This window comes from Methylobacterium sp. GXF4 (assembly GCF_000272495.1).
GTDB lineage: Bacteria > Pseudomonadota > Alphaproteobacteria > Rhizobiales > Beijerinckiaceae > Methylobacterium > Methylobacterium brachiatum.
On record NZ_AKFK01000077.1, the window covers coordinates 1 to 56,624 of the forward strand.

A 56,624-nucleotide genomic window follows, 5' to 3' on the forward strand; every position below is an offset into this window, starting at 1 on the left:
GTGCTCTCGGCCATCGAGGGGCTGAAGGTCGATGCGCCGGTGCTGACCCCGTTCGTGGTGCCGATCACGCTGGTGATCCTGGTCGCCCTGTTCGCCGTCCAGCACAAGGGTGTCGCGGTGATCGGCCGGGTGTTCGGCCCGGTGATGCTGCTCTGGTTCGTGGTCCTGGTCCTGCTGGCAATCCCGAGCATCCTGCGCGCCCCGGAGATCCTGGGGGCGGCCAATCCCTGGCGGGCCGTGGACTTCCTCGCCCATGCGGGCTGGCATGTGAGCTTTATGATGCTCGGCGCGGCCTTCCTGGCGGTGACCGGCGGCGAGGCGATGTATGCCGATCTCGGCCATTTCGGCGCCCCGGCGATCCGCGCGGCCTGGTTCGGGCTCGTCCTGCCGGCGCTGCTGATCCATTATTGCGGGCAGGGCGCCCTGCTGATGGCCGATCCGAGCGCCATCGAGAACCCGTTCTACCTGCTGGCCCCCGAATGGGCGCATTATCCGCTAGTCGCCCTGGCGACGATGGCCACGGTGATCGCCTCGCAGGCGGTGATCTCGGGCGTGTATTCGCTCACCCAGCAATCGATCCAGCTCGGCTTCATGCCGACGATGCGGGTGGTCCACACCGATCAGGACGAGCGCGGCCAGATCTACGTGCCGGCGGTGAATTGGCTGCTCGCTGCGGGGACGCTGACCGCCGTCGTGGTGTTCGAATCCTCCGACGCGCTCGCCGGGGCCTACGGGATCGCGGTCTCGGCGCTGATGGGCATCACCACCCTGCTTGCCGCGCTGATCGCCCTGCGCTGGGGCTACAACCCGATCCTGGTCTTCGCGGTCAACGGCTTCTTCCTCGCCATCGACGCCCTGTTCTTCGCCGCCAACAGCGTGAAGCTATTCGAGGGCGGCTGGTTTCCGCTGGTGCTCGCCGCCGCGGTCGCCTTCCTGATGCTGACCTGGATGAAGGGCAACCACGTCCTGGAGGCGGTGCGCGAGACCATGCGCCAGCCGGAGGCGACGTTCCTGGCCCGCCTCGCGTCTCACCCGCCCGTCACCTTGCCGGGCACCGCGGCCTTCCTCACCGCCGCCACCGAAGGCATCCCGATGGCCCTGGGCCGGCTGGTCGAGCGCAGCCGCTGCCTGCACGAGCGCATCCTGCTGATCACCGTGATCTACGAGGAGGCCCCGGTGATCCCCGCCGAGGAGCGGGCGCAGGTGACCCTGGTCGCCCAGGGCATCCGCAAGGCGATCTCGAAATACACCCCCGGCATGGAGCGCGTCGTCCTGCGCTACGGCTTCATGCAGACGGCCTCGATCCCCGAGGGGCTGCAATGCGCGGTGAAGAGCGGCCTGCTGCCGCCGGAATACCTGGAGGATCTGACCTACTTCGTCGGCCACGAGGTGGTCATCCCGTCTGCCAGACCCGGCATGGCCCTGTGGCGCCAGGGCCTGTTCGCCTTCATGAAGCGGAATGCCGAGCGCACCGGCGCCCATTTCTGCCTGCCGACCCGGCAGATCGTCGAGGTCGGGACCGAGATCGAGATCTGATTTCTTCACACCCTGCCGATCCCCCGGACGCCTCATTGAAAACGGCTGGTCGCGCGGGCATATCCGCCCCGCATTTTCCCCTACGCGGAGGCATCACCCGTGAGCGAGACGATTGAGCGGCACGAGTTCGGGGCGGAGGTGGGTCGGCTCCTCGACCTCGTCGTGCACGCGCTCTATTCCGACCGCGAGATCTTCCTGCGCGAACTCGTCGCCAACGCCGCCGACGCCATGGATCGGCGCCGGTTCGAGGCCCTGACCTCGGCGGCGAGCGCCCTGCCGCCGGACGCCAAGGTCCGGATCGTGCCCGACAAGGAGGCGCGCACCCTGACCATCTCGGATGCCGGCATCGGCATGACCAAGGAGGATCTGGCGGCCAATCTCGGCACCATCGCCCGTTCCGGCACCCGGGCCTTCTCCCAGACCCTGGACGCGGCCAAGGCCGAGGACCGCCCGAGCCTGATCGGCCAGTTCGGCGTCGGCTTCTACTCGGCCTTCATGGTCGCCGACCGGGTCACGGTCACGTCGCGCCGGGCCGGCAGCGACGAGGCCTGGACCTGGGCGTCCGAAGGCCAGGGCAGCTACACGCTGGAGCCCGCCACCCGGGCCGAGCCCGGCACCGACATCGTGCTCCACCTCAAGGAGGATGCGGACGAGTACCTCGAACCCTACCGCCTCGATCACCTCGTACGGAAATGGGCCGACTTCATCACCGTCCCGATCGCCATCGTCCGCGACGGCAAGGACGAATCGGCCAACCAGGGCACCGCCCTCTGGCGCAAGCCGAAATCCGAGGTGACCGAGGAGCAGTACGAGGCGTTCTACCACGCCATCGGCATGAACTTCGACAAGCCCTGGGCGACGCTGCACTGGCGCGCCGAAGGCCAGCTCGAATTCTCCGCTTTGCTGTTCGTGCCCGGCGCGAAGCCGTTCCAGGCGCTGGAGAACGACCGGCAGAGCAAGGTCCGCCTGCATGTCCGCCGGATGTTCATCACCGACGAGGCCGAGCTGCTGCCGCCGTGGCTGCGCTTCGTCCAGGGCGTCGTGGACACCGAGGACCTGCCGCTCAACGTCTCTCGCGAGATGCTGCAATCGACGCCGGCCCTCGCCCGGATCCGCCGCGCGGTGACCGGCCGCGTCGTCTCCGAGCTGACCACCCGCGCCAAGGATGCCGAGAGCTACCAGACCTTCTGGGAAAACTTCGGCGCGGTGCTCAAGGAGGGCATCTACGAGGATTTCGAGCGCCGCGGCGAGATCGCGCCCCTGCTGCGCTTCCGGTCCTCCGCCGTGGAGGGCTGGACCTCGCTGCCGGACTACGTGTCCCGCATGAAGGATGGCCAGGACGCGATCTACTACCTCGTCGCCGACGATGCCGAGGCGCTGAAATCGTCCCCTCAGCTCGAGGGCTTCAAGGCCAGGGGCCTCGAGGTGCTGCTGCTCTCCGACCATGTCGACGCCTTCTGGCCCGACCAGCTCGGCAGCTTCGAGGACAAGCCGCTCAAGTCGATCACCAAGGGCGGCCTCGACCTGTCGAAATTCGCGATCGCGGGCGAGCAGCCGGAGGCGCCGGAAGGCATCGACGCGTTCGTGGCCGCCGTGAAGACGGCTCTGGGCGCCGAGGTCTCGGACGTCCGGACCACCGACCGGCTGGTCGACTCGGCCGTGGTGCTCTCGGCCGGCAGCGCCGGCCCCGACCTGCAGATGCAGCGGCTGATGCGCCGCGCGGGCCGCGGCGCCGCCGCGCAGCCGGTGCTGGAGATCAACCCCCGCCACCCGTTGATCCGGGCGCTCGCCGCCGCGCCCGAATCGGACATCACCAAGGAGGCCGGCACGCTGCTCGACCTCGCCCGCATCCAGGACGGTGACAGCCCGCGCGATCCGGCGGGGTTCGCCCGCACGATCGCGGCGGCCCTGGCGGCGGCCCGCGGCGCCTGACGCTGAGCGATTCGCTCCGTGGGATCGCGGCCGGGCCCGATGCGCTCGGGCCCGGCTGCGCTCGCGAAAACGGGGAGGCGCTTCGCACAGCGGACCTCTTCGCAGCCACGTTGCTGCAACAGGCGGATGTGTGCTCACACACATCCGCGACGAAAGTTTCCGAGTTCGGTTGATCATTCCGAAACAGGCGAGCCATAACTTCGCCACCGGTCGGGGCCATCCCCCGATCGGAGGCGCGGGCGCGGTGGGGGCCGCAGGCGTCTGAGCCGATCCCTCTCGTGCGCGCGGCCTGCGCGCCTCACGGACGCTGCATGAACCCGGTCGAGGCTTCAGCCGGCAACGGACAGGCGGTCGCGGCGGCGCGCACGCGGGCTCATGCCCGGGCGTACCGCCACAGCGGTCGTGTGCGGACGATGCGCCGCCTCATCCCGGTCGCGGCCGGCGGCTCGGTCGCGCTGCTGCTCGCCTATCTGTTCAATCCCTTCGCGACGAACCTGCCGGGCGTCTCTCTTGGCCCGGTGACAGTGGCCGGCTCCAAGGTCCGCATGGAGAGCCCGCGGCTCGCGGGCTTCCGCCAGGGCAACCGCGGCTACGAGGTGACGGCCGATGCCGCCCTCCAAGACGTCCGCAAGCCGAGCCTGATCGAGCTGGAGCGGATGCGCGGGCATCTCGCCACCGACGACCAGGGCGGCATGGCCCGGCTCTCGGCCGCGTCCGGCCTGTTCGACACCGCCCGCGAGGCGCTCGACCTGAAGGACGACATCCGGATCTGGACCGACAGGGGCGAGGAGGCGCGCCTGCGCTCGGCCGCGGTGGCGTTCAAGACCGGATCGGTGAGTTCCCAGGAACCGGTCACCGTCTCGACCCCGCGCGCCACCGTGAATGCCAACGCCCTCGACGTGGTCGAGAACGGCAAGCGGATCTCCTTCGTCGGGAACGTGCATGTCGTGATCGTCAACGACGACCCGGCCGACAAGGCGCCCCCGCGCATCCTGACCTCGAACGCCGAGCCGGCGGAAGGCAGCCGATGAGCGCGCGCGCAACGCTCTGTGCGGCCCTGGCCGTGGGCCTGGCATTCGCTGGCCCGGCCCTCGCCGAGAAGCCGGCGAAGAAGGATTCGCCCTTCGGCAATATCGGCGGCGGCGGCAAGGACCCGATCAAGATCGATGCCGACCGGCTCGACGTGTTCGACCGGGAGAACCGGGCGGTGTTCGTCGGCAACGTCGTGGCCGTGCAGGGTGAGAGCACGATCCGCTGCTCGACCATGACCGTCTACTACAAGCGCGGCAAGGACAGCGCGGCCAAGGATGCCGCGAGCAAAAATGCGTCCGCGGATGCGGGTGCCGAGGCACCGGCGCCGAAGAACCCGGCCGAGAACGGGATCCAGAAGGTCGATTGCGCCGGCCCGGTCACGGTGGTCCAGAAGGACCAGGTCGCCACCGGCGATCACGCGGTGTTCGACCAGGATGCCAAGCGCATCGTGCTCACCGGCAACGTCGTGCTGAGCCAGTGCCAGAACGTCACCCGCGGCCAGCGTCTGGTCTACGATATGGGCACCGGGCGGGCGAACATGGACCCGGTGGCCGGCGGGCGCGTCTCCGCCCTGTTCGTGCCCGGCGAGAAGGCCGACGCCAAGGATGGCAAGCCGAAGGGCTGCGCGCAGCCGCCGGTCAAGCCGCGGGCCCAGGTCAATTGAGCGGCGCGGTCGCGTTCCGGGCGGAGCCGCAGGATTCGGCGGCCCGCCCGACATGGCTCGGCCGCCTGTTCGGCCGGCGCGCCGATCCGCCCGTCGCGGATGCCGACGAGATCGCTGCGGCGGAAGAGGGCGGGCCCGGCATCCTGAGCGTGCGCGGCCTGCGCAAGAGCTACGGCGCCCGCACCGTAGTGCACGAGGCGGGGCTCACGGTCCGCACCGGCGAGGCGGTGGGGCTGCTCGGCCCCAACGGTGCCGGCAAGACCACGATCTTCTACATGATCACCGGCCTGGTGGCGGCCGACCGCGGCCACATCACCCTGGACGGCCTGCCGATCACCCATCTGCCGATGTACCAGCGGGCACGGCTCGGGATCGGCTACCTGCCGCAGGAAGCCTCGATCTTCCGGGGGCTCACCGTCGAGGACAATATCCGCGCCGTACTCGAAGTGGTCGAGCCGGATCGCAAGGAGCGGGCGCGCAAGCTCGATGCGCTGCTCGAAGAGTTCGACATCGCGCGCCTGCGCAAGTCGCCCTCGATCGCGCTGTCGGGCGGTGAGCGGCGGCGCTGCGAGATCGCCCGGGCGCTCGCCTCCTCGCCGACCTTCATGCTGCTCGACGAGCCCTTCGCCGGCATCGACCCGATCGCGGTGGGCGACATCCAGGATCTGGTGAAGCACCTCAAGCAGCGCGGCATCGGCGTGCTGATCACCGATCACAACGTGCGCGAGACGCTGGGCCTGATCGACCGCGCCTACATCGCCCATTCCGGCCGCATCCTGACCGAGGGCACGCCGGAGGAGATCGTGGCGAACCCCGATGCCCGCCGCCTGTATCTCGGCGAGGATTTCAGGCTCTGATGGGTGTCGGCGCTGCGGGTCGGTGCCGTCTCAGGGATAGGAATATCCCGGTCGCCGTCAGCACGCATCCGCCCGTCAGCAGGAGGACGGCCTCCCAGCCGAAGCTCGTCAGGATCGTTGCCAGGATCGGCGGAGCAGCAGCCGTCACGAGGTTGAGCGGGAGCGCGATGCGCGAGGCGGCGCGCGCATAGGCGCCCCTGTCGTAGAACGCCAAAGGCAGGGTTGCGCGCACGACCGCGAGGACGCCGCTGCCGAGGCCGTAGAGCAGGATGAAGACCATAGCCGCGCCCGGTGTCCCGCCGCTCGCGGCCAGCAGGATCAGCGCCGTCACCACGAGGATCCCGGCGAACAGGCCGCTGGTCAGCCCGTCCCACCGGCCACCGCCCAGGAAGTCGATCCCGCGCGCGCCGACTTGAACGACGCCGAGCATCGCGCCGTAGCCGACCGCGTCCGGCCGGCTCACCCCCTCGGCGACCAGCAGCTCGATCAGTATGGCGCTGAGGCCGAACGTGACGAAGGCGTTGAGGGTGATCCCGCAGGCGATCAACCAGAACGTGCTTGACCGCGGCGGAGCAATCGCATCCGACCCTGGCTCGACCCCGGCGGCGGGTGGCGCGCGCGGCGACAGACCCCGCCCGTACAGAGGCAGGCAGAGGAACCACATCGCTCCGGCGTAGATGAGACAGGTGCCCCGCCAGCCGCCGAGACCCGTCAGGAAGGCCGTAGTCGGCCAGAACAGGCTGCTCGACAGGCCGGTGACCAGCATCAGAGCCGCGATGGCTCGCCGGGCGCCGGACCCGGCAATCTCGTTGAGCAGGATGCTGGCCGCGTTGGTCAGCGTCGCGCTGCCGGCCACGCCAAGGAGGATCCAGGCCGCGAAATACGAGATGGGGCCGCTTGCCAGGGCCAGTCCAACGAACCCCGGTCCTGCCAACGCGCTGCCGGCAATCATCACGCTCCGCGCGCCGTATCGGACGAAGGCGCGTTCGAGGATCGGCGCCAACAGGCCCATGGTCGCGTACAGGATCGAATTGCCGGCGAAAACGGCGGGCAGGTCCATCCCGAGATCGGCCGCGACCAGGGGAGCAACAACGGCTGTGAGGCCGACGCTGCCCCACCCGATGATCTGCGCAACCGCGAGGACGATCAGGACGCGGAGGCTCGGGCGGGCGGGACGCAGGGACGCTGGCGACATTTGGAGCGTGAATTTGCTGCCGTCAGGATACCGTCGATCCGGCTGGTGACAGACAGATGTCGGGCGACCATCGCACGGCACCGGGTCGCACCGTCGTATCCGTGAAGCTCAGCCGCGATCGCGAGCGGAGCGCGTCAAGGCAACGCGAGACGACAACGCGTGGCGCCGCTGGATTGCTTCGCCCGCAATGACGCGAACCCGAAAAGCCCGACGCCCGTGGCCTCACCCCTTCCAGTTCTTCAGCGCCGCGAACGGGCTGTCCGCCTCCGGCGGCTTGTCCGGGTTCAGCACCGGCTCGACCTGGGCGATCGCGTCCGTCATCGAGAAGGCCGAGCCGCTCTGGAGCCGGCCGCCGGCGGCATCGCGGTGGCCGCCGCCGCGGAACAGGCGGGCGCCGTCGAGCGCCGTGCCGTCGTTGGAGCGGAACGACAGCGTGCCCATCCGCTGCACGTTGACGACGCGCTTGGCCCGGCCCGCATCCATGATCAGGTCGGAGACCCGCTGGAACGTGCCCGAATCGAGGGCGAAGGAGAGGAGTGTGCCGTCCTTGAGGGGGCGGAACAGGGCGTCCGAGCGGGCGAGCGCCCGGGCGAGCCGCATGCGCGTGGTCAGCGCCCGGTCGTCGTCCGGCGCGTCGCGCAGGAGGGTCTCGACCACGTCGGACCGGATCGCGAGGGCGCGCCGCTCCAGATCGGCCGGGGTCGCACCCTCGCGCAACGACACGGCGGCCGCCCGCAGCAGGCCGGACATGAAGGTCTCGTGCCAGGGATGGCCGACGGGCACGAAGCTCGACACGCTCTCCCAGAACAGCTCGTCGAGCGCCAGGCCCCCCGGGAAGGCGGGGCTGTCCTTGCGCCAGAGGTCAACCGCGTCGATCGCCGCCAGCAGGGCGGTGAGGTCGGTGTCGGGCTCGTGGGTAGCGAACAGGGCCCGGTGATCGAAGGCCATCCGGGTGGCGCAGACATTCTCGTCGATCAGCAGGGTGCAATCCGGATCGCCGAGGTCGATTCGGCTCAGGCCCGGCCGCTCGGGATCGGCCACGGGCTCCAGGCCTTGGCGGCGCAGCTGGTCCAGCGAGGAGGCGTGGTGGTCGAGGACCACGAGCCGGTGCTTCCGGCCGTCCTCACGGCGGCGGTTCATGGCGGCGAACTTCTTCAGGCCCGCGATGGTCTGCTCCTCGAGGCCGAGATCGGTCATGAGCAGGATCTCGCTCTCGCCCGCCCGGGCCAGGCGCTTGGTCTCGTCCTCGAAGACGGGGCCGACATCGCTGTAGCGCGGCACGTGGACGACGCGCTCGACCGCCGCGCAGGCGGAGGCGACCGTGGCGGCGCCGTAGCCGTCGAGGTCGTGGTGGGTGATCTGGATCAGGCGCACGCGGGACGGTCTCGGTCGGTGACGGGTCCGGGCGGTCTACGACGCCCGGCGCCGCGACGCGAGGGGGCCACCTGTTAGCCGGCAGCTTCCCCTGGCCGGCATTCGGTGCAGAATATCGGCGGGACGCCGTGAGTCGCTGACGCGCGATCGGGCCCGAAGCACCGTGAAGAGTGCGCGTCAGCCCAGGGGGGAAACAGTGGCTCCAGTCGCAACGCCGCGCGTGAAGCGCATCCAGACGATCTCGCTCACCCTTCTGGTGACGGCCGGGGTGGTCAATTACGTCGATCGCGCCACCCTGGCGGTGGCCAATCCGCTGATCCGGCAGGATCTCGGCCTGTCGATTTCCGACATGGGCCTGCTGCTGTCGGCCTTCCTGTGGGCCTACGCCTTCGCGCAGCTGCCGGCCGGCGCCCTGTCCGACCGGCTGGGCCCGCGCCTGACCCTGACCCTCGGCTTGGGCTGCTGGTCGCTCGGCCAGATGCTCGGCGGTGTGGTGACCTCGTTCTGGCAGTTCGTGGGTGCGCGGATCGTGCTCGGCGTCGGCGAGGCCCCGCATTTTCCGACCTGCGCCCGGGTCTCGCGCGACTGGTTCAACATCCGTCAGCGCGGCACCGCCACCGGGATCTGGAACTGCGCGTCCTCGCTCGGCACCTTCCTGGCCCTGCCGCTGCTGACCTTCCTGATGGTGACGTTCGGCTGGCGGTCCATGTTCGTCATCATGGGCGCCGCCGGTCTGGTGCTGGCCGGCATCGTCTACCTGGTGTTCCGCAATCCCCCCGAGGTGGACCTGACCCCGGCCGAGCGCGCCTTCCTGGAGGAGGGCGACGCCCCCAACACCGACCGGCGCGTCACCTGGCACGCGTGGCAGCGGCTGTTCCACTACCGGACCAGCTGGGGGATGATCATGGGCTATTTCGGCTGCATCTACATGACCTGGCTCTACACGGCCTGGCTGCCGAGCTATCTCGAGATCGAGCGGCACTTCACCCTGCAGAAGACCGGCATCATCGGGGCGATCCCGTTCGCGTTCGGGGTGCTGGGCGGCATCCTCGGCGGGCGGATCGTCGACATCCTGGTCCGCCGCGGGGTCGACCCGATCCGGAGCCGCAAGATCCCGATGGTCGTGGGCCTGCTGGCGACGGCGGTCTGCACCGTGGTGGCCGCGCTGACGCCGAGCGACACGCTGGCGATCGCGTGCATCTCGGCCTCGCTGTTCCTGGTCTATGTGAGCTCGTCGGCGGCCTGGGCGATGGCCTCCGTGGCGGCCCCGGCCAACTGCACCGCCTCGCTCGGCTCCATGCAGAATTTCGGCGGCTATATCGGCGGTGCCCTGGCGCCGATGATCACCGGCTTCATCGTCGGCGGGACGGGCCAGTTCTCGCTCGCCTTCATCACCGGCGCGGCGATCGCCGTGGTGGCGGCGATCGGATACTGGGTGCTGATCCAGGACCCGATCGCCGCCGAGACCCCGGCCGAGGCCTTCGCCGCCGGCCTCACCCCCGCCGAATAGGCGGCGGTCAGCCGCGCATATGCGGCACCGGCGCGTGGAGATCACGCGCCGGGCTGCGGGCCTGGAAATGCCGGCGCATCAGGTCGACGAAAGTCGCGGCCGGGCCGTCCCAATCGTGGCGGGCGGCGTGCGCCCGGGCGGCGCCGGCGTCGAAGGGCAGGCGGCCGTCGATCGCGGCGCCCATCAAGTCGGCCAGCCGCTCGACCCGGTCGGGGGCGTCCGGGTTGAAGTAGCTCGCCGCGCTGCCCCCCGCCTCCGGGATCGCCGTCAGGCTCGACGCGATCACCGGCGTGCCCCGGGCGAGACTGTCGAGCACCGGGATGCCCCAGCCCTCGCCGCGGCTCGGGAAGACCAGGGCGGCGGCCCGGGTGTAGAGGTCCGACAGGCCGTTATCGTCGATGCCGGCGATGTGCACCGCGTCCGGGGTCCGGGTCAGCCGGTCGAGGGTCTCGGGCCGCTCGCCGTCGCCCTTGCCCACGACGATCAGCCGGGCCGCTCCCTCGGGCAGCCGCGCGAAGGCGTCGAGCACGAGGCCGAGATTCTTGCGCGGCTCCAGGCGGCCGACCATCAGCAGGTAGGGGCGCCCGTCCGCGAGCGGACTCCGCTCGGCGGAAGCCCGGGGCGGTGTCGAGCCGCAGCGCACCTCGGCGATCCGCTCGCGCTCGATGCCGTAGACCTTCGCGATGGAATCGCGGCTGTAGTCGGAGATGGTCAGGACCAGCTTGGCCCGCTTGGCCGAGAGCCGGGTCAGCACGCGGTTGCGCCAGCGCATCCGCCAGGAGAAGAATTCCGGGTGGGTCTCGAACAGGATGTCGTGGACCACCACCACCTGCCGGCTCCCCGGGACCAGCGGCGGGGCGATGTAGGTGGTCAGCAGGGTGTCGAGGCGGTCGCGGAACACCAGCCACGGCCAGATCGCGAGCAGGCGCAGGCTCGCCGGCACCCGCGGCAGCCGCTTGTGCTCGATATTGGCGCCCGAGACGATGCGGGCGCAGGCCTCCGGGTCGTGGGAATAGACCAGATAGGTCGCGTCCGGGTGGCGGGCGGCGGCCCGCCCGATGATGTTGACGAGCCAGGTGCGGCTGCCCTGGGGCTTGCCGGTGAGCACATGCGCGTCGATGCCGATGCGTAGCATGTTACGGGCTCCTGTAGGCGCCGAAGGTCGGGGCTTCGCCGGCCGCGTAGGCGCGTCCGGCGAGGTCGCGCGTCGCGCCGAGCGGGATGCCGGCGCGGGCGGGGGGCGTGGTCAGCGCGAGGCCGTCCGCGAGCGGCTTCGTCGGGTCGCGGAAGGCGGGGGTGCCGACGAGGTCGGGGGCCTGGCCGTTCAGCGGCAGGGTCGCGCCGTCGCTGGTGGTCGTGGCGGCCCAGCGATAGAGCGGGGCGCCGACGCCGCTGCCGATGAAGTTCGGCCCGATCGCGTTGTTGTTGTCGGCGGTGGTCGCCTCGACCGCGATGGCCGCGATGCCGGGCCGGGTCGCGAAGGCGATGTTGTTGAGCACCCGGTTGCCCGCGGTGCGGTCGACCTGCTTGGTATAGTCGGAGGCCAGCACGATCTCGCCGCGATAGACGTGCTTGCCGCCGGAATCGCGCATGTTGCCGGTGACGGTGTTGTTCACCACCAGGTTCGAGCCGGCATCGAACAGGTTGATGCCGGCGCCGTCATTGTCGGCCGCCACGTTGAACGCGACGGTGTTGCCGTCGCACCATTGGTCGATCTGGATGCCGTTGCCGTCCTGGCCGGTGGTTTCCTTCTGGCCGGTGACGATGTTGTACCGGATGGTGTTGCGGTCGCCCGCGTCCTGGGCGGCATCCTTGGCGTAGACGTGGATGCCCGAGGTGCCCGACATTCCGACCCCGTTGCCCGAGACCCGGTTGCCCTCGACCACGTAGCCGGAGCCGTTGATCTCCATCCCGTGGATGCCGTTGCCGGTCACGGTATTGGCCAGGATGAAGCTCGGATCCTCCGGCGGCACGTTGATCACGTCGACGGCGACGCCGTGGGTCTTGTTGTCGGCCAGCGTGTTGCCGGTGATGCGGTGACCCGCTCCCGCGCCGTCGCCGATCCAGATGCCGAGGCCGGATTTCGACACGGTCGAATCCGCAACCGTGACGTGGTGCGAGCCGCGGCGGATGATGAAGCCGGAATTGACCGCGCCTCGCACGGTCAGGCCGGTCACCGTGACGTAGGCGGCATTCTCGAACACCACCGAGTTCGACAGGACGGGCTTGGTCCCGGCCACCGCCGCCACCGTGACCGGCGCCTCGGCGCTGCCGCGGGCGCCGATCACCGCCACGTCGCCGTAGCTGCCGCCGCGGACCAGCACGCTGGAGCCGGGTGCGAGGCTCGCGAACGGGACATCGGCGAGCCGGGCCACCGTGCGGTAGCCGTCCATCGTGCCCCCCGCCGGGTCGACCAGGATGTTCTGCTGCGACTGGGCATCGGCCGCGCCGCAGGCGGCGAGCGCCGGCAGCAGCAGAGCCGCGAAGAGTCCTCGAATGTGCATCCGCGGCCGCCTCACGCCGCCAGCGCCCGGGCGATGGCGAGCCGTTTCTGGCGCTGGAACAGCCGGCGCCAGATCGTGCGGCCGGCCTCCGGGCTGATCCGGGTCAAAGCCCGCGCCGCCATCTGCCAGCCGGGCAGAAGGGCGGTCGGCATCGCCAGATCGGCGACCCGATGGCGCGGCGAGGCGGCGAGCGGCGGCGGGCCGACGAGGCCCAGCCGGGTGAGGTCGGCGACCAGGTCCGGACGCTTGCGGTACCACAGCACCAGGGCCGCGCCCTCGCGCTCGGCGATGCGCAGATAGGCCGCCTCGTCGAGGAGGTGATGGTGATAGGCCAAGGCTTCCGGGGCGTAGAACAGGTGCATGCCGCGCCGGGCGAGACGCTCGCCGAGCTCGATATCCTCGTGCCAGGTCAGCCGCGGGTCGAAGCCGCCGGCCTCGTCGAGCAGGCGCCGGTCGACGCTGACGTTGCAGGTCAGGAAGGCGTCCCAGCCGACCTCCACGCGCCCCGCGAGGGCGTCGTAGGACGCGTCGTGGTGCAGGGCCGAGAACGGCGAGAACGGCAGGGCCGGGTCGATGGTCATGCGCCCGAGGATCGCGGTCTCGCGCCCGCCCCGCTTGGCATGGGCGGCGCGATGCGCTGCCACGAGACCGGGGGACGGGATCGTGTCGTCGTTGACGATCAGCAGCCGCTCGCCCCTCGCGACCCCGATGGCATGGTTGCGGGCGGCGTTGGCCCCCTGGTTCTCCTGGCGCAGATGCACCACCGGAACGCGGCCCGCCGCCACCGCCCGGCTGATCACCGTGCCGGTCGCATCCGTGGAGCCGTCGTCGCAGACCACGATCTCGAACGGGACGTCGGTCGTCTGCCGATCGAAGGCCCGCAGGCACAGGCGCAGCGTATCGGCGCGGTTGTAGGTCGGGATGATGACCGAGAGCACAGGGACGTCGCTCATGACGAAGCTTCCGGGATCGACAGGGCAAGGGGATCGGTGGGCGGATCGGCGGGGGCGCGCCGGCGCAGGCACAGCCAGGCGGCCACCGCGGCGGAGAGGCCCGCGGCGGCCGGCACCGTGAGCGGCGCGAGCGCCGCCGGGCCGGCGGCCCAGACGAGGGCCGTGACGAGGCCGGGCCCCAGCACGGTCGGTACGTCTGCCAGGGCCAGGGGCGGCCCCGCCTCCCGCCAGAAGGCGTGCGCGACCACCGCCAGCATCGCGACCTCGGCGAGGAGTGCGGCCCAGGCCGCGCCGAGCAACGGATCGAGGGGGATCAGCACCGCGCAGGCCGCCAGGTTCGTGGCGCAGGCCGCCGCGCTGCCGCGGACCGCGAAGCCGGTCCGGCCGAGCGGCACGAGCCCGGCGAACAGCACCGTGGCGGCGATCAGCAGGGCGCTCATGGCGGCCGCGATGCGCAGGACCGGCGCGGCGGCGGCGAAATCCGGTCCGAAGACGAAGCGGACCAGGGGCTCGGCGACGGCGCAGGCCGCCACCGTCCCGGCGATCGCTGTTGCGAGGATCAGGGTCAGCGCCGGGCGCACGCTGGCGCGGAGGCGGTCGGTGCCGGATCGCGGCCGGCCTGCCTCAAGCGGCCCGACCGCGCGTCCGAAGACCGGCACGAGCGGGGCGCACAGGGTGATCGCCACCGCGGCGCCGAGCTCGAAGAACCGGAAGCCGGCGGTGAACTGGCCGAGCTCGGCGGCCCCGGCCAGGGCCGCCAGCATGATCAGGCTGATGCGGCCGTTGAGCGAGCCGAGCGCGTTCGAGATGCCGACGCCCGCCGCGGCCCGAATGGTCGCCCAGCCATGCGCCACGGAGGCGGGGCGCACGGGTACGAGCCGGGCCGCCAGGACGAGGCCGACCGCGCCGTAGACGATACCGGAGGTCACCGCGACGACGCTCAGCGCTGCCTCGGGCCATTGCAACCAAAGCGCGAGTGCCGTGCCGCCGACCAGGGTCGTGGCGTTGGCCAGGGACGGCCAGACCGACCAGCCGGGCCGGCCGCAGACCTGGAACAGAGAATCGAGAAAGCGCGCGGCCGCCAGCGGCATCAGCACGGCCGCGAGCGCCAGGGCCGGCCGGATCTCAGCGGGCAGGAGCGGCAGGGCGCAGAACAGCAGCGCCCCGGTGGTGACACCGAGGAGCAGGCGCGCCGAGATCATGCGGCCGAACTCGACCGCGCGCATCTCCGGCGCCCCGGCCCCGAGGCGCGCGCCGAAGGTCAGCGTCGTGCCGAAATCGGCGGCGATGAGCGCCACCGCCAGCACCGCCAGGGCGAGCCCGTAGCGGCCGAGCGCCTCCGGCCCGACAGCGTGGCCGACCATCACGAAGGCGGCGAAGCCCGCGGCCAGATAGACGCCGCGCCCGGCGGCCTGCCCGAGCAGATTGGCGCCGTAGCGCAGGCCGCCGGTGCGACCCCGTCCACGCAATCGATTCACCAACCGGTACATCTCTCGGTGAAGCCCTGCTGAAATCCGCGACCTACGATTGCATCGTGGCAGGCTGCGTATGGCTTGCAACCGCATCTTCAATTTATGGTTGCAGAGATAGAGCGTCTGAGGAAACCGGAGGACTGCGTATGTCCGAGCGCGCCGAGACTGCAGCCCGAGGGATCCACCTCGCGGGCGCATCGGGATCCGCTGGGGAGCGACGGCCGAGCTGGGCGCAGATCCGCGCCGCCCTGGCGGCGGACCGGGCGCACTGGCATCGCCGGGGCCACGGCTCGGCGACCCTGCGCCGGGGCTATCACGCGGTCTGGCTCTACCGGCTGTCGCGCTACAGCCACGAGCGCGGCTGGCGGATGGCGGCCTGGCTGCTGTGGCTGGTCAACGGCTGGTGGACCGGCGCCGACATCCCGCCCTCCAGCCGCATCGCCGGGGGGTTGTTCCTGCCCTATCCCCACGGTGCCGTCATCGCCGGGGCCGTGGGGCACGATGTGGCCTTCGGGCTCCAGGCCTCGATCGGCGGCCTGCTGAAGGAGCCCGATCAGGATATCGGCGGCGGTCCGGGCCTGCCAGTGCTGGGGGACGGCGTGGTGCTGGAGGCCGGCGCGATCGTGCTCGGCGCGGTGCTTGTCGCCGACCGGGCCCGGATCGGCCCGCGCACGATCATCCTCAAGGATGTCCAGATCGGCGAGACGGTGATGCCGCAGCCCTGGCGTCCCCTGCCGGGTCGCGGGGCCGCCGCATGACCGGCGCCGCTTCGACCACAGAGGCGGGCGGCCCTCCGGCTGCGACCGGGTTGGCGGAGCTGCGTCGCCTCCTGGCGGCGGATTTCGCCCGCGTCCTGCGCCAGACAACCGGCGGCAAGCCGACCTCGCGGCTGCGCCGCCTGATGCACCTCACCCTGCCGGCGATGCAGGTCGCGATCTGCCACCGCACCGCCCATCTGCTCTACGGCCGCGGCTGGCGCCGCTCGGCTGCCCTGGTCTCCGACCTGTCGCTGCGGCTGACCGGCGCCAGCCTGCATCCGGGCTCGTCGATCGGTCCCGGCCTGTTCGTGCCGCATCCGGCCCGGGTGGTGTTCTGCGCCCGCGCGGGGACCGACCTGATCCTGCTGCCCGGGACCCTCGTGGGTCCGCGGGACTGGGTGTTCCCCGGGCAGCCGTTTCCGGCGGACGCGCCGCGCCTCGGCGACGGGGTGGTGGTCGGCGCCCACGCCGCCATCCAGGGCGCGGTCACGGTCGGCGCCGGGGCGACGATCGGGATCGGCGTCTGCACCCTGCGGGACGTGCCGGCCGGCACCGTGACGATGCTGGCCCAGCGGCAGATCCGCAGCCTCCAGGCGGGGCCGGAGGGCGCCGATGCAGCCTAGCCCGGAACAGTCGGTCCGGCGCTCAGGCCGGCCCGTGCTCGTGCCGGCGCAGCGCCTCCCGGCCCCGGCGGGCGGCCCGCCGGGACGGGAGCTGGCGCCGGAGCACGTCCTCGTAGGCATCGAAGATGCTGCGCCACCCGAAGGCGTCGGCGTGCCGCTCCCGGGAGGCTGCCGACAGGGCGTCGAGCCGGCTCGGCGCGGCGCGCACGAGGTTCAGGATGCCCCGGCGCAGCTCGGTCTCGTCGCCGAAATAGACCGCGCCGTCGCCCGCCACCCAGCGGTTGAACGGGTTGTCGTGGGCGAGGATCGGCGAGCCGGCGCCGAGCGCCTCGACCAGCGACGGGTTCGTCCCGCCGACGGTATGGCCGTGGATGTGGAAGCGGGCATGCAGCCGCAGGGCCGCTACCCGCTCGGATTCGTAAATCGCGCCGGCGAAGATCACGTCGGGGCCGCCCGCGGCTTTCACGACCCGGTGGTAGGGATTGGACTCCATCAGCTTGCCGAGCACGACCAGAGGCAGGCCGGGGCGGATCTCGCTCCAGGCACGCACGATCTGGAGCACGAGGTTCTCGGGCACCACCCGGGCGATCAGCAGCCCGTAATCGCGCGGGCGCACCTTGAGGTCGGCCAGCGGGGCGGTCGATGCCTCCAGCACCGGGTCGGCGCCGTACGCGATGGTGGTGATCCGCTTCGCCGAGGTGTTGCGGGCGAGGTGCCGGGCGATCTCCGGATGGTCGGCGACCAGATGCGTGGAGAACAGGCTGCCGAGGCGCTCGTTCAGCCAGAACCACGCCTTGGCGGGCGTCGACCACCGGTCGCGCTTCCACTCGATCCCGTCCATGTTCATCACGCTGCGCTTGCCCGTGAGCCGGTACAGGATCGAGAACGCGGCGGTGTTGTAGCCGAGGACCAGCGGCAGGGCCGGCCGGAACGCCGCCTTCAGCGTGCATTTCAGGTCGAACACGATGGTCGCGAAGGCGCCGTCGCCGCGGACCGCCACCGGGATCAGCGCGATGCCGCGCCAGACGCTCGGCGGGGTCGGTTTGCTGACTTGGCAATAGACCTCGACCCGCCAGCCGCGCTCGACGAGCTCCAGCGCCAGGCGTTCGGCCAGCGTCTCGAATCCCCCATGCGCGGCCGGCACGCCGCGGGTGCCGAGGATCGCCACGGCCGGACGCCCGTCCGGCTCGCCCCCCTTCACAACCACCGCGCGCACCGCGCCGTCAGAGGAGCCTGAAGAATGGTCACCGTCGAACAGCGCCTGTTCCGGGAGATGGGCGCCGGGGGTTATTCCCGGCAGGACCACCGGATGGAGTACATCGTCCGCGTCAACGCGCTGCTCCGGCCGGACATGCGGGTGATGGAGTTCGGGGCCGGGCGCGGCAAGTGGAGCGATGACCCGGTTCCACTGCGCCGGCACCTCGGCGACTTCCGCGGGCGCTGCGCCCACGTCATGGCCTGCGACGTGGACGAGGCGGTCCTCGAGAACAAGTCGGCCGACGCGGTTCGGCTGATCGGTCACGACGGGATCCTTCCATTCCCGGACGCGAGCTTCGACCTGATCTCGGCGTTCTCGGTCCTCGAACATATCGAGCATCCCGAGGTCACCGCGTCCGAGCTCGGTCGGGTCCTCGCTCCGGGGGGCTGGCTCTGCGCCTGGACGCCCAATCGCTGGGGCTATGTCGGGGTCGGCGCGCGGCTCATCCCGAAGCGGCTGCACGCGCAGGTCCTGCGCTGGGTCGAGCCGCGGCGGGTCGAGATCGACTCGTTCGTGCCGCTCTACACGATGAACACGGAGGCGGCGCGGAAGCGGCTTTTCCCAACTGATCGGTTCGAGCACTTCACCTACAGTTTTGACGGGCAGCCGTTCTATCATGGCGAGAACATCGTCCTGGGCAAGTTCTGGGAGCTGCTGTTCCGGCTGACGCCGGGTCCGTTGAAGGGCTATCACATGGTCTTCATCCGCAAGAAGGCTTGATGCCGGTGTGAAGTCAGCTTCGAAGACTGCGCAGGTGGGCGGAAAACCTGCGCATGTCTTCGGCCTTCCGGGCCAGTTCCGGCTGCCGTTTCAGCCGGCCGGCCAGCCCGTAGGCCAGCGCCCGCAGGGTGAAGCCGAGCTGCAGCGGGCCCGAGAAGAAGGCCGGCGAGGACAGGAGCCGGCCGGCATTGCGCAGGCGGTAGATCCCCGCCAGCCCGTCGAGCCACCGGGCCGAGCGCGTGCCCGCCGATCCGCCCTGGAGATGGACGACCGCGATCCCCGGCAGGTAGGCGACCCGCCATCCGGCATCGCGCAGCCGGCAGCCCCAGTCGACATCCTCGCCGTAGAGGAACATCGGGCTCTCCAAGCCGCCGATCGTCTCGATCGCCGCCCGGCGCATCAGCACGAAGGCGCCGCAGACCCAGTCCACGTCGAGGGCTGCGCGACCTCTGGCCTGCCGGCTCGCCAGGTAGAGGCCGCGCAGGCCGAAGCGACCGGACAGCCCCGCGGCATGGACCAGGGTCGAGAGCGGGCGCGGCTCGTAGCCGGCATCGCCGACCTGGTGCCGGCCGTCCGGGAAGGTCAGCCGGGGCCCAAGCGCGCCGACATCCGGATGCGCGTCGAGATGGGCCAGCGCTGCGGCCAGCGCCTCCGGGTCGCGCAGGAACGCGTCGGGGTTGAGCAGCAGGATCGTCTCGCCCTGTGCCGCCGCGAGAGCCACGGCGTTGCCGCCCGCGAAGCCGTGGTTGGTCCGCTCCGCGATCAGCCGCACCCAGGGGAAGCCGCGGGCGACCCGCTCCGGCGTCCCGTCGGACGACGCGTTGTCGACCAGGATCACCTCGTAGGGACGGTCGATTCGGCTGGCCGCGAGGAACTGCAGGCAGGTCTCGATGTCGGCGCCGGTATTGTAGGTGACGATCAGGACGCTGAGGCGGATGCCGCTCATGGTCCGTATCCTTCCCGATACCGTTCGGCCGCAGCCCGTCTCTGCGCCGCCCGCACGCCCGCGATCAGGCCGAGGCCGGTGTAGAGCAGCTCGGCGATGCCGAGATTCAGGCGGAAGCCCGGGTCGACGAGCCCGTGCAGGAGATGGGCGATCAACCCGATCGCGCAGGCGGCCGCGATGGCGGCGAGGGGATCCCCCACCGGCGCGCGCCAGGCCGCCCGGAAACCCCGGACGATGCCGACCAGGAAGACCAGGGCGAAGGCCGCGTAGCCGACGATCCCGACCTCGGTGAGGATCAGGATGTGCAGGTTGTGCACCACGTGGTTCGAGCGGTCGAACAGGCCGGTGAGGCGGGACAGGCCGGTCTGGTCGAGCACCGCGAACTGGTTGCCGAAATTGTTCAGCCCGACGCCGAAGATCGGGAATTGCGCGAACAGGGCCAGGGCGGCCGCGTTGAGCGGCCCGCGCTGGGCCGCCGAGCCGCCATCGTCCGCGGTCAGGCGCTCCCAGACCAGCGGCCCGGCATAGATCGCGCCGATCCCGGCCACCACGACGAGCAGCGCGAACACGATCAGGCTCGCCCGGGAGAACAGCCGGTCCCGGTAGACCAGCAGGATCACCAGGGCGGCCGAGAGCGGGTAGGTCAGCCAGGAGGCGCGCGACAGGGTCAGCACCACGCCGACGACGGCCGAGCCCGCTCCGGCCGCCCCGATGAGGCGCAGGAGCTTCGGGCCCCGCGACAGGGCGAGCGCCAGGGCGAGCGGCCAGACGAACTCGTAATAATAGCCGAGGATGTTCGGGTGGACCTTCAGCCCGCCGGCCCGGCGCTGCGCGGTGAAATTGATGTTCTCCTCGACGATCTGCTCCTCGCCGAGCACCGAGAGGCCGAGTTCGGAGCCGGAGACGTATTGCAGCCCTGCCACCGCGGTCTGCACCAGGCACAGGGCGCAGATCGCCAGGGCCAGGGTGCGGATATCGGTGCCCGACAGGTTCGAGACCGCGACCGAGACCAGGAGGAGGCCGAGGAACCGCCAGGCATCGAACCACAGATAGGCGGTGTCGGTGGCGTTGCTGAGGGAGAGCAGGCCGGCGGTCAGAAAGCCGAGCTGTGTCAGCACGAGCGGCCGGTCAAGGCGCAGGCCGGGGACGCGCTCGCCGATGCCGGTCAGCTTGGATAGGATCAGCGTCAGCGCCACCAGGAGGGCGACGCTGACCGTCAGCCCGGCCCCGCCGCCGATGCTCGGCAGGTATTGGCCGACCGCCTCGAAATGCTGGAAGAAGCTGACATCGAGCTTCACCGTCAGGCCGACCGCCAGGGCGACGAGCAGCAGGGGCGTCAGGCGGTACCGCTGTCCGGCGATCAGGGCGCCGACCCCGCCGAAGGCCGCCGCCAGACCGACGACCGCGAATTTCAGCGGCGCCGCGCTCAGCGCCACCGCACCCGCCGCCGCGGCGAGGCCGAGCCCGGCGACCGGCAGGGCACGGAGCGCGCGAAGCGGGGCGCCGCTCATCCGAGCCACCGGTACAGCCATTTCGGGATCGGCCGCCGGGTGCCGTTGAGGACGATGCCGAGCGGCGCGCCGCCGGCGGCCTTGAGGTCGGCCAGCGCCCGCTGCGCCACGGCGCGCCGGGTGCGCTCGGCGCCGATCACCACGACGAACCCGTCCACGAAGGGCGAGAGCGCCGCGGCGTCGCCGATCTCGGTGATCGGCTCGCAATCCAGGATGGCGAGGTCGAAGCGCTCGTCGACCAGTGCCAGGAAATCCTCGACCCGGCCGTCCTCCAGGGTCGCCCGCCGGATCGCCTCCGGGTTGCCGGCCGGCACGACGCTGAGGCCATCGGCCACCGGGTGGACCCCCAGGCTCGGCGCGACCTCGCCCGCGATGATGTCGGCAAAGCCCGGCCGGCCGACGAGGCCGAAGGCGTCCGCCAGGGACGGCCGCGACCAGTTCGCCTCGATCAGCGCGGCTGTGCGGCCGCGCCGGGCATAGGCGCCGGCAAGCTCGCGGGCGAGCGTGCTCACCCCCTCGCCGGGCTGGACCGCGGTGATCCCGACCCGGCGGAGCCGGGTCTCGTGGCGGCTGAGCTGGACGAGTGCCGGCTCGAGCACGGCCGGGTCGATCATCGGGGCATGGGCGGCGATCATGCGACGGCTCCACCGAAACGCGGCCGCCGCTCGGCGCTCGTGCGCAGCGGAACCGCAGCCAGGACCGGCACGCGCAGCGAGCGCGCGACCTCGGACGGGCTGCGATAGGTCTGGGCGAGGATCTCCGCGAGCGCGACATAGGCCAGGGCGGCGAGCAGCCCGAGCCCGGTCGCCAGGCCGAGGATCAGCGGGCGGTTCGGGCCGGAGGGCAGCCGCGGGGGCACGGCGCGCGCCACCAGGGCGGAGGAGGTCACGGCCTGCGCGTCGAGCCCGGTGCCGGTGCGCAGGGCGTCGATCCGCTTCTGGGTGTCGGTGATCTCGTCGGTGAGCAGGCCCTTCTGTTGCACGAGCCGGCCATAGGCCAGGGCCGCGTCGCTCTGGCCTATGGCGGCCTTGCGGCGGCTGGCCTCGATCCCCGTGATGGTCTGGATCTTCTCCGCCAGCACCGCCAAGCGGGCCGTGTCGGCGGCGATCAGCGCCTGGTACTTCTGCCGGGTCAGGGCGGTGAGATCCCGGTCGAGGCTCACGAATTCCGGCGCGGTCGGCCGGAACCGGACGGCGAGCTCGGCCCGCTTGGTCCGGAGATCGGCCCAGCGCGTGTCGAAGGCCGCAACAGTCGGGTCGGCGTCGGGGGGCGTCGGCTGCCAGCGGTCGGGGCCGGTCTCGCGGGTGCGCTTGAGCCGGGACTCGACGCCCTCGCGCTCGATCTGGGCCGCCGACTTCTGGCGGGCGAGGTCCGAGAGGGTGCCGAGGTCGTTCTGCTGCTCGATCTCGAAGCTGGCGGTGTTGTTCCCCTTCAGGGATTTCGCCAGCTGCGCGTCGATGGCGGCGAGGTCGGCCTGCGCCCGCTCCAGCTTGCTCTGGTAGAAGGCCGCCGGGGTCTCGTCGGCGTAGACCTCGACGTGGCGGCGCTTGTAGGCGTCGAGGAGCCGGTTCAGCGCCTGGGCCGCGAAGGTCGGGTCGGTCCAGGTGAAGCCGGTCAGGATCACGTCCGTCTCCTTGACGAACACGACCTTGAACGAGGCGAGATAGGCCTCGAACAGCTTCTCGTCCGGGCTGAGATGGCGCAGCAGGCCGAGCGCCTCGAAGGGGATGCGGACCGTGTCGACCACCCAGGTCTTGACCGCCTTGGCCCCGCGCATGGCGACGCGGCCCTGGTAGATCAGCCAGTCCATCCACTCCTCGGGGGGCGGCCCGAGATCGCCGACCGGGGTGATCGCTTTCAGGGCCGCGAACTCGCCGCGCACGATGCTCGGGTCGCGCAGGATCTCGACCTCGTTGTTCACGTTCTGCGCGCGCTCGGAGAACATGTAGTTCTGGTTGGCGCCGCCCTGGACCGGGGCGGCGGCCTTCTCGCGGCCGAGACGGATGATCAGCTTGGCGTCGGCCGTGTATTCGGCCGGCGTCAGCAGCAGATAGATGCCGGCACCGAGGATCGCGGCGGTCAGGATCAGCAGCACCGGCCGGATGTGCCGGAACAGGGCCGCCAGGGCGTCGCGGAGATCGAAGGCGCTATCCGCGACGGCGTCGGGCGCGGTCCGGTCGAAGCGGGGCAGGTCGGACTTCGTCACGTCCCGGACCTCACGGTGGCGCTGGTGGAGGTGTTGGCGGACGGGCCGGTGATGTAGTTCACCCCGAAGCCGGTGCCGTTGAAGAGCAGGATCTGGCGGACCACGAGGTCGACGGCGCGGGCGGTCTTGGCCAGCAGCGACGGCGGCACGTAGACCGTGGCGTTCGGCGGCACGATGATCGTGTCGGCGAGGCCCGGCTGGCCGATATCGACGATGCGGACGCTGCCCGCGGCTTCGGCGTCGAACCGGATGATCCGCACGGCGTCGCCCGCGGCGGTCGGCAGGATGCCGCCGGCCGAGCCCAGGACTTGCGCCAGGGTGCGGGCGCCCTGGAGGGTGACGGGACCCGGAGCCCGGACCTCGCCGAACACCATGGTGTTGGCCGGAACCAGGCTCGCGAGCCGCACGCTCGTGCTCACCGTGGCGAGCTGACGGTGGTAGGCCGCCGTGAGGTTGCCGGCGAGCTCAGCTACGGTCTTGCCGGCGGCCTGGACGGGGGGCACCATCGGCAGGTTGATCTTGCCGTCCGGCTCGATCGCCAGCACCTTCACGCGGCCCATATCGGCTCGCTGGGTGAGCTCGCGGAAATCATCGGTCACGGTGCGGAACTTGCGCAGCATGATCGTGACGACCGGGTCGATCAGCACGTCGTCGTAGGTGCTCTTGATCAGCGCGGCCGCAGCCTCGGGCGACAGTCCGGCGACCTTGATGCCGTTCTTGCCCGGCAGCGAGATCCGGCCGTCCGGGCGCACCAGCACCGTACGGTTGTATTCCGGGTGGGTGCGGAAATCGACGTCGAATTCGTCGCTCGGGTTGAGCCGGTAGGTCGGCTGGACCACGCTCGAGTCGATCAGGAACGACACTTCGAGGTTGTCGCCGACATTGAGCCGGTAATTGGCCAGGCCCAGGCGCATGGTGCGCCCGACCTCCTCCTGGGCGGCCGCCACCACCGCGGGCGGGAGACCGTCGGGGATCGAGCCGGTCTGCGTCACGTCCGGGCCGGACCGCGCGGATGAAGGCGGCTTGCCGGACATGCACCCGGTCAGCAACGGGGCGCAGGTCAGGACCGCCAGCGCGGCGGTGCGACCTCGCGGATGATCCGCGATGCTGGATGCCCGGGAGACGCGCCGGGTCGCCGCGGCAAGGAACGCAGACAGGAAAAACGCCATCGACCTTCAGCCGCACCATGCTCGACTGCGCCCGTCCGATGACAACCCGTGATCGAACCGCGCAGAGCGATACAATCGACGGGTTTGGTTAACGACGCTTGAACCCGGCCCGCCAGAACTCTATCAGAAGTTGTGAAGGCGGCCCTGTGGCAAAATGCGGAGTCACAAAGGGCGGCCGCCGCCGCCGGGGGGACCGCATCGGGCGTCGCGACGTCGCTTCGGCGATGCCCGCACAACCCCCAGAACAGCGATTGCGGTTGCGCCCCTGCCGCGCCTCCAGAAACCGCTCCGCCAAAGCGTCGCGGATCTCGCTGACGGGCGGCTTGCGCGCGGAATGCCGATGCGCCGAAATCAACATTCGATGCCGCTGCGGATTTTGCGGTGAACTGTCGATCGCGCGGGTTTCGCAATCTACAGCGCTAGCTCTTCAAGTGCTTGCTTGCGATTGATGGTTTGATTAGCTGGGGTATCGAGCGAATCGCCGCCGATATGCTGATGAGGCCGGGGCGATGCGGTCCTGATCGCCGGTATCCGCCGGCCCGGAGTCGAGCGCCATGCCCGGCCTGAACACCGCGCTGTTCGCCCGCCTCCACGACGACCTGGAGGCGGGCTTTCAGGAGGATTTGGAGGAGGCGGTGGTCGATCCGGCGCGCTGGCCGGACCTGATCGAGCGGGTCTCGCTGGCCTCCGGAAGCGAAGGCGCGCTGCTTCTGCGGACCGACCGGACGGCGCTGAATGCGCTCACCACGGCGTCGCTCGCCGAGTCGTCGAAGCGCTATTTCGAGGAAGGCTGGCACCGGGAGGATCATCGGTTCCGCGGCCTGCCGATGATGCGCGCCCGGGGCATCGCGGTCGACCAGGACTTCACCACACCCGACGAGATCGCGCGGCTGCCGTTCTATCAGGACCTGCTCGCCTCCAGCGGCCTGCGCTGGTTCGCCGGGGTCGGCTTCGAGGTGAAGGGGCGGCTCTGGTGCCTGGCGCTCCAGAGGACGGTGGCGCAGGGTCTGTACGAACCACACGAGCAGGCGCGCCTCGCCACCCTGTCGCCGCTGCTGCGGCGCGCAGGTCTCCTCACCGCGATGATCGAACAGGCGCGGCTCGCCGGACTGGCCGAGGCCTTCGACGTGATCGCGCGCGCCGCCATGATCCTCGATTCTGAGGGCCGTGCCCTGCGCTGGAACGCCGCGTTCGGGGCCCTGTTCGGTCCCGATCTGAAGCTCGCGGGCGGCCGCCTCGCCGTCGAGGAGGGTGAGGCCGCACGGCAGCTCGAGGCGCTGTCGCGACCATCCGGCCGGGCGCCGATCTCCGCGATCGTGGTGGCACGCCGGGACGCCGCGCCGATCGCCATCCATATCGTGCCGCTCGTCGGCCCGACCCGCGGCCTGTTCGCGGGCGCAAGCACCCTGCTGATCGCCAGCGTTCCAGGGAGCGCGCCGGTCCCCGCGGCCACCGTCCTTCAGACCGCGTATCGCCTGACCCCCGCGGAAGCGCGCCTCGCCCAGACCCTGTCCGGCGGCCTCACCCTGGCCGAGGCGGCGAGCCGCTTCGCGATCACCGCCGCCACCGCGCGGTCGCAGCTGAAGGCGATCTTCGCCAAGACCGGCGCGACCCGGCAATCGGATCTGATCCGGCTGGTCACCGGGCTCGCCCGCTAGAGTCACGCGATCGATCGGGATGCGGACGCCGGCGGGATCCCACGGCCCGGCGCCATCCAGGCATCGCCGCACCCTGCGGTGCGGGGGCGGAGCGCCGGGGGAACGTGTCGGGTCGTGCAGCCGTTTGCAGGGACACGAATGGAGTGAACACGATGACCTATCGGATCGCACTGGCCTCTGCGCTGACCATCGGCGCTCTCGTCGTCGGCGCGCCCGCCGAGGCGAAGGGCTGTCTCAAGGGGGCGGTGGTCGGCGGTGTCGCCGGTCACATGGCCGGGCACGGCAAGATGGGCGCCGCCGCCGGCTGCGCCGTGGGTCATCACCGGGCCAACAAGAAGGACAAGCAGGGCTGATCGCGCCGGTCCGGTCCACCGCTCGCGCCGCATCCGGCACGGCGGTCATCCGAGACGACGCACGGCCTCGTGAAGCCGGGCCCCGATCGGGGCCCGGCTTCACGCGTTTTGGGAGCCGGTGTTTCGCTGGCCGAGACCGACCGAGGCCGATCAGGGAGCGGGGGCGGGGCCGCATCGGGCCGAACCCTTGACCCTTCATTGGAGTTGTTCTAATTAACAACTGTGAGCAGGCGGCCAGCCTTTTCGGTCGCCTCCGAAGCCTTCACGACGACGGAGAGATACGATGACCGGTACCGCGAACGCCGCCTGCGAGAGCTGCCGCTTCTTCGACGATCACAAGCTCAACGGCGCCCAGGCGCAGGGCGACGAGGGTCTCTGCCGCTTCAACCCGCCGGTCAGCCAGCCGGCCCCGCAGTCGAAGGGTCTGTGGCCGGTGGTCGCGTCCCAGGATTGGTGCGGCCACTTCACCGCCGAGATGACCGCCGCCGAGTAATCGGACCCGGGTACGTCGATCGCGGGAAGGCCGAGCGTCCATCCCCGCGCCGTCCGGCCCGGCGATCGATCCATCTCGAAATGCGCGCGATCACCCGGCCCCACGGGGTGGTCGCGCGCATTGCCGTTCGGGCCGGCGCACGTATGCTCGTGCCGTGACCCACACGATTCGTCCCGCCACCGAGGCCGACATCCCGGCCATCGCAGCCATCTACGACGAGGCCGTCCGCACCAGTACGGTGAGCTTCGAGCTGGAGCCGCCGGGCGTCGCGGAGATGGCCCGCCGCTTCGCGCTCCTGCGGGAGGGCGGCTTCCCGTATCTCGTGTCCGTCGTGAACGGCGCGGTTGCCGGCTACGCCTATGCCGGACCCTATCACCAGCGCGCGGCCTACCGGTCGACCGTCGAGGATTCGATCTACGTGGCGCGCGCGGCCCGGGGCGCGGGCGTCGGGCGGACCTTGCTCACGGCCTTGATCGCCGAAGCCGAGCGGATCGGCGCCCGGGCGATGATCGCGGTCATCGCGCAGAGCGATACGGCGGCCTCCGTCGCGTTGCATGCCGGCCTCGGCTTCACGCCGGTCGGCACCCTGGTCGGCGTGGGTTACAAGCACGAACGCTGGCTCGACGTCACCCTGATGCAGCGCGCGCTCGGACCCGGCCGGAGCACGAGGCCGACGCGCCTCTGAACCGCCAGGCGCCGCAACGAAGACTATCCAATACCTCTCAGCCCTAGGCTGCGCCGTCATGATGCGGACAACTTCGCGCGAGAGACGGCGGGCAGGACGCGCAAGCCGCCGGGTTGTCGACCCGGCGAGAGCGCGATGACGCGAGCGAGGGGGCCTTCCGCATGGCGGGCGGTCCTGGCCCCCAGGGCTCGCGAGGCAGGGGAGTTCGGGTATGACGATGTCTTCGATCGGTCGGCGGTTCGCGCCGCTCGCGGCCCTGGCGCTGGCCGCGCTGTCGGCTCCGGCGCATGCGGCGGCCCCGGCCGACCCCAGCGGCACCTACCTGACCGAGGATGGCCGCGCCCGCGTCCGCCTCGAGAAGTGCGGGCCCGCCAACGACCGGCTGTGCGGCTACGTGGTCTGGCTGAAGGTCCCGCTCAACGACAAGGGCGAGCCGCGGGTCGACTTCAAGAATCCCGATCCGAAGAAGCAGGCGCGCCCCTCGCTCGGCCACCAGCTGATCATGGGCCTGAAGCCGAATGCCGACGCCCATTACGAGGGCAAGATCTACAATTCCGAGGACGGCAAGTCCTACGACGTCACGATCTGGACGGATGCCCCTAACGAGCTGACCGTGCGGGGCTGCCTGATCGCCTTCCTGTGCAAGTCGCAGACCTGGAACAAGGTCGTCGACCTCGCCCCCGGCCAGCTCGCCGGCCCGACCAACGGCCCGAACGGCCCGCGCAGCGACCCGGAATTCGCCACCGGGTCGCCCAAGCCCACCGCCAAGGCGGGCGCCAAGGCGGCGCCGAAGCCGGCCGCCGCGGACGCCCCCGCCGCGCAATGAGCCGGAACGGCGGCCCTCAATCGTCGAGGGCCGCGTAGGTCAGGACGCGCAGCTCGCGCCGGATCGGCAGCGCCGAGGACGGCACGAGCTGCGTCATGAGCACGACCGAGAGATCCTCGGCCGGATCGATCCAGAAGGCCGTCGAGGCCAGGCCGCCCCAGGCGACCTCGCCGGGCGTGCCGAGGATCTGGGCCCGGGCCGGGTCGAGCATCACCGAGAAGCCGAGGCCGAAGCCGATCCCGGTGTAGGAGGTCTCGGCGAAGCGCGGCGTGCCCATGGAAGCGAGATCCCCCGTCAGGTGGTTCGCCAGCATCAGCGCGACGGTCTTGCGGCCGAGCAGCCGATTGCCGTCGAACGTGCCGCCGTTGAGGATCATCCGGCAGAAACGCTGGTAGTCGGCCGCCGTCGAGACGAGGCCGCCGCCGCCGGAGGCGATGGCCGGAGGCCGCGCGAAGCCGGTCTCCACGGAATCGTCGAACAGCTTGAGCTGCCGCGCCCGGTCATACGTGTAGGTCGCGCAGAAGCGCGGCATGAGCTCCGGCCGGACCTGGAAGTCGGTGTCGACCATGCCGAGGGGCGCGATGACCGCCTCGCGCAGGTACTGGTCGAAGGGACGGCCGGTGAGCGCCGCCACGTACTGGCCGAGCACGTCGGTGGCGACGCTGTAATTCCAGGCGCTGCCGGGTTGCGCGAGCAGGGGCAGCGCCGCGAGCCGGCGGGTCATCTCGGCGAGGCTGCCCTCGCGGGCCAGGAAGTCGATCCCGTGCTCGCGATACTGCGCGTCGACGAGGGTCGCCTCCATGAAGCCGTAGGTCAGGCCGGCCGTGTGGGTGAGGAGGTCGCGCACGGTGATGCCCCGGCGCGCCGGCTCGGTCTCGATCTTCGCCCGGTTGCCGCCCACGGCCACCCGCATCTCGGCGAAGTCCGGCAGCACCCGCGCGATCGGATCGTCGAGCTGGAACTGGCCCTGCTCGTAGAGCTGCATGACCGCCACCGAGGTGAGCGGCTTGGTCATGGAGTAGATCCGGGTCACCGTATCCAGGGTGAACGGCGTCCCCCGGGCGAGGTCGGCCTGCCCGCAGGCGCGGGCGAAGGCCACACGGCCCCTGCGCGCCACCGTGACCGACAGGCCGGCGAGCCGGCCCTCCGCCACAAGTCGGTCCATCCAGGGCGCGATCCGCGCGAGCGCGTCCGGGTTGAGCCCCGCGCCCGTCGGGTCGATCTCGGTCAGCGCGCTCATAGCGTCTCCTTCGGCCGGCAAGGCTCGATCCGGGACGATAGAGTGCGCAGGTGCGGCGTTACCAGCCCATCGTGCCGGCGCCGCCCTTGAACGGGCCGACAATCCCGGGCGTGATCCAGCCGCCGTAGAAGGTGCCGGGCTGGGGCGTGACCCGCGCGTCGCCGACGAAGCAGGCATCCATCGGCAGCGCGTAGAACGCGACATAGCCCGCGATGGCGTCGAAGCCCTGTGTCGGCTCCGGGTAGGACCAGGCGGCACTGGGCGCCAGCCGGTCGCCGCCATGCACATCGAACAGCACGGCCTGCCCCTTCCACTCGCAGATGCCGCCCCGGCGCGGCCCCGAGAGCACGCCGGCGCTCACGTCGCCCGGCGGCAGGTAGTAGGTCGGGGGATGGGCCGTCTCGAGGACCCGGTAGCCGGCTTCCGATTGCGCGATCACGACCCCACCGAGCACGACCCTCAACATTTTGGTCGTGCGCTCCAGCTTAGGCGGCCGCGGATAGTCCCAGACGCTCTCTTGGCCGGGCTGGATCGGTTCGGGGACGGGGCGTGCGAGCGGACGGGCCATTATGGAGCCGGCGTATATCGTATCCACAATGAACGCTAGGTTGATGCCGGGCGCCGTTCCGCGAACGATCGTCGCGTGGTAGCCCGGCCCCCAAGAGTCACGGCCCGGGACAGACCGCGATGGACATAGCCCTCTTCCTCGACTTCGACGGAACCCTCGCGGAGATCGCCCCGCGGCCGGACGCGGTGCAAGTCGAGCCCGGTTTGGTCGCAGACCTCGAGCGGCTGCGCGACAGGCTCGGTGGGGCGCTGGCCATCGTCACCGGCCGGCCGGTCTCGGTGATCGACGGGTTCCTGGCGCCTGCCCGCCTCGACGCGGCCGGGCTGCACGGCGTCGAGCGCCGGGTCGGCGGGGCTTTGTCGGGCGGCGGCGCGGAGGATCATCCCGCACTGCGCCGGCAGGTCGAACGCCTGCATGCCGAGAGCCGGCCGCTGGCCGACGTGCTCATTGAGGACAAGGGCGCCTCGGTGGCGGTGCATTGGCGCCTCGCGAACGCCGAGGACGCCGCTCGGGCCGAGGCGCTGGTCAAGGACGCGGCCGAGGCCCTCGGGAGCGCCTATCGGCTCCAGCTCGGCAAGGCGGTGGGCGAGATCGTCCCGGCGCAGGCGACCAAGGCCCACGCGATCCGCGCCTTCCTGGAACAGCCCCCCTATGCCGGGCGCCGGCCGGTTTTCTTCGGCGACGACCGGACGGACGAGATCGCGTTCGCGTCGGTGAACGAGGATGGCGGCATCGCCGTCCGGGTCGGCGACGGCGACACCGTGGCGAGCCGGCGCCTGCCCGATCCGGCCGCCGTCCGCGCCCTGGTGCGAATGTGGGCCGAGGGCGGAAGGATCGACCCCGAGGCCCTGCCGCCGGCCTGAGCCCGCCCTATCCTTCGTGGAACGCCGGTCGGCACACGACCTGCCTGGGGCATCATCCCGAACGGTGGTTGCCGGTGTTCGGAATACGATGCTGCACACACAGAAGCCCGCTCAGGAAAAGGCCCTTCGTCGATGTTCGAGTTTCCGGTTCTGATCGGTGACATCGGTGGCACGAATGCCCGCTTCGGTCTGATCACCGAGAAGGGCGCGGAGCCTCGGCTTCTCTCGCACGAGGCGACGGCCGAGCATCCCGATCCGTCCCACGCCATCAGGGCGGCTTTGGCCAAGGGTGGGGATGCCCTGCCGCCCCCGCGCTCGACCATCCTGGCGATGGGCGGGCGGGTCGACGGCCCCGAACCGCAGCTGACCAACGCGGACTGGCGGATCGGCGGCGAGCGCATCGCAAAGGATTTCGGTCTCTCCTCGGCGGTGGTGGTGAACGATTACGTGCCGGTCGCGGCCGGGGCTGCCGATATCGAGCCCCACGACCTCACGCCGGTCGGGCCCAGTCCGACGATCCCGGGCGGCGCCCGGGTCGTGCTCGGACCGGGCACCGGTTTCGGGGCGGCGGCCCTGGTGCCCTACGCGGCCCATCTCGCCATCGTCTCGACCGAGGCCGGCCACACCGATTTCGGCCCGACGACCGATTTCGAGGAGAAGGTCTGGCACGCCCTGGAGCGGGTCGAGGGGCGGATCACCGTCGAGGCGGTGCTGTCCGGGCCGGGCCTGGCGCGACTGCACGCGGCGGTGGCGCATGTCCGCACCGGTCAGCCGCACGAGAAGATCGATCCGGCGGCGGTGACCGAGGCCGGGCTCAAGGCCTCCGATCCGCACGCCGCGGAGGCCTTGGAGCTGTTCGGGCGCCTGCTCGGCCGCGTCTGCGGCGACCTCGCCCTGACCTTCCTGGCCACCAGCGGCGTCTATATCGGCGGCGGCATCGCGCCCCGCATCGTCAAGGTGCTGGAGGAGAGCGGGTTTCGCGAGGCGTTCGAGCGCAAGGCGCCCTTCGAGGAGATGATGCGCCAGATCCCGACCAGCGTCATCACGGTCCACGACCCGGCCTTCAAGGGCCTCGCCGCCCTCGCCAACGAGGGGCGGCGCTTCGTCTACCACGGGCAGGTTTGGCGGAAGGAGGGCTGAGGGTCTACGATCCCCCGGGCTGCCGTCGCGCGGCTCTGCGAAGCTGGTGTGGGATTGGGGCCGGATCGATGCGGACGGTCACGTTGAAGGATGCCAAGTCCGACCTGCTGCGCCTCGTAGAGCAGGCAGCGTCCGGCGAGCCATTCATCATCGCGAAGGACGGCAAGCCCCTCGTCCGGGTCGTCCCGTTCGACGCGCCAGCGCCCGCCGCGACCTCGCGGATCGGGTTTCTGGCGGGATGCATCCGCGTCCCGGACGATTTCGATCGTATGGGCAGCGAAGAGATCACGGCTTCGTTCGAAGGCCGGTGAGCTATCTCCTCGACACGCATATCCTGCTCTGGGCTGCCGCTGGATCCGACCGGCTGACCTCGGCAGCACGCCGTCTCATCGGCGATCCCGCGAATACGCTCGTGTTCAGCGCGGCGAGTCTGTGGGAGATCGCGATCAAGAGCGGCCTGGGCCGCGACGACTTCCAAGTCGATGCGAAGCGCCTGAGGACAGGTTTGCGCGACAACGGCTATGTCGAGCTTCCCGTGACGGGGGCACATGCTGCCGCTGTCGCCGACCTTCCACCCCTCCATCGCGACCCGTTCGATCGGCTTTTGATCGCACAGGCCCGGATCGAAGGGCTGGAACTCGTCACGGCCGACCGGATCGTCGCGCAGTATGGCGGTTCGATCCGATTGGTTTGAGCGGATGCCGTTTGCCTATTCCGCCGGATCTCGATGCGTCGCGCGCAGGGAGATCCGGCTTGGGGCCCGTTTTCCGCCTACGCCGCCGCGAGCGGCTTCGACACGTCCTCCAGGGACTTGCCCTCCGCGGCCGTGCCCCAGATTCCGCCGACCACCGCGGCGATCAGCATGAGCGCGGCGCCGATCCCGTAGCCGAACAGGACCCAGTCCCGGGAGCCGGTCTCGACCAGGCTGCCGAACAGCAGCGGGCCGGAGACGCCGCCGATGCCGGTGCCGACCGCGTAGAAGGCCGCGATGGCGAGCGCCCGGATCTCCAGCGGGAAGGTCTCGGAGACGGTGAGGTAGGCCGAACTCGCCGCCGCCGAGGCGAAGAAGAACACCACCATCCAGGCCGCGGTCTGCCCCACCGGCCCGATCACGTCGAGGCGGAACAGGAGGCCCACGGCGACCAGCAGCACCGCCGAGATGCCGTAGGTGAAGGCGATCATCTGGCGCCGGCCGATCGTGTCGAACAGCCGCCCGAGGAGCAGCGGGCCGAGGAACGAGCCGAGCGCGAAGGGCAGCAGGTACCAGCCGACGCTGTTGCCCGGCACGTCGTAGAACCGCTCCAGCACCAGCGCATAGGTGAAGAACAAGGCGTTGTAGAAGAAGGCCTGTGCGACCATCAGGGCGAGGCCGACCATGGTGGCCAGCCGGTTCGTGACGAACAGGGCGTGGAACACCTCCGAGAGGGGGGTGTGGTCGCGGGTGCGGACCTTCATGCGCTTGGTCTCGTCGATCGGCGGCAGCGTGACGCCCGCATCGGTGAAGCGCTTCTCGATGCCGGTGACGACCCGGTCGGCCTCCGCGGCGTAGCCGTGGGTGGCGAGCCAGCGGGGGCTCTCGGGGATCCAGGTGCGCAGCAGCAGGATCACCAGGCCGATGGCGCCGCCCGTGAAGAACGCGACCCGCCAGCCCCAGGCCGGATCGATCACTTCGGGCTTGAGCAGCACGATCGACATGAACGAGCCGAGCGCCGCGCCGATCCAGAACGAGCCGTTGATGACCAGGTTGGTCCAGCCGCGGACCCGGGCCGGGACGAGCTCCTGGATGGTCGAGTTGATCGCTGTGTACTCGCCGCCGATGCCAGCGCCGGTGAGGAAGCGGAAGAAGCAGAAGCTCGCGACGTTCCAGGACAGGCCCGTGGCCGCGGTGGCGATCAGGTAGAGGGCCAGCGTGATGAAGAACAGCTTCTTGCGGCCGATCCGGTCGGTCAGCCAGCCGAAACCGAGGGCGCCGGTCACGGCACCGACGAGGTAGCAGGAGGCTGCGAGCCCGACATCGAATTCCGAGAACGACATCGGCGCCTTGCGCAGGGCGCCGACCAGCGAGCCGGCGAGCGTCACCTCCAGCCCGTCGAGCACCCAGGTGATGCCGAGCGCCACGATGACGAGCACGTGGAAGCGGCCCCATGGCAGCCGGTCCAGCCGCGCGGAGATGTCGGTGTCGATGACGCGGCCGATCTCCGCGCGCTCGGGTGTCCCGGCGCTCCCCTCAACCTTGCTCGCCATGCCCGCGCATCCTCCCGATTCGTTCGTTTACCGTGCCTCAAGACCCGGCGTTTACCGCAAGACCAGACAGGTGTTGGGAACGGGTTGGGAATCGATTCGGTTCGATCCCGTCTTCATCCCCGGCAGGCAGAACGAGCGTGTCCACGCGGGTTCTCTGCCATGTCCTCCCCCTCACTGCGCTCCCGACCGTCGCGACGGTATCGCTACGGCCTCCTCGCGGTCATCACCCTGGCCGGGCTCGCCACCGTACCCACCGAGGGCGCGGACCGGCATCTCGAGCGTCCGAAGCCGCCGGTCCCGATGGCGAGCGCCGAGCGCTGGCGCCTGCGGCCCACCGAGGTGGCGGTGCCAGCCACCACCGGCAGCCTGCGCAGGCGCGCCGCGACCGCGATCCCCGAGGATCGGCGCAACGTCCGCCTCGTCTACCCGGCCCTCGTCGAGGCGCGCTGACTTGGCGAAACCGTCGCGAGCCGGCACAGCGTCTGCATCGCCCTGAGCGGGCGTGACCCGGGGCGCGTACGGAGTTCGAGGATGGCGGAGGTTGTCGCGCTGGTCGGGTGCAAGGGCCCGGCCCAGGAGGCGGATTACCTGCAGATCCTCTCGGCGGCGTTGCCCGGTGAGCGGCTCGTCCCGTTCCGCACCATGAACGAGGCCGAGCGCGCCCAGGCGCAGGTCGCCATCGTGGCAAATCCCGATCCCGCCGAGGTCGCCGCCCTGCCGAGTCTCGTCTGGGTGCAGAGCCTGTGGGCCGGCGTCGAAAAGCTCGTTGGCGCCTTCGACCGGCCGCTGCCGATCGTCCGTCTGGTCGACCGCGAGATGGCCCGCGCCATGGCCGAGGCGGTGCTGGCCTGGACCACCTACCTTCAGCGCGACATGCCGGCCTATGCCCGCCAGCAGCGCGACCGGGTCTGGAAGCCGCATCCCTATCGCAAGCCCGCCGACACGGTGGTCGGCCTGCTCGGCCTCGGGGCGCTCGGCACCGCGGCGGCGGAGCGGCTGACCGGGGCGGGGTTCTCCGTCACCGGCTGGAGCCGGACGCCGAAGACCATCGCGGGGATCGAGACCGTCCACGGGGCGGACGGCCTCGCGCCGATGCTCGGGCGCTGCGACATCCTCGTCTGCCTCGTGCCGCTCACCTCCGAGACCCGCGGCCTCGTGAATGCCGACCGGCTCGCGGCGCTCAAGCCCGGAGCGGCGCTGATCAACTTCGCCCGGGGCCCGATCGTGGTGACCGCGGACCTGATCGCGGCGCTCGATGCCGGCCACCTGTCGCATGCCGTGCTCGACGTGTTCGATGTCGAGCCTCTGCCGGCCGAGTCGCCGCTCTGGACCCATCCGGGCGTGACCGTGCTGCCGCACATCTCCGGCCCGACCGACATGGATTCGGCTGCCGCCACGGTTGCGGCCAACCTGCGCGAGTACCGTAGCACCGGCCAGCCGCCGCAGGGCGTCGATGCCGGGCGGGGGTATTAGGGACTGTTTGGCGAGCGAGCATCCACCCCTCGACCTCATCCTGAGGAGCTTGCGTGTAGCGCAAGCCTCGAAGGAGCCCTCCAGCAGCCGCGCGATCCCTGGAGGCCTCCTTCGAGGACTCCGCTGCGCTCCGTCACCTCAGGATGAGGGGGGTGGAATGGAGGAGGTGGGATCAGACAGAGGCTTCGATCAAGATGCTGACGCCTCGATGCCCTAAGCCGCCGAGGCGACCGCCGGGGAGATCCGCTTGCGCGCCTTCTTGTCGGTGCTGCCGAGGAAGGCCTGGGCCTCCTCCTTGCGCTCGAACACGTGGGGGGCGACGCCGCGCTTGGTCAGCGCCTCCTCCATCTTCAGGCGCAGGAACGCGCTCGTCACGTAGCGGGTCGTGGTCGCGTAGTAATTCGCCTGGAGATACTGGATCATCCCGGCATAATCGTCGATCAGGTTCTCGTTAAGCCGGAAGCCGTCATGGTTGATCACGGCGTTGACCCGCTGGCCGGCCTTGCGGCAGGCCCCGACGATGGTCATGCGCAGCTCGTCCATGTCGCTCTTCACCCGGCAATACCAGCCTTCGAGGTTGATGAAGAGGATGTTGCGCTCGCCGTCGTAGCTGATGCGCGAGGCCAGATCGAGATTGAGCAGATCGGAGAGCAGCTCCATCGGTTCGTCGCGGAAGATGCGCGGGTCCATCGGCACCGGATTGCGCACCACCGGCTTGAAATCCATGTGGGCGAGGATGTCGCGCTCGATGTCGATGCCCGGCGCCACCTCGATCAGCTCCAGCCCGTCGGCGGTGAGCTGGAAGACGCAGCGCTCGGTCACGTAGAGGACCGGTTGCGCCCGCTCGACCGCGTAGGGCCCCGAGAAGGTGTTCTGCTGGACCTGGGTCACGAACTTGCGCGAGCGGCCCTCGCTCACGATCCGGACCACACCGTCATCGACGGCGATCTCCAGTCCGCCCGCCGTGAAGGTGCCGGCGAACACCACGGTGCGGGCGTTCTGCGAGATGTTGATGAAGCCGCCGCAGCCGTTGAGCTTGCCGCCGAACTTCGAGGTGTTCACGTTGCCGGCCGCGTCGCACTCGGCCATGCCGAGGCAGGTCATGTCGAGCCCGCCGCCATCGTAGAAGTCGAACATCTGATTCTGGTCGATGATGCAGTCGGCGTTGGTCGCCGCGCCGAAACTCGATCCCGAGGCCAGCACCCCGCCGACCGCACCCGCCTCGGTGGTGAGCGTGATGTAGGGGGTGATCTTCTCCTCGTTGGCGACCGACGAGATGCCCTCCGGCGCACCGACCCCAAGATTGACCACACCGTTCGGCGGCAGCTCGAAGGCGGCCCGGCGGGCGATGATCTTGCGCTCGTTGAGCGGCATCCGCTTGATGCCTGTGACGGGGACGCGGATCTCGCCGGCCAGAGCGGCGTCGTGCATGACGCCGTAATTCATCCGGTGCATCTCCGGCTCGGCAACCACCACGCAGTCGACCAGGATGCCGGGGACGCGCACGTCCTTGGGCAGCAGGTAGCCGTCGTCGACGATGCGCTCGACCTGGGCGATGACGATGCCGCCGTTGTTGCGGGCCGCCATGGCCTGGGCCAGGCAATCCAGGGTCAGGGCCTCCTTCTCGTAGGACAGGTTGCCCGACGGGTCGGCCGAGGTGGCGCGGATGAAGGCGACGTCGATCTTGGTGGCGGTGTAGAACAGCCACTCCTCGCCATCGACCTCGACCAGCTTGACGATGTCCTCCGTGGTCAGGGTGTTGACCTTGGCGCCGCCGTGGCGCGGGTCGACATAGGTCTGCAGCCCCACCTTCGAGAACAGGCCGGGCTGGCCTGCGGCGCAGGCCCGGTAGAGCTGCGAGATCACCCCCTGGGGCAGGTTGTAGCCGCGGATCAGATTGTTCTGCGCGGCCTGCGCGACCTTCGGCATCCGGCCGAAATTGGCGGCGATCACCCGCGCGAGCAGGCCGTCGTGATGCAGGCGGCCGGTGCCCAGGCCTTTGCTGTCGCCCGCGCCCGCGGTCATGATCAGGGTCAGGCCGCGGGGCGATCCGGTCTCGACGAAGCGCTTCTCCAGGGCGGCGTGCAGCGCCTCCGGGATGCAGCTCTGGACGAAGCCCGTGGTGGTCACGACGTCGTTCACGCGGATCAGCGCGATCGCCTCGTCCGCCGTGATGACCTTGTTCTTCCTCATGAAGCCCACGATCCTCCCTCCGGCCTGGATGTCCGGCCGGCCTCGGCGCCGGCCGTCCCCGAACCTGTTATCGGCCGGCCGCCCGGCGCTGGAATAATTCCAGCTGCCCGATCAGCGACGTTTCGCCTGTCATCGCGGGTGCGCTGCAGCAAAGATTTGCGGCATTGCAGTCAATGCAGGTCGGCTACACCATGCTAACGCATAATCAGCCGACAATGCTGCTGAAAAAGTCTTTGGCGTGAGGTCAGAAAAATTGCGCGGCCGCGCTGGATAAGGCCAACGCGTATCCGGCCCCCGTCGCCCACTGTCGAAACCGTGACAGCCGGTCCCGGCCGACGGCGTGAACCTCGGCGGCGAATCGCCGTTGATCGCCGGCCGCCGATCCCCGCATGCCTGCCGGGTGGCGGGCCGAGGCTATCGAAGACGATCCATGGGTTGGTCCCGCCGCATCCTCGTCACCGCCGGCCTCGCGACCGTCGCGGCCGGTGCCACGCTCGGCCTCGGCCGGTTCAGCTACGCGCCGATGCCGGACCGGGCGGACCTGCTCAACCCGGACCGCTACCCGATCCAGACCGCCTTCGACGTCCTCGGGCGCCGGGTCTCGCGCGCGGAAGCGGATCGGCTGAACGCCACCGAGGCGGGTCGCAAGGAGCTCTCGGCGGCGAGCGGCGCGGTGGCGATCGATCCCGCCATGGTCGAGCGCGGGCGGCAGGCCTTCTACCAGGAGACGTTCGGCAATGAGGTCTTCCTCACCGACGTGATGGGTATGCTGGACGGCGGGCTGACCCCCACCCAGGTGGCCTTGGCGGTGGCCAAGCTCGGCGGGCAGGGCACCACCAACCTCCAGGTCGCCCTGGCCCGCGACGTCCGCATCGGCGAGCGGACCTACCGTACGGGCGAGCTGGTCCCGACCGGTCTCGACGTGCCGAAGGGCGGCGCCTTCATCGTCGGGATCAAGACCTTCTCCGACCGGGGCCACCTGCGCATGGGCATCACCTGCGCCCTGTGCCACGCCGCGGTCGATCCCGGGACCGGCAAGGTCGTGGAGGGGGCACCCAACACCGATCTCAATGCCGGGCTGCTGATGGCGCTGGCCAAGAATTCCTCCGCCTACTTCATGCATGCCAGCGTGCCGGAGGCCGACGCCAAGCCGGCGGCCGAGCCCGAGCATACCGGCTCCACCGGCACCGGGCCGGGCCTGCCGAACGCCGAGGCGGTCGAGGCCGCCACCAAGGTCCAGGTGGCGAGCTGGCCGCCGGGCAGCTTCGATTCCTCCGCCGACCGGGTGACCAACCCGACCTCGATCCCATCGAGTTTTTCGGCCCACGGTGAGCCTTATAGCTGGAGCGGGCGCGAGGCGATCGGGCCGTTCGCGGGCCTGTCCTCGCTCAACAACAACGTCCACGCCGCCAATTCCGATACGACCCAGCTCGCCGCCGCCGCGCCCTGGCTGTTCGGCATGGATGCGGAGACCTATCTCGGCATCGTCCTGCGCGGGGCGGCGACCGAATCCTTCCGGTACCGGCCCGGCGGGTCCTGGACGCCCTCGGAGGTGCTGCGCAGCGTCGACCCCACGCCGGCCGCGCCGGGGCTCAACAGCTACGCGGTGCTGCCGACCTATCCGGCGACCAACTACGTGACCGACAACGGCCTGTTCACCTCGGTGCCCGGGGAGCCGGTCAACCACGCCAACAACGCCATGTCGGCGTTCCAGAATCTGCTCCACCCGCCGGCTGCCAAGCGGGATTCCGCCACGGTGCAGGCCGGACGCGCGGTGTTCGAGAAAGCCGGCTGCGGCGGCTGCCATTCCGGGCCGGCGCTCACCAACCACCGGATCATTCCGGCGGCCGAGATCGGCACCGAGCCGACCCGGGCCAGGGCCGGCGCCAAGATGGAGGCCCGCCTCTCGGCCCCCAGCCTGTTCGCCACCGACACGCCGTTCCCGCTGCCCGCCGACCCGGTGATCGTCCCGGTGCCGCTCGCGGGCGACACGCTCGCCCAGGTCCAGCTCGCCTGGGGGCAGGGGGGAACCGATGGCGGCTACAAGGTTCCGAACCTCGTGGGCCTCGCCTGGACGGCCCCCTACCTGCACGATTCCGGGATCGCGGTCGGCCCCGATCCGGCGACTCAGCTCGGCGTTCCGGGCACGCTCGCGCGCGGTATCGCCCCCGATCCGTCGAATAGCCTGCGCAGTCTGGTCGACCGGGACCTGCGGGCAAAGGTCGTCGCTGCGAACAAAGCCTCGGATACGGCGCGGATCGCGCGCGTTACCGGCGAGGGGCACGCCTACTGGGCGGATGCCGGCACCGGCGTCTCGCGCCGGGACCAGGATGCGCTGATTGCCTACCTGCTGTCGATCGATACGCTGACCGAGCCGGCGGCGACGCCCTGATCACGACGGAACGGATCCCATGCCAAACACCCAACCGGTCTGGTTCATCACGGGCTGCTCCACGGGCTTCGGCCGGGAGCTCGCCAAGCTGGTCATCGCCCGGGGCTGGCGGGCGTTGGTGACGGCCCGGGATCGGGCCAAGGTCGCCGACCTGGCGGAGGGCGCGACCGACCGGGTGCTGGCCCTGGCGCTGGATGTCACGGATGCGAGCCAGATCGCCCAGGCGGTGAGCGAAACGTCGAAACAGTTCGGGCGGATCGACGTGCTGGTGAACAATGCCGGCTACGGCTACCAATCCTCGGTCGAGGAGGGCGAGGAGGACAAGATCCGCGCCCAGTTCGATGCCAACGTGTTCGGCCTGTTCGCGCTGACCCGCGCCGTGCTGCCCCTGATGCGGGCGCAGCGCGCCGGCTATGTCCTCAACGTGACCTCGGTGGCCGGCTTGGTCGGCTTCCCGGCCTCCGGCTACTACGCGGCGACCAAGCACGCCGTGGAGGGCTTTTCCGACGCGCTGGCGGCCGAGGCCGGGCCGCTCGGCATCAAGGTCACCTGCATCGAGCCAGGGCCGTTCCGCACCGACTGGGCCGGCCGGTCCCTGATCCAGACGCCCAGCACGATCCCCGACTATGCCGAGACCGCCGGGGCCCGCCTCAAGGCCACGGCGGAGAAGAGCGGCACCCAGGCCGGCGATCCGGTCCGCGCCGGCGAGGCGATGATCCGGGTGACCGAACTCGCCAACCCGCCGCGCCACCTCGTGCTCGGCGCCTGGGGCTACGAGGCGGTCACGAGCCGGCTGAAGCAGCGCCTGGCCGAGATCGAGGCCTGGCGCGAGACCAGCTCGGGGGCGGATTACCCGGAGGGGTGAGTTAGCCGCGACCGCACCATCGCGGTTGTCGGAAGATCGATACGGCCCCGGGACGGATGGCTCGTCCCGAGACATCATCGCGCGCACAGCGAAGCGACCCAAGGCAGCGCGCGATTCTTGAACCTGGCGCGTCCCTGGCTTGCTGCGCTGCGCTCGCAATGACCGTGTGGGCTGTGGACTTCCGTCTTGCTGGCCGAATTCGCATCCGGGACGCGATCGCGGACAAGATATCTCAGATCACCGCCTCGATCAGGCCGCGCCGCTTCGCCTCCTGCGCCTCCAGATACCAATTCGCGGGCGCCTTCTCCAAGACCTCGTCGAGGCTCACGTCCGAGCCCTGGATGAGGTTCGCGAAGCCCTCGTTCTGGATCACGATCGAGCACTCGATCTCGTGCAGGGTTGCCTTCACGGAGGCGATGCAGGTGGTCAGCGGGCCCTGGACCTGGAGCTGCTTGTTCATCTTGCGCTCGTGGATCATTAGCCGGGTGCCCCGGGTGAGGTAGCGGTTCGGCCGGGCGAAGAAGCTCATGAAGGTGGTGCCGGCCGAGTAGATCGCGGCCTTGCCCAGGAAGACGAAGCGGCGCTCCGGGCTCGTCTCGGTGTGGTAGCGGATATCCTCGCCCATCATCCGGGCGACCTCCGGGTCGCCGCCCAGCGTCGAGAGCTCGATCACGACGAGGTCACGCTCGGCGGCCGCGGCGAATTGGCGGCGGAACTCCTTGTACATGTCGTAATCGACCGGGCCGGACAGCAGCACGGCGGGGCTGCGGAACGCGGTCGGGTCGAGGGGCGTCGTGTCCATGGGGGTCCTGGGCGTTGCGCCGGCCCGCCCCGAAGACGGGAGCGGGCCGGGGGAAATCAGCGGACCGGGTCTGGCGCGCCCTGGCCCTTGCCGACGAACGGGATGCCCTCGATCGGGCATTCCTCGGTGCCGACGCTCTGGCGGGTAATGGCCCGAACGGCGTCGCGGGTTCCGTCGGGATCCTCGATCCAGCGCCGGTAGAACTCGTAGGGGCATTCCGACATCCCGTGCCGGTTCTCCTTCGAGTTGATCATGCCGGTGTAGCCGCGGTGCAGCAGCTTGAAGAGGTGGTTCTCGGACTGGCCGTGGGCGCGGAAATCCCGGATCAGGAACTTCGAGAGCGCCGCGTACTGGATGCCCATCTCCTCCTCGCCGCACTCGCCGAGCGTCCGCCCGTCGAAGCCGATGATCGCGGAATGGCCGAAATAGGTGTAGACGCCGTCGAACCCGGCGGCGTTCGACACCGCCACGTAGGTGTTGTTGGCGAACGCCATCGCCTTCGAGATGACGATCTGCTGTTCTTTGGCCGGGTACATGTAGCCCTGGCAGCGGATGATCAGCTCGGCGCCCCGCATGGCGCAGTCGCGCCAGATCTCCGGGTAATTGCCGTCGTCGCAGATGATCAGGCTGATCTTCAGGCCCTTCGGCCCGTCCGAGACGTAAGTGCGGTCGCCCGGATACCAGCCCTCGATCGGGGTCCAGGGCATGATCTTGCGGTACTTCTGAACGATCTCGCCCTGGTCGTTCATCAGGATCAGGGTGTTGTAGGGCGCCTTGTTCGGGTGCTCCTCGTGGCGCTCGCCGGTGAGCGAGAACACGCCCCAGACCTTGGCCTCCCGGCAGGCGGCGGCGAACACCTCGGTCTCCGCGCCCGGCACCGAGGAGGCGGTCTCGTACATCTCGGCGGCGTCGTACATGATGCCGTGGGTCGAGTATTCGGGGAAGATCACCAGGTCGAGACCGGGCAGGCCGGTCTTCATGCCGATGATCATCTTGCCGATCGCCTTGGCGTTCTCGAGCACCTCGGCGCGGGTGTGGAGACGCGGCATCTTGTAGTTGACGACGGCGACGCCGACGCTGTCCTGGCTGGACGAGATGTCTCCGTGCATCATGGCGGGGGTTACTCCGGGTTTCGATGGATCTTCTTCGGAGGCGATGCAGATCGGCGTTCGATAAGCGCACCGTCATTCTGGGGCGCCGGAGGCGAGCCCGGAATCCAGACGCGCAGCAGCGGCAGGATCGGGCGCCGGCGGCGGCTCTGGATCCCGGGCTCCGCTGCGCGGCCCCGGGATGACACGGTGGACGTTCGGATGTGATCGCCCGCCCCCGCGGAGGGGAGGGCTGTTCGCGTGAGCTCAGTGGCTGATCATCCAGGGCCGTGCGCTCGGAAAACTCTTAGCCGCGGCCGGGGCCGCATTCGTCTTCTTCGGCGCGCAGCAGCCGCAGCCGGCGCCATGGCCGGAGGAGCGTCGCGGCGCGTGGCGGCTGCGCTCGTTGGTGGCGTGGGCGGCCTTGAGCCCGGCATCCATGCCGGAGATCCGCGGCGCGGTGAGGAAGGCCCGCTGGCAGGCCTCCCCGCAATCCGGGCAGGCGTGCGGATCCTTGAACTCCGCCATCGGCCGCATGGCGGTGAACGGCCCGCAGGCCGTGCAGGCGTAATCGTAGACGGGCATTTCGAGGCTCCCGGCGAAATGTAAGGGCGCGGGTTCCCTCTCCCATGCGGGAGAGGGACAGGGTGAGGGATGCGACCTCTCCGGATGGACCTGACCCCTCACCCCAACCCTCTCCCGCACGGGAGAGGGGGCAGGTCGCGTCCGTGACCGGCGGCAGATCAGAGATCCGGCGAGAGCGGCATCTGGATCGAGCCGTCGAGGAACTTGGTCGGTCCGTCGGCACCGGGATTGATGTCGAACTCGAAGATCTTGGTGGGAATCCACAGGGTCGCGCAGGCGTTCGGGATGTCGACCACCCCGGAGATGTGCCCCTGGACCGGCGCCGTGCCGAGGATCGAGTAGGCCTGCGCGCCCGAATAGCCGAACTTCTTCAGGTACTCGATCGCGTTGAGGCAGGCCTGCCGGTAGGCGATGTGCACGTCGAGGTAGTGCTGGCCGCCGTGCTCATCGACCGAGATGCCTTCGAAGATCAGATGATCGTCGAATTTCGGCGTGATCGGCGACGGCTTGAAGATGGGATTCTTGATCCCGTACTTGGCCATGCCGTCCTTGATCAGCTCGACCTTGAGATGGACCCAGCCGGCCATCTCGATGGCGCCGCAGAAGGTGATCTCGCCGTCGCCTTGGCTGAAATGCAGGTCGCCCATCGAGAGCCCGGCGCCGGGCACGTAGACCGGGAAGTAGATCTTCGAGCCGCGCGACAGATCCTTGATGTCGCAATTGCCGCCATGCTCCCGGGGCGGGACCGTGCGGGCGCCGGTGGCGGCGGCGGCGTCCTTCGCCTCGCCCGTCAGGCGGCCCATATGGGCGGTCGGTCCGAAGGGGAGGGTAGCGAGCGCCGGCACGCGCTCGGGGTTGGTGTCGTAGAGCGCCTTCTCGCGGGTGTTCCAGGTCTCCAGCATTTTCGGATCGGGCAGGCAGCCGATCAGGCCGGGATGGATCAGGCCGGGGAAGCGCACGCCCGGCACGTGGCGGGACTTGGTGAACATCCCCTCGAAATCCCAGATCGACTTCTGGGCCTGCGGAAAGTGCTCGTCGAGGAAGCCGCCGCCGTTCTTCTTGGAGAAGAAGCCGTTGAAGCCCCACTGGCTCTCGGGCTTGGCGCCGATATCGAGCAGGTCGACCACCAGCAGGTCGCCGGGCTCGGCGCCCTCGACCCCGATCGGGCCGGAGAGGAAGTGCACGATCGACAGGTCGATGTCGCGCACGTCGTCGGCGGAATCGTTGTTCTTGATGAAGCCGCCGGTCCAGTCGTAGGTCTCGACGATGAAGTCGGCGCCTGGCTTTACATAGGCGACCATCGGGATGTCCGGGTGCCAGCGGTTGTGCACCATGTCGTTGTCGTAGGCCGATTGCGTCAGATCGACCTTGATCAGCGTCTCGGGCATTTTTTATTACTCCCTGCTGCGATCTTGATTGCCAAGTCTTCACGGACGGCCGCACGGGATTGTCCGGCGCGACATGCCCCCTCTCCCTCAGGAGAGGGGACCCGCGTCCGATCCGGGACCGGGCATTGCCTTCGCTGGCGCCGAAGCCGGCGGATCCTCACACCGACAGGAACCGGGCGACGGCCGCCTCGTCGATCCCGGCGCGGGGCGCCTCATGGACGATGGCGCCGTTCTCCATCACGATCACCCGGTCGGCGACGTCGAGGGCGAAGCTCAAAACCTGCTCGGAGACCACGATGGAGAGGCCGCGGTCGTCGCGGATCTTCTTCAGGGTCCGGCCCATCTCGCGGATGATCGAGGGCTGGATGCCCTCCGTGGGCTCGTCCAGCAGCAGCACCTTCGGGCGGCTGGCGAGCGCCCGGGCGATGGCGAGCTGCTGCTGCTGGCCGCCCGACAGGTTGCCGCCGCGCCGGCCCTTCATCTCGAGCAGGACCGGGAACATGTCGTAGAGGTCCTGCGGCACCTTGCGGGCGCCGGTGACCGTCAGGCCGGTCTCGATGTTCTCCTGGACCGTCATGGTCGAGAAGATCATGCGGCCCTGCGGCACGTAGGCGAGGCCCTTGGCGACCCGGGCATGGCTCTTGAGCCCGGCCACCGCCTCGCCTTCGACCCGGATCGCCCCGGACTTGACCGGCACGAGGCCCATCAGGGTCTTCATCAGCGTGGTCTTGCCCATGCCGTTGCGGCCCATCACGGCGACGATCTCGCCGGGCGCCACCGAGAAGGTCAGCCCGTGCAGGACCTCGCTCTGGCCGTAGGCGGCATGCAGGTCGTGGACGTCGAGGGCCGGGGCCACGTCCGGGATCGCGACGCGCGGGGGCGCCTTGGCGAGGGGCGGGTGCGCGGTCTGGAGCGACGCCATCGTCAATGTCCCAAATACACTTCGATGACCTTCGGGTCGTTCTTGACCCGCTCCATCGACCCTTCGGAGAGGACCTTGCCCTGGTGGAGCACGGTGACCCGGTGGGCGATGTCCTCGACGAACTTCATGTCGTGCTCGATCACCAGCACCGAGCGGCCCTTGATGATCTGGTTGAGCAGCTCGGCGGTCTTGATCCGCTCGCCGACGCTCATCCCGGCCACCGGCTCGTCGAGCATCAGCAGCTCCGGATCCTGGATCAGCAGCATGCCGATCTCGAGCCACTGCTTCTGGCCGTGGCTCAGGAACTCGGCCCGCTCCTTGAGCTGGTCCTTTAGGAAGATCGTCTGCGCGATATCGTGGATCCGGTCGCGGACCTCGGCGTCGCGCTTGAAGGTCAGGGCGCCGAACACCGAGCGCCCGCGGGGGAACGAGATCTCCAGGTTCTCGAACACCGTCAGGTCGTCGTAGATCGACGGCGTCTGGAACTTGCGGCCGACCCCGGCCTGCACGATCGCGCTCTCGGTGAGCTTGGTCAGCTCCTGGCCCTTGTACTTGATCGATCCGGCGCTGGCCCGGGTGCGCCCGCAGATCAGGTCGAGCACGGTGGTCTTGCCGGCGCCGTTCGGGCCGATGATCACCCGGATCTCGTCGGGGTCGACGTAGAACGAGACGTCGTTGACCGCCTTGAAGCCGTCGAACGAGACGGTCAGCGCCTCGACGGCGAGGAGGTAGTCGGGCGGAGCCGCCTCGGCGCCGACCACGGGGGAGGAGAGGATCGCGGCGTTCATGACATCCTCACTCGGCCGGGGCGCTATGGGGCGGGGCGATGGCGGACGGGGGCGCGCGCAGGCCCTTCACCCGGCGGGTCAGGCGGGGCTCGATCTGCTCGCGCCAGATGCCGGCGAGACCGTTCGGGAAGGCGAGCACCACCGCGATGAACAGGGCGCCGAGGCCGAACAGCCAGAGATCGGGAAAGCTCTCGGAGAAGCTGGTCTTGGCCCAGTTGACCAAGAGCGTGCCCCAGACCGCGCCGAACAGGGACAGGCGCCCGCCGACGGCGGCGTAGATCACCATCTCGATCGAGGGCACGATGCCCACGAAGGACGGGGACATGAACCCGACCTGGAGGGTGAACATCGCCCCGCCGATCGCCGCGAAGCCGGCCGCCAGGCAGAAGGCGAAGACCTTGAAGCCGGCCACCGAGTAGCCCGAGAACCGGACCCGGTCCTCCTTGTCGCGCATGGCGACCAGGATCCGGCCGAGCTTCGACTTCTTCACGTATTGCGCCGCCAGGATGCAGGCGATGAGCAGGCCGCCGTTGACGAAATACAGGATCACCTTGGCGTGGTCGGTGCGGATGTCCCAGCCGTGGAGGGTGCGCAGATCCGTGATGCCGTTGATGCCGCCGGTATAGCCCTGCTGGCCGACGATCAGGATCGTCAGGATCGCGGCGATCGCCTGGGTGATGATCGCGAAATAGGTGCCGCCGACCCGGCGCTTGAACATCGCGTAGGAGATGACCAGCGCGAACAGGACCGGGACCGCCACCACCAGGATCAGGGTCAGCGGCAGGCTCTTGAACGGCTGCCAGAACCAGGGGAGGGCGGTGATCTGGTTCCAGTCCATGAAGTCCGGGATGCCCGGCGTCGACTGGATTTTCGTGTTTTCGACACTCGACGCTTCGAGCTTCAGGTACATGGCCATGCAGTACCCGCCGAGGCCGAAGAACACGCCCTGGCCGAGCGACAGGATGCCGGCATAGCCCCAGCAGATGACGAGCCCGAGGGCCACGAAGGCGTAGGTCAGGTACTTGCCGACGAGGTTGAGGCGGAACCCGTCGAGGGCCAGCGGCAGGACCACCAGGATCACCCCGGCCAACAGGAGCAGACTCAGCCACTCCACCGGTTTCATGAACGGGTTGTCGTTGACGGTGACCGACTTGGTCAGGGTCTGGACCGGATTGGTCATCGGGAAATCCTCAGCGCCGGACCTTGAGGGTGAAGAGGCCCTGCGGCCGCAACATCAGGATGCCGACCACCGCGAGCAGGGTGATCACCTTGGCCATCGAGCCGGAGAGGAAGAACTCCAGGGTCGACTGGGTCTGGGAGATCGAGAAGGCCGACGCGATGGTGCCCAAGAGGCTCGCGGCGCCGCCGAACACGACGATCAGGAAGGTGTCGACGATGTAGAGCTGGCCGGAGGTCGGCCCCGTCGAGCCGATCATCGTGAAGGCCGAGCCGGCGACGCCCGCGATGCCGCAGCCGAGGCCGAACGTGTAGCGGTCGACCTTCTCGGTATCGATGCCGACAGCGCCGGCCATGGCCCGGTTCGCCATCACGGCCCGGACCTGCTGGCCGAAGCGCGAGCGGAAGATCAGCAGGGCCACGCTCACGGTGATCAGGATGGTCACCGCCATGACGAACAGGCCGTTGACCGGGATCTCGATCGTGTCGGTGACCTGCACCGAGCCGATCAGCCAGGACGGCAATTCGACGCCGACCTCGCGGGCCCCGAAGATCGACCGGTAGGCTTGCTGCAGGATCAGCGACAGGCCCCAGGTGGCGAGCAGGGTGTCGAGGGGGCGCTTGTAGAGGAACCGGATCAGGCTCCACTCCACCAGCATGCCGAGCGCCCCGGAGGCGAGGAACGCCAGCCCCATCGCGACGAAGAAGTAGACCGGGAACAGGGCCGGCAGGTAGCTCTGGCAGAAGGCCGAGCAGAGATAGGTGACGTAGGCCCCGAGGATCATGAACTCCCCGTGGGCCATGTTGATCACGCCCATCTGCCCGAAGATGATTGCCAGCCCCAGCGCCATCAGCAGGTAGACCGAGAACAGGATCAGGCCGGCAAAACCCTGCATGGCGAAGATCGCGCCGAGGTCGCCGAGGGAGTAGTCGCCCAACATGTTGGCCTGTCTCCGATCCGTGAGGCGGTTCGCGCGCGGCGAAAGCCCGTGATCCCGGTCCCATCACCTCATCCTGAGGTGCCGCAGCGCAGCGGAGGCCTCGAAGGAGGGCTCCAGAACTCTGGGTGGGTGCTGGAGGGCTCCTTCGAGGCAGGGCGATCGAGGATCGCCCTGCACCTCAGGATGAGGTTGCGTCTTGGTGGCGCCTGACCGGCGCCGACTACTGGTAGCCCTTCGGGAACGGATCCGGCTTGATCAGCTCTGGGCTGGTGTAGACGATCTCGAACTGGCCGTCGGGCTTGGCCTTGCCGACCCGGGTCTTCGACCAGAGGTGATGGTTCTCGTCGATCTTGACGTAGCCTTCCGGCGCGCCCTTGAACTCCAGGCCCGGCGAGGCCGCGACCACCTTATCGACGTCGAAGGATCCGGCCTTCTCGCAGGCCATCTTCCACAGGAACGGACCGAGATAGGCCGCCTGGGTGACGTCGCCGATGACCGTCTTCTCGCCCCACATCTTCTTGAAGGCGGCCACGAACGCCTTGTTGTTCTCGTTGTCGATCGACTGGAAGTATTTCATGCAGGCATAGGCGCCGGCGATGTTCTCGCCGCCGATGCCGTCGATCTCGTCCTCGGTGACCGAGATCGTCATCAGCACCTGCTTCGACAGGTCGATGCCGGCCGCCTTCAGCTGCTTGTAGAACGCCACGTTCGAGCCGCCGACCACGTCGGTGAAGATCACCTTCGGCTTGGTCAGCTTGATCTTGTTGATCACCGAGTTGAACTGGGTGTGGCCGAGCGGGAAGTATTCCTCGCCGACCACCTTGCCCTTGAGCACGTTCTCGACGTGCTTGCGGGCGATCTTGTTCGAGGTGCGCGGCCAGATGTAGTCCGAGCCGATGAAGTAGAAGCTGTCGCCGCCTTTCTCCTTGTGGACCCAGTCGAGCCCGGCGAGGATCTGCTGCGTCGCCTCCTGGCCGGTGTAGAACACGTTCTTGGACTGCTCCAGGCCCTCGTAGAAGGTCGGGTAGTACAAGAGGCCGTTATACTGCTCGAAGACCGGCAGCACCGCCTTGCGCGAGGCCGAGGTCCAGCAGCCCATCACGGCGGCGCAATGGTCGTTGACCAGCAGCTTCTTGGCCTTCTCGGCAAAGGTCGGCCAGTCGGAGGCGCCGTCCTCCTGGATGATCTTGATCTTGCGGCCGAGCACGCCGCCGGCCTCGTTGATCTGGGCGATGGCGAGCTTCTCCGCCTCCTGGGCGCCGGTCTCGGAGATCGCCATCGTGCCGGTGACCGAGTGCAGGATGCCGACCGTCACCTCGGTGTCGGTCACGGCGAGCCCGGTGGTGTTCACCGCCGAGGTGGGCGCGGCGGCCCAGGCGCCGCGGGGCATCAGGGCGAGGGCCGGTGCGCCGGCCAGACCCATCAGCAGCCTGCGCCGCAGCGGGGAGCGCAAGCCGTTCGTCGCGCCGGTCTCGGTGTCGTCAGCCATCGTGCCTGCCCTGGTTCGCGTCCGGGCCTCGAGAGGCGGCCCCGGATCGACCAGTCCAGGCTAGGTCTTCGGCTACGCTACGGCCTATACGATGTTTTGCGTATGGCCGTTCTCTTGCATCGGGCGCACCATCGCGGCGCAGAAGTCTGAGGGATCGTTGGAAGCGAGGGCGGAGAGCGTGGGCGGCGCCCGGGCGGCGGAGTGTGTCCGCGCGCGCGTGCGCGGACGAAGCCCCATGCGCCGGACCAGGCTGCGATGAGCGGTCCCCAGCGCATCATCCCGATCCGCCGGGACTACAACCGCTTCGTCGCCGACGAGACGCTGGAGGATTACGCCCTCCGCTTCACCGCCAAGAAGGCCCGTCGCTGGTCCGGCTTCCAGGTCGCTCAGACGGCGCTCGGCTCGGTCTCGTTCCTGGCGCTCGAGGCGATCGGCGGGACGCTGGCGCTGACGGCGGGCTTCCCCAACACGCTGGCGGCGGTGCTGGTCGTCGGCCTGATCATCTTCGCCACCGCGGCGCCGATCACGGTCTACGCCGCCCGCTACGGGCTCGACATGGACCTGCTGACCCGGGGCGCCGGGTTCGGCTACCTCGGCTCCACGGTCACGTCGCTGATCTACGCCAGTTTCACCTTCCTGTTCTTCGCCATCGAGGCGGCGATCATGGCGCTGGCGCTGCAGCTCTGCTTCGGGCTGCCGCTCGGCATCGGCTACCTCGTCTGCGCCGCCGCCGTGATCCCGCTGGTGGTCTACGGTATCCGGCTGATCAGCCGATTCCAGATCTGGACGCAGCCGCTCTGGGTGGCCTTGAGCCTGCTGCCGCTGGTCTTCGTGGCGGCCCAGGGCGCCGCGCCCTTGCACGCGCTCGCGGCGTTCCCGGGGCTCGACGGCGGCGGGGCGGCCTTCGACATCGGCCGGTTCGGGCTCGCCACCGGGGTGCTGCTGGCCCTGCTCGCCCAGGTCGGCGAGCAGGTCGATTTCCTGCGCTTCGTCCCCGAGCCGGTGGGCGAACGCGACTGGCGCTGGTGGCTGGCGGTGCTCTCGGGGGGCGCCGGCTGGATCGTGCCCGGCATGCTCAAGATCCTGCTCGGCGCCGGCCTCGCGGTCCTGGCGCTGGGGCACGGCGTCCCGCCCGAGCACGCCGCCGAGCCGACCCGGATGTACGCGGTGGCGTTCGGCTACGTGACCGGCGAGGGCGGCCGGGCGGCGCTCCTGCTCACCGGGCTGTTCGTCCTGGTCTCGCAGCTCAAGATCAACCTGACCAACGCCTATGCCGGCTCGATCGCGTGGTCGAACTTCTTCTCCCGGCTGACCCACAGCCATCCGGGCCGGGTGGTCTGGCTGGTGTTCAACGTCGCCATCGCGGTGCTCCTGATGGAGCTCGGCATCGACAAGACCATCGAGAGCACGCTGCCGCTCTACGCCTCCGTGGTCTCGGCCTGGGTCGGGGCGCTGGCCGCGGATCTCGCGGTGAACAAGCCGCTCGGCCTCTCGCCCGAGGGCATCGAGTTCAAGCGCGCCCACCTCTACGCCATCAATCCCGTGGGGACCGGCGCCATGGCGCTGGCGCTCGCCCTCGGCGGCCTCGCCTATGCCGGCCTGCTCGGCCACGCGCTCCAGCCCTTCGCGCCGCTCCTGACCCTGGCCACCGCCTTCGCGACGGCACCGGTGATCGCCTGGGCGACGGGCGGCCGCTGGTACCTCGCCCGGATTCCAAAGCGGGATTGGGGGGCGGGCGAGGTCACCTGCCGGGTCTGCGAATTGCCGTTCGAGGGCGAGGACATTGCCCATTGCCCGGCCTACGACGCCCCGATCTGCTCCCTGTGCTGCTCGCTCGACGCCCGCTGCGGCGACCTGTGCAAGCCGCATGGCCGGCTGGAGGCTCAGGCACAGCAGACGCTCGGCCGGATCCTGCCCGGCCGCACCGCCGCCTGGATCGGCGCGCCGCTCGGGCGCTACCTCGCGGTCATGCTGACCCTCTGCGCGGTGATCGGCCTGATCCTCGGGATCGTGCATGCGGGGGCGACCATCGCGCATCCCGAGCATCGGGCGGTCCTGCGCACGGCGCTCACCAGCGTGTTCTTCATCCTGGTGGTGATCCTCGGGGTGGTCGCGTGGCTGTTCGTGCTCGCCCAGGAGAGCCGGCGGGTCGCCCAGGCCGAGACCATGCGCCAGACCGCGCTCTACGAGGCCGAGATCGCCGCCCACAAGCTCACCGACGCCAAGCTGCAGGAGGCTAAGGAGCGGGCCGAGGCCGCCAACCAGGCCAAGAGCCGCTACGTCGTGGGCATCAGCCACGAATTGCGCACGCCGCTCTCCACCGTGCTCGGCTACGCCCAGCTCCTCGAATCCGACCCCGCGATCCCAGCCCAGCGCCTCAACGGCATCCGGGTGATCCGGCGCAGCGCCCAGCACCTGTCCGGCCTGATCGACGGCCTCCTCGACATCTCGCGGATGGAGGCCGGGCGGCTCGAGATCCACCGGGACGAGGTCCGGCTCACCGAGTTCCTCGACCAATTGGTCGACATGGTCCGGCTCCAGGCCCGGGAGGCGGGCCTCGAATTCCGGTTCTCCCGGCCGGAGATCCTGCCCGCGGTGGTCGCCACCGACGAGAAGCGCCTGCGCCAGGTGCTGCTCAACCTCCTGTCCAACGCGATCAAGTTCACGCCCTCCGGCACGGTCACCTTGGACCTGAGCTATCGCAGCCAGATCGCGATGTTCACGATCCGCGACACCGGCCCGGGCATCCCGGAGGCCGATCTGGCGCGGATCTTCCAGCCGTTCGAGCGGGGCTCGACCCCGGCCGCCCGCAGCACTCCGGGGACGGGGCTCGGGCTCACTATCGCCGACCTGCTGGCGCAACTGCTCGGCGGCGAGATCACCGTGGCGGCGGCCCCCGGCGGCGGCACCCAGGCGCGGCTGCGCCTGATGCTGGCCTCCGTGGCCCAGCCCGCTCCGATCGTGCTGCCGGCCCCGGCCTCCGCGCCGGAGCGGGCCTATGCCGGCGCCCGCCGCACGATCCTGGTGGCCGACGACGACACCGCCCACCGGGCCCTGATGCGGGCGATTCTGGAGCCACACGGGATCTCCGTGCTCGAGGCCGGCTCGGGGCCGGAATGCCTGGCGGCGGTGGCGCGGGGCGGGATCGACCTGATCCTGCTCGACATCGCCATGCCGGGGATGAGCGGCTGGGCCGCCGCCGCGACGCTGCGCGCGGAGGGGCATGCCGGGCCGATCGCCATGATGTCGGCCAACGTCCACGAGATCAGCCCCGTGCGCGGCGACGACGCCCCCCACGACGCGATCTTCGCGAAACCCTTCGACCTGCGCGACGTGCTGGAGCGGATCGGCAAGCTGCTGCACCTCGAATGGACCGACGCCGCGACGCCCGCCCTGCGCGAGCCCGCCCCGGCGCTCGCCGAGATCAGCCATCCCGGGCCCGAGCATGTCGGCGAGTTGCTGCGCCTCGGCCGGATCGGCCATATCCGGGCGATCGAGGCCAAGCTCACCCAGATGGAGGGCGATTCGACGGTGCCGCCCGCCTTCGTGGCCCAGATGCGCGGGCTGGTGGAGGGCTACGACCTGCGCCGCTACCTCTCGGTCCTGCAAGGACTCGCCCGCCATGGCTGAGGCGCCCACGAACCAGCCGAGCCGCGACGTCGTCCTGGTCGTAGACGATTCGCCCGACACGCTGAGCTTCCTCACCGAGGCGATCGAGCGCTCGGGCGCCACCGTGCTGGTGGCGGTGGGCGGCGACCTCGCCCTCACGCTCGTCGACGAGATCACCCCGGACGTGATCCTGCTCGACGCGGTGATGCCGGGCATGGACGGGTTCGAGACCTGCCGGCGGCTCAAGGCCAAGCCCCAGCTCGCCGGGGTGCCGGTGATCTTCATGACCGGGCTCAGCGAGACCGAGCATATCGTGAAGGGGCTCAGCGCCGGCGGGATCGACTACGTCACCAAGCCGATCGCCCCGGACGAGATCCTGGCCCGGATCCGCGTGCACCTCGCCAGCGCCCGGGCCGCGCAGAGCGCCCGCGCCGCCCTCGACACCGCCGGGCGCACCCTGTTCGCCGTCTCGGAGGCCGGGGCGGTGCTGTGGTCGACCCCGCAGGCCGGGCGGCTGCTCGCCGGGCTCGGCGCCAACCCGGCCGGCGCCCTCGAACTGCCCGCCCGCGCCCGGGACTGGCTGCGCGGCTGCCTCGCCGGGGCCTCGGCCAACGCGCTGACGCTCACCGGCCCCGACGGCACCGCCTACACGCTCAGCTTCATCGGCCGCACCCCGGACGAGATCCTGCTGCGCCTGTCGCGCGAGGAGGGCTCGGGCGCCGTCGAGCGGCTGCGGGCGCGGCTCCCGGTCACCGGCCGCGAGGCCGAGGTGCTGCTCTGGCTGTCCCGGGGGAAATCGAGCCGCGACATCGGCGAGATCTTAGGGCTGAGCCACCGCACCGTGACCAAGCACCTGGAGGGCATCTACGCCAAGCTCGGCGTCGAGAATCGCACCGCGGCCTCGATCATCGCGGCCCGCCACCTGCAGGATTGAGTCGCCGCTCGACTCGCTTGCTGCCGATCCAGAGGCTGGCTCGGCGTCCGCGCGCGGGGTGAATCCGCGGCCCCGACCGTTGTCCACAGGCATCGCTGCAGCGCGAAACCCGTTGGTAAGCGGCATCCCACCACGGTCCGCGCACAGACGAACCAATTCGGGAACGGATGCGATGATGACCAGCCACCAGCTCGCCGACGAACTGAGGCGGGTCGCCACCACGCAGGTCAGCGACATCACCCGCGCGGTCAAGGAAGGCCAGAAATCGATCGCGCTGAACGAGGTGCGGGACATGGCCCGCCGCCTCAGCCTCCTGGCGGATGCCTTCGTTCCGAAATCGGCGACCGAGAAGGCCGAGCCCCAGGACGGCGCCCAGGCTGCCTGACGATTGCTGCCCGATCCGCCCCGGAGCGCCACCATGGTCCGCGCCTACTTCTACATTCGCCTCGACGGCGCCTACCTGGCCGCGCCGACGGCGCAGGACATCGCCGATATGGATGCGGCCCGGGTCGCCGCGCGCACGATCGTCCGGGGGCTGATGCGCCAGCACGGCGGCGACCCGCGCCTGCTCGACGCCGCCCTGGTCATCGCCGACGAGGCCGGCACGACACTCCTGGAGATGTCGTTCCTCGAAGCCCTGTACCTGCCGGTCGAGCCGGTGAACGATCCCAATCGCCGCCGGCCGATCCCGCGGGAATTCGGAGCGCTCCGCACGCCGCGGATGCTGTTCAGCGCCGCCATGGCCCCGATCCGGCGCTTCGCCGCCGGGCGGGCGATGCGCTGAGCCGGCCTCAGCCGAACAGATCGGTCGTCACGAAACCCCGCTCCGCCAGCCGCTCGGCCAGGACGCGCCGGTGGCAGCGGGCGGGATCCCGCTCGAAGCACAGCAGGCAGATCGGGGACGCCTCCGCCAGGGCGGCGAGCTCGTCGAGGGCGACGCCGCCGGCCGCCGTGTCGAGCACCTCCTCGCAGTAGATCTTGCGCATCAGCGCCGCATCGTCGGCCCGGGCCGCCTCGCGCCCGGATTTCGGGGTGCCCAGACTGCGCAGATGCACGTAGCCGAGCCCGGCCTCGACCAGCCCGGTCCCCAGCGCGCCCTTCGAGAAGCCGCGCTTGCGCGAGTTCGCCACCGCCCGCACGTCGGCCAGGACCGAAACGCCCGCCGAGCGCAGCGCATCCGTAAGGCGCTCGGGGTCGAGCCCTTCGTAACCTATGGTGAATAATTGCTTGCTCACGGGACCGTGACGGGACTCGCGTTGCGGGACGGGCACTTAGCCGGATCTCGGGCTGTGCACCAACCGGGGATTGATGCGGTATGTCGCGGCAGCGCAACGCATCCCGGAATTCCGCCGCAAAGATCGCAAAGCTCCGTTAACTGCGTCAGGGCCATCGATTACGCCTGACTTTGGCGCTTCTTCGGTGGCGGGCTGAACACTGATGGTGCGGGATTACAAGCTTTCGCAGGTTCCGTCCGCCGAGCGCGGCCGTGGCGTCGGCCCCCTGAGGGGCGTCCGGCGAATCGCCACCCGGGTGCTGGCCATCGCCGCGCTGGCGGGCTTGGCGGCCTGCGCCTCGAGCACGAATTTCTACCCGACCAAGGGCGACGCGAAGCCCCATCCGGGCGTGGCCAAGGCCAAGCAGCACCCGATCCAGGGCATCGACATCTCGAAGTGGCAGGGCAACGTCGAC

The 56,624-nt window shown here is 70.0% G+C and carries 53 protein-coding genes (1 of these 53 running past the window's edge); 27 read left to right on the plus strand and 26 right to left on the minus strand.

Annotation, left to right across the window (positions count from 1 at the left end; translation table 11 throughout):
- The 5 genes from WYO_RS21105 to lptB all read left to right on the plus strand — a co-directional run.
- A partial coding sequence (locus WYO_RS21105) for a KUP/HAK/KT family potassium transporter (protein WP_007566275.1) occupies positions 1-1,536 on the plus strand: 1,536 nt, incomplete at its 5' end.
- A 99-nt stretch (positions 1,537-1,635) separates the two neighbouring features.
- Positions 1,636-3,468, plus strand: a complete 1,833-nt coding sequence (gene htpG, locus WYO_RS21110; protein WP_007566277.1) for a molecular chaperone HtpG — start codon at positions 1,636-1,638, stop codon at positions 3,466-3,468.
- Positions 3,469-3,779: 311 nt separating this feature from the next.
- Positions 3,780-4,499 (plus strand): LPS export ABC transporter periplasmic protein LptC, encoded by a 720-nt coding sequence (lptC, locus tag WYO_RS21115; RefSeq protein ID WP_007566278.1) that lies wholly within the window; start codon positions 3,780-3,782, stop codon positions 4,497-4,499.
- Positions 4,496-5,164, plus strand: a complete 669-nt coding sequence (locus WYO_RS21120; protein WP_007566280.1) for an LptA/OstA family protein — start codon at positions 4,496-4,498, stop codon at positions 5,162-5,164. The genes lptC and WYO_RS21120 overlap by 4 nt, the downstream gene beginning before the upstream one ends.
- Before the next feature lie 65 nt (positions 5,165-5,229).
- On the plus strand, positions 5,230-6,021 hold the full coding sequence (gene lptB / locus WYO_RS21125) for an LPS export ABC transporter ATP-binding protein (protein WP_230366717.1): 792 nt from the start codon (positions 5,230-5,232) through the stop codon (positions 6,019-6,021).
- Here lptB and WYO_RS21130 read toward each other — a convergent pair.
- Entirely contained in the window at positions 6,011-7,216 is a 1,206-nt protein-coding gene (locus WYO_RS21130) for an MFS transporter (RefSeq protein WP_007566285.1), read from the minus strand. The two genes, lptB and WYO_RS21130, sit on opposite strands and share 11 nt — an antisense overlap.
- 222 nt (positions 7,217-7,438) lie before the next feature.
- Positions 7,439-8,590 (minus strand): hypothetical protein, encoded by a 1,152-nt coding sequence (locus tag WYO_RS21135; protein ID WP_007566286.1) that lies wholly within the window; start codon positions 8,588-8,590, stop codon positions 7,439-7,441.
- A 220-nt stretch (positions 8,591-8,810) separates the two neighbouring features.
- On the opposite strand from WYO_RS21135, the gene WYO_RS21140 reads away from it, so the two are divergent.
- The gene (locus WYO_RS21140) at positions 8,811-10,100 is read left to right on the plus strand and encodes an MFS transporter (RefSeq protein WP_244424252.1); all 1,290 of its coding nucleotides are present in this window, start codon (positions 8,811-8,813) and stop codon (positions 10,098-10,100) included.
- Between the two features lie 7 nt (positions 10,101-10,107).
- On the opposite strand, the gene WYO_RS21145 is transcribed toward WYO_RS21140, so the two are convergent.
- From WYO_RS21145 to WYO_RS21160, 4 genes are read right to left on the minus strand one after another with little or no spacing between them, the layout of a single operon-like run.
- The gene (locus WYO_RS21145; RefSeq protein WP_007566290.1) at positions 10,108-11,235 is read right to left on the minus strand and encodes a glycosyltransferase family 1 protein; all 1,128 of its coding nucleotides are present in this window, start codon (positions 11,233-11,235) and stop codon (positions 10,108-10,110) included.
- Position 11,236: 1 nt separating this feature from the next.
- A complete protein-coding gene (locus tag WYO_RS21150) occupies positions 11,237-12,604 on the minus strand; it encodes a right-handed parallel beta-helix repeat-containing protein (RefSeq protein ID WP_007566292.1) in 1,368 nt (455 codons plus the stop codon).
- A gap of 11 nt (positions 12,605-12,615) precedes the next feature.
- Positions 12,616-13,557, minus strand: coding sequence for a glycosyltransferase (locus WYO_RS21155; RefSeq protein WP_007566295.1), 942 nt, complete (start codon positions 13,555-13,557; stop codon positions 12,616-12,618).
- Positions 13,554-15,035: an oligosaccharide flippase family protein gene (locus WYO_RS21160; protein ID WP_244424254.1), complete on the minus strand. Its 1,482-nt coding sequence runs from the start codon at positions 15,033-15,035 to the stop codon at positions 13,554-13,556. Before WYO_RS21160 ends, WYO_RS21155 begins: the two co-directional genes overlap by 4 nt.
- Positions 15,036-15,175: 140 nt before the next feature.
- On the opposite strand from WYO_RS21160, the gene WYO_RS21165 reads away from it, so the two are divergent.
- Positions 15,176-15,787: a serine acetyltransferase gene (locus tag WYO_RS21165; protein WP_007566300.1), complete on the plus strand. Its 612-nt coding sequence runs from the start codon at positions 15,176-15,178 to the stop codon at positions 15,785-15,787.
- Positions 15,784-16,410, plus strand: coding sequence for a hypothetical protein (locus WYO_RS21170; protein ID WP_007566301.1), 627 nt, complete (start codon positions 15,784-15,786; stop codon positions 16,408-16,410). The genes WYO_RS21165 and WYO_RS21170 overlap by 4 nt, the downstream gene beginning before the upstream one ends.
- 22 nt (positions 16,411-16,432) lie before the next feature.
- Here the strand turns inward: WYO_RS21170 and WYO_RS21175 are convergent, their stop codons facing one another.
- Positions 16,433-17,626 carry a DUF1972 domain-containing protein gene (locus WYO_RS21175; protein WP_007566303.1) on the minus strand — a complete coding sequence of 398 codons (1,194 nt, stop codon included), beginning with the start codon at positions 17,624-17,626 and terminating at the stop codon, positions 16,433-16,435.
- Positions 17,627-17,650: 24 nt separating this feature from the next.
- Between WYO_RS21175 and WYO_RS21180 the strand changes: the two genes are divergently transcribed.
- Positions 17,651-18,388 (plus strand): class I SAM-dependent methyltransferase, encoded by a 738-nt coding sequence (locus WYO_RS21180; RefSeq protein WP_007566305.1) that lies wholly within the window; start codon positions 17,651-17,653, stop codon positions 18,386-18,388.
- A gap of 13 nt (positions 18,389-18,401) precedes the next feature.
- Here WYO_RS21180 and WYO_RS21185 read toward each other — a convergent pair whose 3' ends face one another.
- Genes WYO_RS21185 through WYO_RS21205 form a run of 5 tightly spaced genes read right to left on the minus strand, consistent with a single transcriptional unit; the run spans position 18,402 to position 24,085 of the window.
- Complete coding sequence (locus tag WYO_RS21185; RefSeq protein WP_007566307.1) at positions 18,402-19,334, minus strand: glycosyltransferase family 2 protein; 933 nt, start codon at positions 19,332-19,334, stop codon at positions 18,402-18,404.
- Positions 19,331-20,845 (minus strand): O-antigen ligase family protein, encoded by a 1,515-nt coding sequence (locus WYO_RS21190; protein ID WP_007566310.1) that lies wholly within the window; start codon positions 20,843-20,845, stop codon positions 19,331-19,333. Before WYO_RS21190 ends, WYO_RS21185 begins: the two co-directional genes overlap by 4 nt.
- Positions 20,842-21,480 (minus strand): CpsD/CapB family tyrosine-protein kinase, encoded by a 639-nt coding sequence (locus tag WYO_RS21195; protein ID WP_007566312.1) that lies wholly within the window; start codon positions 21,478-21,480, stop codon positions 20,842-20,844. The genes WYO_RS21190 and WYO_RS21195 overlap by 4 nt, the downstream gene beginning before the upstream one ends.
- Positions 21,477-23,051 (minus strand): Wzz/FepE/Etk N-terminal domain-containing protein, encoded by a 1,575-nt coding sequence (locus WYO_RS21200; protein WP_007566315.1) that lies wholly within the window; start codon positions 23,049-23,051, stop codon positions 21,477-21,479. The genes WYO_RS21195 and WYO_RS21200 overlap by 4 nt, the downstream gene beginning before the upstream one ends.
- Entirely contained in the window at positions 23,048-24,085 is a 1,038-nt protein-coding gene (locus WYO_RS21205; RefSeq protein WP_230366683.1) for a polysaccharide biosynthesis/export family protein, read from the minus strand. Before WYO_RS21205 ends, WYO_RS21200 begins: the two co-directional genes overlap by 4 nt.
- 689 nt (positions 24,086-24,774) lie before the next feature.
- Here WYO_RS21205 and WYO_RS21210 point away from each other — a divergent pair.
- From WYO_RS21210 to WYO_RS21230, 5 genes are all read left to right on the plus strand, one after another.
- Positions 24,775-25,878: a helix-turn-helix transcriptional regulator gene (locus tag WYO_RS21210; RefSeq protein ID WP_007566319.1), complete on the plus strand. Its 1,104-nt coding sequence runs from the start codon at positions 24,775-24,777 to the stop codon at positions 25,876-25,878.
- 152 nt (positions 25,879-26,030) lie between these two features.
- Positions 26,031-26,231, plus strand: coding sequence for a hypothetical protein (locus WYO_RS21215; protein WP_007566321.1), 201 nt, complete (start codon positions 26,031-26,033; stop codon positions 26,229-26,231).
- Positions 26,232-26,514: 283 nt separating this feature from the next.
- Positions 26,515-26,724: a hypothetical protein gene (locus WYO_RS21220; RefSeq protein ID WP_007566324.1), complete on the plus strand. Its 210-nt coding sequence runs from the start codon at positions 26,515-26,517 to the stop codon at positions 26,722-26,724.
- 154 nt (positions 26,725-26,878) lie between these two features.
- On the plus strand, positions 26,879-27,409 hold the full coding sequence (locus tag WYO_RS21225) for a GNAT family N-acetyltransferase (RefSeq protein WP_007566326.1): 531 nt from the start codon (positions 26,879-26,881) through the stop codon (positions 27,407-27,409).
- Between the two features lie 211 nt (positions 27,410-27,620).
- The gene (locus WYO_RS21230; RefSeq protein ID WP_007566328.1) at positions 27,621-28,235 is read left to right on the plus strand and encodes a DUF2147 domain-containing protein; all 615 of its coding nucleotides are present in this window, start codon (positions 27,621-27,623) and stop codon (positions 28,233-28,235) included.
- A 16-nt stretch (positions 28,236-28,251) separates the two neighbouring features.
- Here WYO_RS21230 and WYO_RS21235 read toward each other — a convergent pair whose 3' ends face one another.
- Entirely contained in the window at positions 28,252-29,475 is a 1,224-nt protein-coding gene (locus tag WYO_RS21235) for a serine hydrolase domain-containing protein (RefSeq protein WP_007566331.1), read from the minus strand.
- 58 nt (positions 29,476-29,533) lie between these two features.
- Complete coding sequence (locus tag WYO_RS21240) at positions 29,534-30,043, minus strand: DUF427 domain-containing protein (RefSeq protein WP_007566333.1); 510 nt, start codon at positions 30,041-30,043, stop codon at positions 29,534-29,536.
- A gap of 119 nt (positions 30,044-30,162) precedes the next feature.
- On the opposite strand from WYO_RS21240, the gene otsB reads away from it, so the two are divergent.
- From otsB to WYO_RS21260, 4 genes are all read left to right on the plus strand, one after another.
- Positions 30,163-30,906, plus strand: coding sequence for a trehalose-phosphatase (gene otsB / locus WYO_RS21245; protein ID WP_007566334.1), 744 nt, complete (start codon positions 30,163-30,165; stop codon positions 30,904-30,906).
- Between the two features lie 132 nt (positions 30,907-31,038).
- Entirely contained in the window at positions 31,039-32,046 is a 1,008-nt protein-coding gene (locus WYO_RS21250; RefSeq protein ID WP_007566336.1) for a glucokinase, read from the plus strand.
- Positions 32,047-32,114: 68 nt separating this feature from the next.
- Positions 32,115-32,357 (plus strand): type II toxin-antitoxin system prevent-host-death family antitoxin, encoded by a 243-nt coding sequence (locus WYO_RS21255; RefSeq protein ID WP_007566338.1) that lies wholly within the window; start codon positions 32,115-32,117, stop codon positions 32,355-32,357.
- Complete coding sequence (locus tag WYO_RS21260; protein ID WP_007566339.1) at positions 32,354-32,740, plus strand: type II toxin-antitoxin system VapC family toxin; 387 nt, start codon at positions 32,354-32,356, stop codon at positions 32,738-32,740. The genes WYO_RS21255 and WYO_RS21260 overlap by 4 nt, the downstream gene beginning before the upstream one ends.
- A gap of 77 nt (positions 32,741-32,817) precedes the next feature.
- Here WYO_RS21260 and WYO_RS21265 read toward each other — a convergent pair whose 3' ends face one another.
- Complete coding sequence (locus tag WYO_RS21265) at positions 32,818-34,290, minus strand: MFS transporter (RefSeq protein ID WP_007566341.1); 1,473 nt, start codon at positions 34,288-34,290, stop codon at positions 32,818-32,820.
- A gap of 159 nt (positions 34,291-34,449) precedes the next feature.
- Between WYO_RS21265 and WYO_RS21270 the strand changes: the two genes are divergently transcribed.
- Together WYO_RS21270 and WYO_RS21275 are read left to right on the plus strand one after the other, a co-directional pair.
- Positions 34,450-34,740: a hypothetical protein gene (locus WYO_RS21270; RefSeq protein ID WP_007566343.1), complete on the plus strand. Its 291-nt coding sequence runs from the start codon at positions 34,450-34,452 to the stop codon at positions 34,738-34,740.
- Positions 34,741-34,821: 81 nt separating this feature from the next.
- Entirely contained in the window at positions 34,822-35,763 is a 942-nt protein-coding gene (locus tag WYO_RS21275) for a glyoxylate/hydroxypyruvate reductase A (protein WP_007566345.1), read from the plus strand.
- Between the two features lie 213 nt (positions 35,764-35,976).
- Here WYO_RS21275 and WYO_RS21280 read toward each other — a convergent pair whose 3' ends face one another.
- A complete protein-coding gene (locus tag WYO_RS21280) occupies positions 35,977-37,956 on the minus strand; it encodes an acyl CoA:acetate/3-ketoacid CoA transferase (RefSeq protein WP_007566346.1) in 1,980 nt (659 codons plus the stop codon).
- Between the two features lie 430 nt (positions 37,957-38,386).
- Between WYO_RS21280 and WYO_RS21285 the strand changes: the two genes are divergently transcribed.
- Both WYO_RS21285 and WYO_RS21290 read left to right on the plus strand, forming a co-directional pair.
- Entirely contained in the window at positions 38,387-40,348 is a 1,962-nt protein-coding gene (locus tag WYO_RS21285; protein WP_007566348.1) for a hypothetical protein, read from the plus strand.
- Between the two features lie 19 nt (positions 40,349-40,367).
- A complete protein-coding gene (locus WYO_RS21290) occupies positions 40,368-41,213 on the plus strand; it encodes an oxidoreductase (protein ID WP_007566351.1) in 846 nt (281 codons plus the stop codon).
- A gap of 232 nt (positions 41,214-41,445) precedes the next feature.
- Here WYO_RS21290 and WYO_RS21295 read toward each other — a convergent pair whose 3' ends face one another.
- The 9 genes from WYO_RS21295 to urtA form a co-directional block, all read right to left on the minus strand.
- The gene (locus WYO_RS21295) at positions 41,446-42,015 is read right to left on the minus strand and encodes an ATP-dependent Clp protease proteolytic subunit (protein WP_007566353.1); all 570 of its coding nucleotides are present in this window, start codon (positions 42,013-42,015) and stop codon (positions 41,446-41,448) included.
- 56 nt (positions 42,016-42,071) lie between these two features.
- On the minus strand, positions 42,072-43,127 hold the full coding sequence (locus WYO_RS21300; RefSeq protein WP_007566355.1) for an aliphatic amidase: 1,056 nt from the start codon (positions 43,125-43,127) through the stop codon (positions 42,072-42,074).
- A gap of 243 nt (positions 43,128-43,370) precedes the next feature.
- The gene (locus WYO_RS21305; protein ID WP_007566357.1) at positions 43,371-43,688 is read right to left on the minus strand and encodes a zinc ribbon domain-containing protein; all 318 of its coding nucleotides are present in this window, start codon (positions 43,686-43,688) and stop codon (positions 43,371-43,373) included.
- A gap of 158 nt (positions 43,689-43,846) precedes the next feature.
- The gene (fmdA, locus tag WYO_RS21310) at positions 43,847-45,076 is read right to left on the minus strand and encodes a formamidase (RefSeq protein ID WP_007566359.1); all 1,230 of its coding nucleotides are present in this window, start codon (positions 45,074-45,076) and stop codon (positions 43,847-43,849) included.
- Between the two features lie 157 nt (positions 45,077-45,233).
- A complete protein-coding gene (urtE, locus tag WYO_RS21315) occupies positions 45,234-45,998 on the minus strand; it encodes an urea ABC transporter ATP-binding subunit UrtE (RefSeq protein WP_007566361.1) in 765 nt (254 codons plus the stop codon).
- A 2-nt stretch (positions 45,999-46,000) separates the two neighbouring features.
- Positions 46,001-46,786 carry an urea ABC transporter ATP-binding protein UrtD gene (gene urtD, locus WYO_RS21320; protein ID WP_007566362.1) on the minus strand — a complete coding sequence of 262 codons (786 nt, stop codon included), beginning with the start codon at positions 46,784-46,786 and terminating at the stop codon, positions 46,001-46,003.
- A gap of 7 nt (positions 46,787-46,793) precedes the next feature.
- Positions 46,794-47,966 (minus strand): urea ABC transporter permease subunit UrtC, encoded by a 1,173-nt coding sequence (gene urtC, locus WYO_RS21325; RefSeq protein ID WP_007566364.1) that lies wholly within the window; start codon positions 47,964-47,966, stop codon positions 46,794-46,796.
- 10 nt (positions 47,967-47,976) lie between these two features.
- Positions 47,977-48,903 (minus strand): urea ABC transporter permease subunit UrtB, encoded by a 927-nt coding sequence (gene urtB / locus WYO_RS21330; protein WP_007566366.1) that lies wholly within the window; start codon positions 48,901-48,903, stop codon positions 47,977-47,979.
- Positions 48,904-49,123: 220 nt separating this feature from the next.
- On the minus strand, positions 49,124-50,392 hold the full coding sequence (gene urtA, locus WYO_RS21335) for an urea ABC transporter substrate-binding protein (protein ID WP_007566368.1): 1,269 nt from the start codon (positions 50,390-50,392) through the stop codon (positions 49,124-49,126).
- Between the two features lie 255 nt (positions 50,393-50,647).
- On the opposite strand from urtA, the gene WYO_RS21340 reads away from it, so the two are divergent.
- The 4 genes from WYO_RS21340 (at position 50,648) to WYO_RS21355 (ending at position 55,719) form a co-directional block, all read left to right on the plus strand.
- Positions 50,648-54,022, plus strand: a complete 3,375-nt coding sequence (locus tag WYO_RS21340) for an ATP-binding protein (RefSeq protein WP_007566370.1) — start codon at positions 50,648-50,650, stop codon at positions 54,020-54,022.
- Entirely contained in the window at positions 54,015-54,935 is a 921-nt protein-coding gene (locus WYO_RS21345; protein WP_007566372.1) for a response regulator transcription factor, read from the plus strand. The genes WYO_RS21340 and WYO_RS21345 overlap by 8 nt, the downstream gene beginning before the upstream one ends.
- 175 nt (positions 54,936-55,110) lie before the next feature.
- A complete protein-coding gene (locus WYO_RS21350; RefSeq protein ID WP_039903653.1) occupies positions 55,111-55,320 on the plus strand; it encodes a hypothetical protein in 210 nt (69 codons plus the stop codon).
- Positions 55,321-55,353: 33 nt separating this feature from the next.
- Entirely contained in the window at positions 55,354-55,719 is a 366-nt protein-coding gene (locus WYO_RS21355) for a hypothetical protein (protein WP_007566376.1), read from the plus strand.
- A 7-nt stretch (positions 55,720-55,726) separates the two neighbouring features.
- Here the strand turns inward: WYO_RS21355 and WYO_RS21360 are convergent, their stop codons facing one another.
- Positions 55,727-56,170, minus strand: coding sequence for a DUF488 domain-containing protein (locus tag WYO_RS21360; RefSeq protein WP_039903617.1), 444 nt, complete (start codon positions 56,168-56,170; stop codon positions 55,727-55,729).
- A gap of 202 nt (positions 56,171-56,372) precedes the next feature.
- Here WYO_RS21360 and WYO_RS21365 point away from each other — a divergent pair, with 202 nt between their 5' ends.
- Positions 56,373-56,624: the beginning of a GH25 family lysozyme gene (locus WYO_RS21365; protein ID WP_007566378.1), read on the plus strand. The gene runs 630 nt beyond the window's last position; the window shows 252 of its 882 coding nt (coding positions 1-252); the start codon lies at positions 56,373-56,375; the stop codon falls past the right edge of the window.

Excerpts from the sequence above, each read along its gene's own strand:
- WYO_RS21165 (WP_007566300.1), top strand. The coding sequence starts at position 15,176 with ATGTCCGAGCGCGCCGAGACTGCAGCCCGAGGGATCCACCTCGCGGGC.
- fmdA (WP_007566359.1), bottom strand. The coding sequence starts at position 45,076 with ATGCCCGAGACGCTGATCAAGGTCGATCTGACGCAATCGGCCTACGAC.
- WYO_RS21120 (WP_007566280.1), top strand. The coding sequence starts at position 4,496 with ATGAGCGCGCGCGCAACGCTCTGTGCGGCCCTGGCCGTGGGCCTGGCA.
- WYO_RS21220 (WP_007566324.1), top strand. The coding sequence starts at position 26,515 with ATGACCGGTACCGCGAACGCCGCCTGCGAGAGCTGCCGCTTCTTCGAC.
- urtA (WP_007566368.1), bottom strand. The coding sequence starts at position 50,392 with ATGGCTGACGACACCGAGACCGGCGCGACGAACGGCTTGCGCTCCCCG.
- WYO_RS21185 (WP_007566307.1), bottom strand. The coding sequence starts at position 19,334 with ATGAGCGGCATCCGCCTCAGCGTCCTGATCGTCACCTACAATACCGGC.
- WYO_RS21155 (WP_007566295.1), bottom strand. The coding sequence starts at position 13,557 with ATGAGCGACGTCCCTGTGCTCTCGGTCATCATCCCGACCTACAACCGC.
- WYO_RS21250 (WP_007566336.1), top strand. The coding sequence starts at position 31,039 with ATGTTCGAGTTTCCGGTTCTGATCGGTGACATCGGTGGCACGAATGCC.
- WYO_RS21130 (WP_007566285.1), bottom strand. The coding sequence starts at position 7,216 with ATGTCGCCAGCGTCCCTGCGTCCCGCCCGCCCGAGCCTCCGCGTCCTG.
- WYO_RS21345 (WP_007566372.1), top strand. The coding sequence starts at position 54,015 with ATGGCTGAGGCGCCCACGAACCAGCCGAGCCGCGACGTCGTCCTGGTC.
- WYO_RS21150 (WP_007566292.1), bottom strand. The coding sequence starts at position 12,604 with ATGCACATTCGAGGACTCTTCGCGGCTCTGCTGCTGCCGGCGCTCGCC.
- WYO_RS21305 (WP_007566357.1), bottom strand. The coding sequence starts at position 43,688 with ATGCCCGTCTACGATTACGCCTGCACGGCCTGCGGGCCGTTCACCGCC.
- lptC (WP_007566278.1), top strand. The coding sequence starts at position 3,780 with ATGAACCCGGTCGAGGCTTCAGCCGGCAACGGACAGGCGGTCGCGGCG.
- WYO_RS21215 (WP_007566321.1), top strand. The coding sequence starts at position 26,031 with ATGACCTATCGGATCGCACTGGCCTCTGCGCTGACCATCGGCGCTCTC.
- WYO_RS21285 (WP_007566348.1), top strand. The coding sequence starts at position 38,387 with ATGGGTTGGTCCCGCCGCATCCTCGTCACCGCCGGCCTCGCGACCGTC.
- urtE (WP_007566361.1), bottom strand. The coding sequence starts at position 45,998 with ATGGCGTCGCTCCAGACCGCGCACCCGCCCCTCGCCAAGGCGCCCCCG.
- WYO_RS21235 (WP_007566331.1), bottom strand. The coding sequence starts at position 29,475 with ATGAGCGCGCTGACCGAGATCGACCCGACGGGCGCGGGGCTCAACCCG.
- WYO_RS21240 (WP_007566333.1), bottom strand. The coding sequence starts at position 30,043 with ATGGCCCGTCCGCTCGCACGCCCCGTCCCCGAACCGATCCAGCCCGGC.
- WYO_RS21300 (WP_007566355.1), bottom strand. The coding sequence starts at position 43,127 with ATGATGCACGGAGACATCTCGTCCAGCCAGGACAGCGTCGGCGTCGCC.
- WYO_RS21290 (WP_007566351.1), top strand. The coding sequence starts at position 40,368 with ATGCCAAACACCCAACCGGTCTGGTTCATCACGGGCTGCTCCACGGGC.
- WYO_RS21255 (WP_007566338.1), top strand. The coding sequence starts at position 32,115 with ATGCGGACGGTCACGTTGAAGGATGCCAAGTCCGACCTGCTGCGCCTC.
- WYO_RS21355 (WP_007566376.1), top strand. The coding sequence starts at position 55,354 with ATGGTCCGCGCCTACTTCTACATTCGCCTCGACGGCGCCTACCTGGCC.
- WYO_RS21170 (WP_007566301.1), top strand. The coding sequence starts at position 15,784 with ATGACCGGCGCCGCTTCGACCACAGAGGCGGGCGGCCCTCCGGCTGCG.
- WYO_RS21180 (WP_007566305.1), top strand. The coding sequence starts at position 17,651 with ATGGTCACCGTCGAACAGCGCCTGTTCCGGGAGATGGGCGCCGGGGGT.
- WYO_RS21340 (WP_007566370.1), top strand. The coding sequence starts at position 50,648 with ATGAGCGGTCCCCAGCGCATCATCCCGATCCGCCGGGACTACAACCGC.
- WYO_RS21280 (WP_007566346.1), bottom strand. The coding sequence starts at position 37,956 with ATGAGGAAGAACAAGGTCATCACGGCGGACGAGGCGATCGCGCTGATC.
- WYO_RS21265 (WP_007566341.1), bottom strand. The coding sequence starts at position 34,290 with ATGGCGAGCAAGGTTGAGGGGAGCGCCGGGACACCCGAGCGCGCGGAG.
- WYO_RS21195 (WP_007566312.1), bottom strand. The coding sequence starts at position 21,480 with ATGATCGCCGCCCATGCCCCGATGATCGACCCGGCCGTGCTCGAGCCG.
- urtC (WP_007566364.1), bottom strand. The coding sequence starts at position 47,966 with ATGACCAATCCGGTCCAGACCCTGACCAAGTCGGTCACCGTCAACGAC.
- WYO_RS21295 (WP_007566353.1), bottom strand. The coding sequence starts at position 42,015 with ATGGACACGACGCCCCTCGACCCGACCGCGTTCCGCAGCCCCGCCGTG.
- WYO_RS21275 (WP_007566345.1), top strand. The coding sequence starts at position 34,822 with ATGGCGGAGGTTGTCGCGCTGGTCGGGTGCAAGGGCCCGGCCCAGGAG.
- WYO_RS21270 (WP_007566343.1), top strand. The coding sequence starts at position 34,450 with ATGTCCTCCCCCTCACTGCGCTCCCGACCGTCGCGACGGTATCGCTAC.
- urtB (WP_007566366.1), bottom strand. The coding sequence starts at position 48,903 with ATGTTGGGCGACTACTCCCTCGGCGACCTCGGCGCGATCTTCGCCATG.
- urtD (WP_007566362.1), bottom strand. The coding sequence starts at position 46,786 with ATGAACGCCGCGATCCTCTCCTCCCCCGTGGTCGGCGCCGAGGCGGCT.
- WYO_RS21205 (WP_230366683.1), bottom strand. The coding sequence starts at position 24,085 with ATGTCCGGCAAGCCGCCTTCATCCGCGCGGTCCGGCCCGGACGTGACG.
- WYO_RS21210 (WP_007566319.1), top strand. The coding sequence starts at position 24,775 with ATGCCCGGCCTGAACACCGCGCTGTTCGCCCGCCTCCACGACGACCTG.
- otsB (WP_007566334.1), top strand. The coding sequence starts at position 30,163 with ATGGACATAGCCCTCTTCCTCGACTTCGACGGAACCCTCGCGGAGATC.
- WYO_RS21190 (WP_007566310.1), bottom strand. The coding sequence starts at position 20,845 with ATGAGCGGCGCCCCGCTTCGCGCGCTCCGTGCCCTGCCGGTCGCCGGG.
- WYO_RS21350 (WP_039903653.1), top strand. The coding sequence starts at position 55,111 with ATGACCAGCCACCAGCTCGCCGACGAACTGAGGCGGGTCGCCACCACG.
- WYO_RS21230 (WP_007566328.1), top strand. The coding sequence starts at position 27,621 with ATGACGATGTCTTCGATCGGTCGGCGGTTCGCGCCGCTCGCGGCCCTG.
- WYO_RS21145 (WP_007566290.1), bottom strand. The coding sequence starts at position 11,235 with ATGCTACGCATCGGCATCGACGCGCATGTGCTCACCGGCAAGCCCCAG.